The sequence below is a fragment of the Halobacillus sp. AWH4_228 genome (assembly GCF_056158365.1).
This window is the reverse complement of record NZ_JBSWTE010000001.1, coordinates 1,599,787-1,657,198: the sequence shown is the minus strand read 5'-3', so window position 1 is coordinate 1,657,198 and position 57,412 is coordinate 1,599,787. Positions and strand designations below refer to the sequence as shown.

Here is a 57,412-nt window from a genome sequence, read left to right as displayed (position 1 = left end):
CAATCCCTGTAGCTGACGCCTCTGTTTCCAGACATCCGGTCTTCCCACAATTACAAGGGGCTCCGCCTTCAGGGATGACCGTTACGTGGCCGAGTTCTGCTGCTGTTCCATTCGCCCCATTCAATACACTGCCGTTGGCGATCACACCTCCGCCTACTCCAGTTCCAAGCGTAACCGCGATGAGTTCTTTACATCCGCGCCCTGCCCCGAGCCAGTTCTCTCCGAGCGCTGCAAGGTTGGCATCATTATCGACCCAAACGTCATAGCCCGTCAGTCCACTTAAAATTCGACCGAAGTCAAAATCTTTCCAGCCTATGTTTACAGCTTCGTGGATATAACCAGTTGAAGTTTCCACAAATCCAGGAGCTCCTGCCCCGATCCCCATAATTTGTGACGGATGGATGCCCAGCTCCGCCCGGACCTGCTCTACGGCTTCGGAAATGTCTTCAGGAATGGCCGCCCCTTTGTCATCCGTATTCGTCGGAACTTCCCACTTTTTCATAATTTGTCCATCTTCGTTAATAAAAGCAAGCTTAATCGTTGTACCGCCAATATCAGCACCTATGTACACGTGTCCGCTCATCGTCGATTGTCCCCCTCCTGCCGGTCTCTCTCTCGGGCAATTTCACTGCGGAGCAGCAATAAAGCCATCTGAAAGTCTTCTGTTGTCATACACTGGGATTGATAGAGCTCCCGGATCTCATCTTCCATCATTTCTAAGTCTGCTGTCCGATCACCAATATATATGATCGTTCCAAATTTTTTTAAAAACTGCTGAACATCATAAATCGTTTTCATATTTTATCACCAGTTCCTATTATAGCAAGAGTCGGTCCAATTGAAAATGCAGAAAAACCCCGGCCGTCAGCGGTCAGGGTCTTTCGGGTGAAGAAAGGCGGGTCGTCTGTTTTTCAAAGGAATGGGCGAACGCAGCAGCACATCTCTTAAGGGCTTCCAGGAAAACGGCATAAACGGCCAGAGATACGGGGTTTTGAACGTCTGCATCCGCGTCAGGTAAATCAGCCAGAACGTAATCCCGATCACATACCCTTTAAGTCCGAAAAGTCCCACAGCCAAGAGAAGCGCGAGCCTGGAAAGACGGTCCGCCAGACCGACCTCGTAACTTGGTGTAGCAAACGTCCCAACCGCAGCAAGGGCGAGGTACAGCACGACCTCACTTGAAAAGAGCCCGACTTCCACGGCGACCTGTCCGATTAATATGGCAGCCACGAGCCCCAGAGCTGTCCCCAGAGAAGACGGGGTGTGGATAGCGGCCATCCGCAGCATATCTATTCCAATTTCAGCAAAAAGGAACTGCACAAGTAATGGGATGGTTCCCGCTTCTGTTGGACCGATATAGGAAAGGGACTCCGGAAGCAGGTCTGGATTTTTTGAAAATAAGAAGTACAGGGGCAGAACAAAAATAGATGCAAAAAACGCAAAATAGCGGACCCACCGTAAATAAGCCCCCACCAATGGTTTCTGCCTGTATTCCTCCGCATGCTGCATATGATGCCAGAACGTTGCCGGAGTAATCATGACACTTGGAGATCCATCAATAATGACGAGGATATGTCCTTCATACAAGTGGGCGGCCGCTGTATCCGGCCGCTCTGTGTAACGAATGACCGGGTAGGGGTTCCAATGCTGCCCACTGATATATTCTTCGATCGTCTTTTCCGCCATAGGTAGAGCGTCCGTATCGATCTCCTGCAGCACCCTTTTCAGATGATCCACTCGATCTGTATCGGCAATATCCTTGATGTAACAGATACAGACATCTGTCAGCGATCTTCTTCCGACCTGCAGATACTCCATTCGTAAGGACCGGTCCCTCACACGTCTTCTTGTCAGGGCGGTGTTAAAAATAATCGTTTCTACAAAGCCGTCCCTGGAGCCACGGACAACCCTTTCCAGATCTGGTTCCTGCGGCCCGCGTACGGGGTAGGTCCGGGCATCAATGATAATGATCTCGTCGACCCCTTCTACAAGAAGGGCTGTCGGTCCTCCCAGAACGAGATTGGCCGCCTGATTCATATCTTTTTCCTGCCCCAGTTCTACATAGGGAAGATGGGTTTTCAATAATTTATCTAAAGGATCGGGATCGAGCTGTTCTGGCTCCAGACGAGACAACAGCTTCATTAAATAGTGAAGAATATCATCCTTCACAAAGCCATCGATGAAGAACAAGGACATCCCCCGGCCGGCATATACCAGGTCCAGATGAACCATATCAAAGCTTTCGTCCACGCCGAGTCGTTTTCTCATATACGCTACATTTTCTTCATAACTGTCAAACAATCGCTGATCTTTCTTTTCTTCCACGCGCCTGCCTCCTTACACTCTCCTGTGCTATCTTTTATTTTTCCTACAAACCCCCGATTTCATGCGCAGAGGTTCATGTAGAAGTTCCAGTCAGAGGCATGTCCTGCTTTTTCAATACATATCCTTTACTAATTCAAGATTGTGACAGGCCAAGGAGAGAGTCGAATGAAAAAAGTGTGGATCTACTGGGTGCTGGGCCCGCTGACTCTGGCAGTCGCCCTGGCATTATTCACCCAGACTGGAGAGCAGCCCGTCATCAAATATTTCCCAATCGATCAATCGGAAACATTCGAATCATTTGGAACCGCTCTTGATTATGACGCTGAGGAAGACGAGGACGAATACAAAGTATCCTGGAAGGTAGCTTCCAAAAGTGAAAGTCCTGTGTATTTAAGGCAGGACGTTTCCCTGCTTTACGTAAATGGAAGATTGAAAGGGGTTGTATCGAAGTGGAAGGAGAATGCAGACGTCATTGAAAAAGAAACGTCGCTCCATGGCGAAGACAGTCAAAAATATCAGGCGGTTTCCTTTCACCACGGAGAGGTTCATGAAGGGGAAAATGAAATAAAGAGCATGCAGGCCACCTCCAGGGATGAACTGTACGTCATCGATTCCCCCCACTCGCTCCGAACCGCTTTTAAGCAACCGGAGACCGAGGAGGAAAAGGAGTGGAAACAAAGGCTCGATCATTCTATTGAACAACAGATTGAAGCCCAGTGGCAGGAGCTTATCACCCATTATCAAATTCCACGGGACAAATATACAGCAGTCGCTCTTACAGAACTTGCGGATTATCATAACAAGCCCTTACCCGGGACAAATGAAGCTGATTCTGAACGCATCAAAGGCCAACTATGGGAAGGGCTGTATAAAAATTATGTGCTGGGTATCAGCGATACGAAATCATCGCATCCGATTCAAAGTTACATTCCCCTGATTCTGTTCGACAAGGATGGGAAGCATTTAATTGTATTGTACGAAGATGATACAGGAAAAAAACATCAGCTCATTCAATATTATTGAGCCAATTCTTCATTCAACTGTTGAAAGTTTGTATTGTCCGGATTTAATTCAGCGGCTGTGGACGCCCGTTCAGCCGCTTTTTCCAATTCACCATCCTGCTGAAGTAGAAGGGCCAGGTTGTAGTGGGCTTCTGCCAGATCCGGCGCGATGGATATGACCTGCTCGAGATCGTCCTTGGCTTCTGACGAGTCTCCGGACTGCAGGTAGGCATAGGACCTGTGGAAAAGAAGTTCTGCCTCATAGCCCTGCGGGTCCTCAAGAGCCTGGGTGGTGCGTTGGATGACTTCCCCGTAGGACTGCTGTTCGTTCAACTCGCTTACTTCCTCAACAACCACCCTGGACTGCTCCCCATTAAATACGCCTGTGATGCCAAGATATACCATAGCTGCCATGGCTCCAATATAAAGCAGAGCAGCAGCGGGCTGCCATTTTTTCATGGAATGCGCCGGCATATGAACCATTGCAGACGCAGTAAACCCTCCGATTAATCCGCCAATATGGGCGCCGTTATCCACTTGAGGAACCATCACACCAAAAGCAATATTGATCCCGATAATCACGATGAGGTTATACCCCATCGTCCGGAGGAACAGCTGCTTGTACTGAACACCGAAAAACAACAGGGCGCCAAACAACCCAAAGATAGCTCCCGAAGCTCCGGCAGCGACCGAAGGATTCATCATGAAACTTGCCATCCCTCCGAACAGGCCGGCAGCAAAATAGATGACCGCAAAACGCACCGTGCCATAAATCCTCTCTACTGCAGAACCTAAATAATACAAGGCCAGCATGTTCATAAAGAGGTGGATGAAGCCAATATGAAGGAAGGTCGACGTAAAGATCCGCCACCATTCTCCTTCCATAATTGCCGGGTTATATTTGGCACCATAGGAAATCAACGTTTCAATGGAGGTTGTGCTTCCGATGATCTCCAGATAAAGGAAGACCAAAATGTTGACGGCTAACAGAACATAGGTCAATCGGGGACGACCGTAATCAAAAATGGAAGCTGCAGCCTCTCTTTGATCTTTCTGTTTTTTCACGAGCTGATGCTTCATATAAGGAAGGGAAGCTTCCATTTCCTCTTCCCTTATACTCCGGTTGATTTCAGGCTTATCGATGTCTAGTGATTGAAAAAGGTCAGCCAGTGCCTGCTCCTTGTTTTCATCATTCATATAATACAAATGCAATGGGATTTTTTGATCCTTATACCCCTTTACAGTATCTTCCCACTCGTCAACAGGAGGATGTTCAGATACGAATACCATATGAAACTCAAGCTTCCCTCCGCGAAATAGAGACCGGTTTTGATTGAGCTGTCGATACCCGGTTTCCAGTTCCCTCGCCAGTTCATTTCTCCAATTCAGCTGTTTATGGGAAAGCCTGAACACATGGTTTTTTTTATTCACTTTTTTCTCCAGCCATATCTCCCCATGATTCGTATTCACATGGAGAACCTGGAAATGTTGAACCTGGACCATATAGTCAGCCATTTTCCAGAGGTAATATTCCTGTTCAATAAACAATGGCGGTCCCTCCCTGCACCTTTCATATTACCACGCTTCCCACCTGCACAGCCATTCACACTACCTGACTGTACAAATAAAAAACGGCCAGGATAACCTGACCGCTTCAAGAGTGCCCCCGAAACATCTGGGATAGAAATTTCTGCCGCACCCACGGGATATTCATAGAAAAACGTACAAGCATCCGGCGCAGGGCAGGAAATCTCGTGACTACATCCAGGGCTTGGTAACGATACTTGTATAACGCTGTAATCAAAGACCCGATAATGAAGATCCACCGAAAGAATAGACGCATGTAAGACACCTCATTTGTGATTGGATACGCCTAGTTTCTGTTCAGCTCTCTTCCCTTATACAAGCTTCTTTTGATTTTTAAACCAGTATTGTATTACAGAGTATAGGTGGAATGAATCCCTTTTTCTGTGAGAACATATTCCACCCGCTGATCATAGTCCTCAAACGGAAGGGTATCCTCGCGCTGTTTTTCTGAAGCCATCATCATCGTCTTCCCTCTAAAGCCTTCAATATAACGGTCATAGTATCCCCCACCATAACCAATTCTGTACCCTTTGGAATCGAACAGCAGTCCGGGAACGAGCAGCAGATCAATGGCATTCTTTTCAACGAACCAATCTTTATCCCGCACCGGCTCCCTTAATCCAAAATAAACGCGCTCCAACTGATTGTAGCTGTCCAGCTGATAAAATTCCAGCTGCTTTTCCTTAGGCAGACACCGGGGCGCCGCAATGGTCTTCCCTGCTTTCCAGCCTTCTTCTATGATCGGCTCTGTAGACCATTCATGGTCCTGCGAAAGAGTGACTCCTATAATCTTGGCCTTTTTCCATTCTTCACTGGAGAATAAGCTCTGATACATGGATGATTCAATGGACTGTTTCTCTCTTAATGATATGTTATGAAGGATGCTTTTTCCTTTAAAGCGGTACGCTGTTTTATCCATCCCGTCACCTCCGATATGTATAAAAAAAACAGTAGGAATAAATCCTACTGCTTACTTCGTTTCGCGGTGAAGTGTGTGCTTACCAACGCGCGGGCTGTATTTCATAAGCTCGATGCGCTCAGGGTTTTTACGTTTGTTTTTAGTACTAATATAGTTGCGGTCACCTGTTTCAGTGCAGGCAAGTGTAATGTTTACACGCATGTTCATTCCTCCTAGTATCTAATCACTGACTTAATCACATTATCAGACTTACTCATAATAACAAAAACCTGCCTGTCTTTCAAGTGAATATTCCAGTAAAAACGGCTGAATATCCCATAGCCAGGCCGTGATTTGTATGATATAAATAAACAGGGATTCGTTTAGGAGTGATATTATGTTTTATGCAGTTGCAGCGCTGGCGGGCGCAGCTATTGTTTTTTTCATTCTTTCCTTCTTTGCTAAAGACCGCATCAAACAGTTGGAGAATCAAATGGAACAGATGAACTTGACAATGATGCAGAACGATTATCAAATGAAGAAAAAAATGAAAGTCCTTGAAGAGGAATTGCTTGCTGGAGATTTGACACAGGAAATTGTCGATCAGCACAATCAAAAACAAACAAGCAGGCCTTCCACACCACTGAATGCAGCAGATACGGTGCTTACCATGTATCAAAAGGGTTATAAAACCCATTACATAGCGAAGCAGACGAATTTGAGTGAAGATGAGGTTCTTGCTATGGTCCACCGACCGAAGCAGGGAGTTCAATCATGAAGCAGTGGATACAGGCCTTTTCCATAGGATTACTGACATCAACCGCTGTTCTAGGAATAACATACTGGAATACGGAATCCCCTGAAGCGGAAGTGATTACAGAATCTATGAGTGAACAAGATATGATGGACGATCTGGAGCAGTCTGGATACCGGGTACTCTCCAATGAGGAATGGGCAGCGGTAAAAGCTGAAAATCCGTCAACCCGAAAAGCAGAACCATCCAGTTCCGGGGAGACAACGTATACCATTGATATTGCCGAAGGTACGACAACTCCCGAAATCGGTGAAAAATTAGTGGATGCCGGCATCATTGAGGATGCGGATGATTTTACTGCATTTATGGAAGACGGCGGTTACAGCCGGTATATCCAAATCGGCCAGGCCACAGTCAAGTCAACCATGTCGTTCGAAGAAATGGCCGGGGCCATGACTTCAAAATAAACGTATGTAAAAAGACCGCAAGAGCGTGTAGAGTGCTCTTACGGTCTTTTTATTTTCTTCTTACAGGTGGTATGACAAAAAGCGTCTGAATATCCATATCCAGACGCTTTTTATTAATTAATTTAAATCATACGTTCTTCCTTTAACTTGATAGAAGATACTTTCACCGATGTTCGTGATGTGATCGGCATATCGTTCTATATATCGGGCTATATAAGCCATCTGCATGACATGCTGCACCTGTTCAGGATTGATGGCCGTGAATTCAAGCATCTGCTTCACTACATCCCCGCACTTCCGGTCAACGACATCATCCATTTCTGCAAGCTTATTCGCCAGGGAAATGTCTTCGTGTTCAAAGGCTTTCACAGCCAAATCCACCATATCCATCGCTAAAATGGCCATCTCCCGAAGCTCAGGGTCAATCTGAATCCCATGATTTTTTCCGAGGTGAATCGTCGCCTTGGCAATGTTTGTAGAGTGATCCGCCATCCGCTCCAAATCAGAAGAAATCTTAATGGCTGTTACAATTCTTCGTAAATCCCGGGCAACGGGCTGCTGCTTGGCAAGCATTAAAATGGCGTCCTCGTTGATTTTTTCTTCCTTTGCATCGATCACCGCATCATCTTCAATTAATTTTTCAGCTGCCTCCACATCTCCCTGATACAACAGATGGATGGCTGTATCAAGGGAGTACTTGACATCGATAGCTAAATCCTTAATTTGTTCTTTTATACTTTCAAGTTCTTCCTCAAAGTGAACACGAATGGACATAGAATACCCCTTCCCGAATTAGCCGAACCGTCCTGTAATATAATCCTCTGTACGCTTATCCTGAGGGTTTTGGAACAGGTTATCTGTATCGGCATATTCAATAAGCTCCCCATTTAGGAAGAAGGCCGTTTTATCAGAAATACGCGCTGCCTGCTGCATATTGTGTGTGACAATGACAATGCTGTACTTCTCCTTCAGTTCCTGAACCAATTCCTCTACTTTTGCTGTAGAAATAGGGTCTAAGGCTGAAGTCGGCTCATCCATAAGGATAACGTCAGGTTCTACAGCGAGGGCACGGGCAATACACACACGCTGCTGCTGACCGCCGGACAATCCATACGCGTTCTCATGAAGACGGTCTTTCAACTCATCCCAGATGGCTGCCCCTTTCAGACTCTTTTCAACAATCTGATCGAGAATTTCTTTCTTTTTCACACCATGAATACGTGGACCGTAAGCAACGTTATCATAGATGGACTTAGGGAATGGGTTCGGCTTTTGGAAAACCATCCCCACTTTTGTACGAAGGTATTCTTCCTTGAATTTACTGCTGAAGATATCCTGTTCGCGATATTTAATAGAACCAGACGTTTTAACAATCGGCACCATTTCAACCATACGGTTCAATGTCTTTAGGAACGTAGATTTACCACAGCCTGAAGGCCCGATAATAGCCGTTACCCGTTCCTGTGGAATACCCATGCTTACTTCATAAAGAGCCTGATCGGATCCGTACCATAGGTTCAAATCATTCACTTCGATGATGCTGTTGGTTTTCTCTTTTTTTACCTCTGATTTCACTTCAGGTTTTTTTGTTTGTTCGTTTCTCACGTTTGTTTTCTCTTCCATTACTTTACTCATAATGAAACCCTCCTCATCCTAATTAAAAGCGTCTCTGATATTTGTTCCGGATCAAGACAGCGATTGAGTTCATCAAAAGCAGGACAGCCAGTAGAATAATGATCCCCGCACCGGCTACATACTGCCACTCTTCCTGTGGTCTGCCCGTCCAGTTATAAATTTGAATCGGCATCACTGTATACTTCGCAAGCAGTGAATCCGGCAGTGTATAAATAGCTGTAGCTGCTCCGACAATAATCAACGGAGCTGTTTCCCCAATGGCCCGTGACAACGCAATGATGGCACCTGTCAATATTCCTGGTATTGCCGCTGGAAGTATCACGCGGGCAATCGTCTGCCACTTGGAGGCTCCCATTCCATAGGAAGCTTCCTTGATTTCAGACGGTACAGACCGGACAGCTTCCTGCGCTGCCACAACGATAACAGGAAGAATAAGAAGTGCCATGGTTAAACCACCCGCAAGAAGGGTGTACCCAAAGCTGAACATATAGACAAAGAAAGTTAATCCCAGAAGTCCAAACACAATCGACGGAACGCCGGCAAGGTTTTGGATATTCACACGAATAAAGTCTGTAAAGCGATTTTGGGGTGCGTATTCTTCAAGATAAATGGCTGTTGCTACACCAATAATGATGGCAAACACGGCAACGATGATCATTAAGAAAATCGACCCGATCAAGCCGGCATATATCCCTGCCTCTTCCGGGTACGGAGCAGGAAAGTTTAAAAGATAATCCAAGCTGAGGTATCCAACCCCTTGAGTCAACACACGGTAAAATAGTAAAACTAGAACGATCAGGCCGACAGCTGTAGCAAGTCCAAATAAAACCATGGAGATTTTATTTGCGGTTACTCTGCCTTCCATGCGCTTCTTCATATTTTGTTCATTCTGTCCAAGCATTAATATTCCTCCCTGAACTTACGCGAAATGTACTGGGCAATCAGGTTCATGACCAAGGTGAATACAAACAAGGTCATACCTACTGCATAAAGGCTGTAATAAATCGTGGATCCGAATGTCGTATCCCCTGTTGCAGCCTGTACAATAAAGGCAGTCATCGTCTGGATGGACTCTGTCGGGTTGAAAGTAAGATTCGGTGTAGCGCCGGCCGCAATCGTTACAATCATCGTTTCCCCAATTGCACGGGAAATAGCAAGTACAATAGAGGCAACGATTCCGGAAAGAGCGGCTGGCAGAACAACCTTTACTACAACTTCCAATTTCGTAGCTCCCAGACCATACGCACCTTCACGTAGAGCATTCGGTACAGAGTTCATGGCATCTTCAGAAAGGGATGCAACCATAGGAATAATCATAATTCCTACGACAACCCCTGCGCTTAAGGCGTTGAAAATTCCAAGATCAGGAATAATAGATTGAAACATTGGAGTGATGAACGTCAAAGCAAAATATCCGTAGACGACTGTAGGAATACCAGCCAGTACTTCCAGGATAGGCTTGATGACCCTTCTAACTTTATCATTCGCATACTCACTCAAGAAAATGGCTGCCATTAGTCCAAGTGGAACTGCAACAAGTGTTGCAATCAGCGTAACAAGCAGTGTACCACCGATTAACGGAGCAACCCCATATTCGCCGGACCACGGAGACCAGTTTGATCCTGTATAGAAATTAACAATTGAAACATCGGAGAAAAATCCGATCGATTCTCTTAATAAAGTAAATAAAATACCCAGTGTCGTGAGAACACTTACTGCTGCACAAAGTAACAGGAAAAACGGGATGATTTTCTCTATTCTTTCACCGACCGTTTTCTTTTTCTTATTGTTCTCAATCATCTGCTGGACGTCAATCATATTCCCCTCTGATTGCAAACCTTTGTCCATCATTAAACTCCTCTCATCCATAAGGCAGGGTGAGACTGGAATCAGCCTCACCCTCCTTGTTAGGTTTTAAAGTAACTTACTCTGCCCAGCCTTGAACTGTATCAAGCTGTTCTTGATATTTCTCGTCTGGAAGAGCTACATAACCAACTTCTTCAGCTGCTTTACCAGCATTGTTCAACGTGTACTCTACAAAGTCACGAACCTGCGCTTTTTCTTTATAAGCATTCACGTTTACATATGTGAATAGCGGGCGGGAAAGTGGCGTGTATGAACCATCCTGGATCGTTTCCGGATTCGGTTCAACAGCTTCGCCTTCACCTTCAGAAATGGCAAGAGCTTTCAGGCTGTCCTGGTTTTCAGCGTAGTAGGCATATCCAAAGAATCCGATCGCGTTTGGATTGTCTTTAATTCCACGTACAAGAACGTTGTCATCCTCAGAAAGAGTTGTGTTTTCGCCTTCTTTCATCGGCTCTTCTTCAAGAACAACTTCGTTGAAGTAGTCGAATGTACCGGAATCATGACCAGGGCTGAAGATTTTAATTTGTTCCTCAGGCCAGTCAGGGTTAATGTCAGACCACATTTGAGCGTCAGAAGAGTCGAGGAAAATCTGCTTAAGCTGATCGATTGTAAGCTCTTCAGCGAAATCATTTTCAGCACTCACTACTACAGAAAGACCATCGTAAGCCAGCTCTAGAGGCTCAAGAGTAATATCATTTTCTTCAGCGATTGATTTTTCTTCTTCCTTGATCTCACGGGAAGCGTTACTTAGATCAATTTCACCAACTGTAGATTTTTTGAATCCACCGCCGGAACCAGAAGAGTTCAATGTTGCGTCAACTTCCGGTTGTTCCTGCTGATAGGAATAAGTTAAGTTTTCCATGATCGGGAACACAGTAGAAGAACCATCAATGTCGATTGGGCCGGATACTTCTTCGGAGCTTTCTTCTCCAGAACCTTCACCGCTTGTGCTGTCCTGTTCTTCTGTGTTGCCTTCCTCGGAACCACCACATGCTGCAAGCACTCCTACTACAAGGATGAATGCAAGCATTAATGCTAAACTCTTGAAGTTTTTCATTTCTTTCTCCCCCTATTATTTATAAATATTTAATGCTGCCGGCCGCTTGGCCAACTCACATTTTATATACTAACGACGGAGTTTTAATAACATATGAATGAAACGTAAAGGTTTTGTAAATTGAGGTTTTTTAGCGAAAAAGATTGGGAAATGACTTATTTTTACGCTATATTTCTCCGTCTTCGTATAAAAAAAGGAGTGATACGTTGTGTATCACTCCTCAGTTTCTGCATCTTCTCCGTTGTTATTCTCTTGTTCATCCGGTCCTTCGTCAGCGGTACCATTTTCCCGTGCTTCTTTCAGCTCGAAGTACGCCTCACCAATCCGGGCACCAATGTTATTGCTGATGTTGAACGTACTTGTTGCCCCTTCTCCCAGGTAAGGAGAAATGATGGAAAAGGCAATTTCCGGATTATCCGATGGAGCATAGCCGACCAAAGTTTTGTTCAGAAGCTCATCGTAGGTGGTTCTCTCTCCATCTTCACTGAAAACTGTTTTAGACGCCTGTGCCGTACCTGTCTTCACAGCCATATCATACTGGGCATAGGGCTGCTTCGAGAATATGGAACTCGCCGTTCCTTCGCTCGTCTGGGCCACCTGCCTGAAGCCTTCCTGTACACGCTCAATATAGGACGAATCCATATCAAGCTGGTTCAGCACCTCCGGCGTATAATCTTTATAAACCGGACCGAGTCCCTCGCTGCTGGATGGTTCGTGGACACTGTTGACGAGACTCGGACGTATACGGTCGCCGCCATTTGCAATTGTCGAGACGTATTGATTCAACTGCATCGCTGTATACGTATTGAACTGCCCGATGGAAAAGTCAAGGATTTCCCCAGGGTTTTGAAGTGTACCATTGACTCCAGTTGCCTCATACGGAAAGTCAATTCCAGTGGTGACGCCCAGCCCGAACTGGTTGAAATTGTAAACGAACTTGTCTAACGTTTCATCTTCCAGTTTCAAAGCATTCATATTATATTGATTGCTTGTTTCTCCACCAAGATACATAGCCAGGAAAAACATGTAGACGTTGGAGGATTGCTGCAGGGCAGCTATATCGTTAACAGATCCGATCCCCGACGTGTATGATGCTTTTTGGCTGCCGGCTATTGTAATAGGTTTGTCATTGATCCATGTATTCGGTGTAACGACACCTTCATGAAGACCTGTCAGAACTGTTGCCCCCTTAACCGTTGACCCCGGCATATAGGCATTGTATAACGCCTGATGGGAAGTGTCTGTGAAGCGGTCCTCTCCTTCTTCCGGACTGCGGTTGTAGGTCTGTCCGCTGATCGCCAGAATTTCTCCTGTCTGCGGATTGGAAACGACAGCAATGGCATTCTCCAGATGACGGTTTAGAGAAGGCGCATTGACGATGGCTGATTGAAGCTCTTCCTGGACGATTTTATTCACTTCTTCCTGAAGCTCCATATCAATGGTCAATTGCAGGTCTTTTCCTGCCTGTCCTTCACGGATGACTTTGGAATTGATGACGGTGTTGTTGCTGTCCGTTTCATACTGGACCTTTTCCTTCGTCCCCCGGAGAACATCCTCATATTCCTGTTCAAGTCCGCTTGTACCAACACGGTCATTGCGGCTGTAATCCAGAGACATGTAATAATCAAGATCATCCTTAGGGAGACCCTGCTCACTTGATGTGATACTTCCGAGGTAACTGCGAAACGTGGACTCATACGGATAAGTACGTTCCCAGTCTGAAGTTACATTCACGCCTGGAAGCTTCGCCAGGTTTTCTGCCACCGCGGAATATTCCGCTTCTGTAATGTCTGAATTCTTAATTACATGCGGCGCCAGGGAATACGCCTGATCAAGCTCCTTTTTCACAGCGATGACTTCTTTCGTCTGATTATCGTAGCCGGAGATCTCTTCTTCTGTAATGCTGTCCAACTGCAGCTGATATACATCGCCGTTATCCATATCTTCTGTCACTTGATCCTCTACACGATCTCGGACCTCCTGCTCATTCTGCAGGTAGAAATATTCCTTCAGGTCACGATCTGTCAGACTTTCATAGTCCATGTCAATATAAGAGGACAATGTCTGAGCAAGTTCCAGCTTATCTCCGCCCTGCACCCCTTTGGGTGGTGTATACGTAATCGAGTATAACGGTTCATTATCAACAATCACCTGACCATTACGATCATACATTTCACCCCGCGGCACAGAAATGGTCGTTGTTGTATTTTCAGTGCGGTCAATTTCATCCTGTGCTTCTTCGCCATTCAATATTTGAACAACTCCAAGCTGCAGAATGATTCCGGCAAATAAGACGAACACAATAAAAAACACCACGTTCAACCGAAAGGGAAGGTGTGTATTATCTTTATGTCGTTTGTTTTTCCCCATGAACTCCTCTCCTTCTTTCAAAATCCTTCTGCTATTATACCATTTCTTCAGGTCCTGAGAATAGAAGAAGCTCATGGGTGTTTGGTTTCAATTATGTGTCACTCGGGGAGGTTTCGAATCAATACCTCGAATGAAAAAGTAAATCAGGAAGTGTCCTCCGCCGACAAGAAGCAGAATGTAAGGAATCCCCGTTTCCGGAGGAATAAATGTAATGGCCCCTAAAAAAACGAGGATGGATAGAACTCTCCCCATATTCAAAAAAATTTCCCGAACTACGATATATTCGATCCGCATCTCAGCCGCATTCCACGATCTCCCGATGACATCATAGGTGAGAGACACGTAGGGCACGTACAACAAAGGAAAAAAGACTCCGGCAACAGCGGCGTACAATAAAAGCAGCGGCATCGTGCTGCTGAATAGAAGGATGATGACACTGACATATAAGCAGAGGCCTGAAATAAAGATCGATGTTTTCCTCCGCTTCGGTTTCACCCATCTGCTCACAAGAAAATAAAACATAAATGAAAAACCGGAGTAAACCAAATTAAAAACTCCGAGAGACAGTTCATTTTTTGTCAGCAGGAAAATCCAAATGGATACAGCAAACAAAAAAGTCCCCTCTCTGAATCCCTGGGCTACATGAGCATTTAAAATACGTTTCCAGTCCACATTATGCTTCCGCTCGGTTACAATCCGCCGGAAAGAAAAATTCCCCCGTGCTCTTCTTCTTGATAATCCAAAACTCACCAGCACGGCTACAATAAATAAGGCAAACGAAGCACTGAAAATCACTGTATACCCGGTAAAGTTATTGAGGCGTGAAATAATAAAGCCGGCCAAAAGGGGTCCTGTCATACCGCCAAGCGACTGCAGGACACCGAGAAAGCCGTTAAAAAAATCTCGTGTATCCGGCTCTGTAATTTCAAAAGTCAGAACGTTATAAGCAAGCCAGTAAAAACCGTAACCGATTCCGAGCAGGGCACCGAGCATCAAGTTGAAGGAAGCCGCCCGTTCCCCCACCACCAGAACAGTCAGGAAAAATAACGAAAGGACTGTTACTCCTGTTCGCAGCACAATGACACGGTCCATCTTTTTCGCCCACCGTCCCGCAACGATAAAGGTAAGCGGCTGAAAAATGTATATGCTGAGGTTATAAAGAGCGATATCCGTGTAGCTGTTGGACTGCTTCCATAAGTATATGTTCACAAAGGTACTGGATAAGAATATTCCGAGGGAGTACAAGCCTCCAATGAGAAGTAACAATAATAAATCTCTAGAAACGTTTTCGCGGCTCAGCCATGTGCGCAGCTTACTCATCATATGCATGTCTCCTTTATGTTCTCCTTTAGTGTTTTCAGAACATATGGAGATATACAAAAAGAGAGGGACGGAAATATCCGTCCCTCTCTCACCTATTCTTCATACGATTATTTAGCTGCATCGAAGCGCTTCGCTACTTCATCCCAGTTTACAACATTCCAGAATGCAGAAACATAATCCGGACGGCGGTTCTGGTAGTTCAAGTAGTACGCATGCTCCCATACGTCCAGGCCAAGGATAGGTGTTTTACCTTCCATGATCGGAGAATCCTGGTTTAGTGTATCAATCACTTCCAGGCTGCCATTATTGACTACAAGCCATGCCCAGCCTGAACCGAAACGGCCGGTTGCTGTCGTTTCGAATTTTTCTTTGAATTGATCAAAGCTTCCGAATGTGTCGTTGATCTGAGTAGCTAGATCACCCGCCGGCTCACCGCCGCCGTTTGGAGACATGATCGTCCAGAAAAGACTGTGGTTGGCATGACCACCGCCATTACGGCGCACAGCAGTGCGGATATCTTCCGGTACAGCTGAAAGGTTGTTGGAAAGAAGCTCTTCCAATGATTTGTCCTGAAGATCAGCATGTCCTTCAAGAGCGTTGTTCAGCTTGGTAACATATCCGTTGTGGTGCTTCGTATGGTGAATGTTCATTGTTTCCTTATCGATCGTTGGTTCCAATGCATCGTATGCGTAAGGTAGTTCTGGTAGTTCAAATTTAGCCATAATGTAACTCCTCCTTTAAAATAGTATGTAAAATAAGAAGCCTCTGCCTCTCGTTTTACATTATCAAACAGACCTGCCTGTTGCAACTGATTTGCAAGGCAGTGAAATGGAATATCTTCCGGTATTATAAATTCCCTTATGTATCGGTCTTAAACATAAAAAAAACAAGCATACCGCTTGTTCATTCAATCAATGGTGGCTCGGGACGGAATCGAACCGCCGACACACGGATTTTCAGTCCGTTGCTCTACCGACTGAGCTACCGAGCCATAAAACTATGCTGTTTTAGATATCCCTTTATAAAAAAAGAAAAGATGGCGGAGGAGGAGGGATTCGAACCCCCGCGGGGCGTAAACCCCCTGGCGGTTTTCAAGACCGCTCCCTTCAGCCAAACTTGGGTACTCCTCCGGAATCTATATGGTGGACCCTGCAGGACTCGAACCTGCGACCGATCGGTTATGAGCCGATAGCTCTAACCAGCTGAGCTAAGGGTCCACATGGGGCGGCTGATGGGAATCGAACCCACGAATGCCGGAACCACAATCCGGTGCGTTAACCACTTCGCCACAACCGCCATGTTTATAGATAAGATCATATGTATGGTGGCGGTGGAGGGAATCGAACCCACGACCTCACGGGTATGAACCGTACGCTCTAGCCAGCTGAGCTACACCGCCATATTCGCTCTGTAAGCGACTTAATTAATATACCATTTATGTATCACTGTGTCAACATATTTTCCCGTTCCGTTTTCAGCGACAAAAATAATATACCATGCAATGAACGACTCGGCAAGGATTTTTATAAAAAAAGGTGAAAGCTTTGGTAAGCTTTCACCTCGTTCATTACAGACTATCTTTTTCTCCCAGTACTTCTTCTGCGATATTCACAGCGTGATCTCCGATCCGTTCGAGATTACTGATCATATCTACAAAGACGATACCGGCCTGTCCTGTACATACTCCTTCATTCAGACGGATGATGTGTTTCTTGCGATAGCTTCGTTCCATCCGGTCCAGTTCATTTTCCTTCTGGACAACAGCGAGTGCTTCCTCACGGCTCATGTTTTCAAGGGATTTTGTTGCCTGCTTCACTGTCATCAATGTCAGATCGAACATTGTATTTAAGTCGTCGACAGCTTGAGCAGTAAGATTTACTTTGTTGGAATTCTTATAATCGATGAGCTCGATGATATTCTCAAAGTGATCCCCGATCCGTTCCAGATCACGGACAGAATCCATAAGAGCTGAGTGTTTCCGGCTTTCTTCGTCCGTAAGCGATGCTTGAGAAAGATCAACCAGGTAATCGGTGATTTTCCGATCGAGGTTGTTCAATGCATCTTCAATCTGCATCGCAATTTCTGAATGCTTCTGCTGTTTATTGTTTAAATACAGACTCGTTTCTTCCAATCCTTTATAGGCATATTCGCCCATGCGGATCACTTCTTCCTTCGCCTGATCAAGCGCAAGAGAAGGAGACTGCTCGATAAAGATTGGGTCCAGATGCTGAGGCTTGAATTCAATCAGGGAATCATTCCCTGGTACGAGTTTAACAACGATCCACGCCAGAACAGCGATGAACGGGAACTGGACCACCGTGTTGGCAATGTTAAACGACCCATGCGCGAAAGCGATGGTCATCTCCGGTCCAAGGTCCATATAGTTCTGGAGCCACTCGACGTATAAGGTAAAAGGCTTCAATAGAATGAGGAAAACGGTAGCACCGAGCACGTTGAAAATCACGTGTACAAAAGCCGCACGCTTCGCCCCTACACTTGCTCCAACCGCTGCAATGACAGCTGTGATGGTTGTTCCAATGTTATCTCCGAAAAGTACCGGCAGAGATGCCTGTATATCTACAAGGCCTTCTCCAAACAGTCCTTGCAGAATACCGATCGTGGCACTGGAACTCTGTACGATTACTGTGAACAGTGTACCGATCACGACACCAAGTACCGGGTTCTCACTCATACTGAGTGTCAGTTCCCTGAATGCTTCAAGGGAACGCAGCGGCTTCATTCCTCCGCTCATTAATTCAAGACCAAAGAATAAAGCACCGAGTCCAAAAACGGTCTGGCCGATATTGGATACTTTCTTATTCTTAAAGAAGAAAATTAACAGGGCACCTAGAGCCAGGATCGGCAGTCCATACTCTTTAATATCAATACCAATAATGAATGCAGTAAATGTCGTCCCAATATTGGCACCCATTATAACACCGATAGCTTGTCTAAAGGTCATAAATCCAGCGTTAACCAATCCGACAGTCAAAACGGTTGTTGTAGAACTACTTTGAACGAGAATCGTCACTACGGCACCGGCAATGACACCCATTAACGGATTGCTGGTAAAACGGTCTAAAAGTTCCCTCAAACGGTCTCCGGCTACTTTTTGGAGGCCGTCCCCCATAAATTTAATTCCAAACAGGAAAATACCTAGCCCGCCGATGAATTCGAATATCATCTGCTGCACATCGATTTCCATGTTTTCCACCCTTTCCTCATCCAAAATTTCTGTATGTCTCTCTTTAAAACACCTCATCCATTATTAACGAACTATGATTCTTTTGTAAAGATGTAATAGAAAACTTAACATTAAATTTACATTGCCGTTTTTTCTCACACAAACTAACCTGGGATGGTGATTTCCTTAGCTCTCATGCATCTCTGTCTGTTCCATAACAAAAAGACCCCCTTTTACAAGGAAGCCTTCTTTATGTACAGGTATTTTCAAACGCTCGATGTTTAAGAAGCATGAGGCTCAGAAACATTCTCCCCACCTTCATAAACCAACTGTTTAGTTGTAATCATGTCGGACAGTTCCTGGGTCAGTACGACCAATTCTCTTATGAATTCCTCCGTCATTCTCACATTTTCCTCCTGCCAGTCTGATGCCTGGGTTAAATGGTCAATGGACAAGGACTGGTCCCTTGTCAGGCGGTCCATCCCTTTTATGACCTTCTGCATCCGGGGCATCACTTCTTCTCCATCCACCAAATGAAGGTATGCGGATTCTAATTGTACGTTGAACGTTTCCATTCCAGAGGAAAGATCTCGAAAAGCTGCTTTTGAAATATCCATTTGCTTCTGCTGATCATTCATTTCAACAGAAAGACGTTGAAACTGTCTGGAAAAGTCAGATCCAAGCTCGATCAGATCCGCCATTCGCTGATCGATGTTCAAGGCCGTGTTCCGGGAAAGATCGGCCAGCTTACCCACTTCCCTGGCTACAACAGCAAATCCCCGGCCATGATCTCCGGCTCTCGCTGCCTCAATGGAAGCATTTAAAGCAAGCATCCTCGTCTGTTCAGCCAGCTCCTGGATTTTAGCTCCTGAATCCTGTACCGAATGCATATAGCTCTGAAAGGATTCTACTCTTGATGACATTTCTGTCAGTTCTCTTCTTATACTAATATAGGAACTTTCCACGCGATCCACCCCATCATTACCGGAAGCAGCCGACTGGTTCATTTGTCCCTGTCTCTCCATCATGTGATCCATGGCTGATTTCAAGTGGGAGAAAACTTGAGAAAGTTCACGAAAGACTTCCTGCTGATCCTCCATAAATCCTTCTGTTTCAGCAGCAGTTCTATCTACTTTAAGAAGCTCTTCCTTTAACGCCCGCTGGGATTGATCAAGAACCCGCGCTGATTCATCCATGCGGCTTCCCCCTTGATCAAGGTTTTGGACGGCTGCTTTTACCGTAGACAGAATATCCACAATAGTGGTAATGGACTTTTCATAACTCCTTTTTAATGACCGGACCTCCGGCAGGCTCGTTTTTACAGCCGATGCCTCCCCGATCACACCGCTGCCAATCTTCCCCATCATTTCCTCCAGCTGTTTGAGGGGGCGGACAGTCTTTCGAATGATATAGGAAACCATGACTCCAGCTACAACCGCTGTCCCAGCTCCAATCAAAAACGTATACCAGGCCATTTGATCGACTTCTTTCATAATATCCTCTTCCGCCACACCAAGAACATAGATCCCCTGCAGCTCCTGGACAGGAGCAAACGAATACACAAACGATTCTCCATTTGTCGTCCACTGTTCTGTGCCATTTTCCTTACTTAAAACCTCCTCTACTTCCTCTTCGGTAAAAGAAAGAACAGGAGTCAAGTCTGGATAGGAATACACAGCTTGTTCAGTGAACAGGTATGCATCCGCTGTCAGACCATCCTGCTGCATCTGAGCTTTCTGTGCATCTGCATAGCCTTGAAAACGCTGATCGAATTCCTTCTGATCCCCTACGAAGGCATACATCAATTGCTGCGCTACATCCTGAACCACGAGCAGCTCTCGTTCCAACCGGTCCTGCACAAGAGCCAGCTGGTTTTCCTCTGCTTTCGTATAGGAAAAAAAACCTGTTGCAAATACAGAGAGAAGGACAAGTAAAATAATCAGGAGCGTCAGTCTTACCTGAAGAGGCCATCCGCCCCGTGTAAATTTTAATAAGCCGGTCTTTCTTTTAACGTTCATTAGAAAACACTCCATTGTCATTTGAATAATCATCCAAATAAATTATGACAATGAAGTGTTAATAAACGATGAAGAATATGTGAACAATTGTTAATTCTGAACCTTTTTGACCATGATTTTAGTCCCGTCGACAGAAGCGACCGTTACCGGCTCTCCTTTGTAAATCCACTGGCCGTTCGAGACAGCGCTGTAATCCTCTCCATCTACCTCTATCGTACCGGAAGGACGCATATCTGTCTGCGCAGACCCCGTTTTCCCTAAAAGCTTCTGATAGGATTCATTCATGGAATTATAGCCCATCTCCGAGGTCATCTGATCATTCAACGCCATTTTGTTCCACATGTTTCTGCGCTTAAAAACCTTGAGGAAAATGAGGGCAGAAAAGCCTCCGGCAATAACACCAATGACACTGTATAATCCCGCCGTCCAGTTAGGCGCACTGAAACCAACAGCTGTAATCATCGCTGCTGCACCTATAGTGGCAAGTGTTCCATCATTAATCAGCTTTCCATCAATAATCATAAGTGTAAGACCTAGAAAGTACACAAACATCATAATAATGAACATATCGACAGCCAGGTAACTGGAAAAAAACACGGTAATAAATCCAAGCCCCAGCACAGCGAAAACCCCACGCATGTTAACAAGCAGCTCACCAATCAGGAACATTGTTCCTAAAAATGTAATCAGGAGTGCTATCCAGTCTGTTTGAAGCATAACCGCTCACCCTCTCTTCTATTACTATACATACGAACAACTGTGGTGCTATGTTTCAAATGATAACAATTTTCTTCCGTTTCCTCTCGTGATATACTTTTCACGTCGAGGAAATCCAATCTGTTTACACAAACTTTACGTGAAATCCAGGGCTTTTAAGAGTCCTTACTTCTCATTTCCGGCCATTAGCCTTATAATGAAGATTGGAAAAACATCCTGCAACCCTTTTTTTAATTTAAAGGAGCGATATTCATGCCAATTACGCACAGAAAAGATACACGTCCCGTGAAGGTCGGGGACCTTACTATAGGTGGTTCTGATGAAGTTGTCATTCAGTCCATGACCACGACGAAGACCCATGATGTGGAGGCTACTGTAGCTGAGATCAAGCGTCTGGAGGAAGCCGGATGCCAGGTCGTCCGTGTGGCCTGCCCTGACGATCGTGCTGCTGACGCCATCCCTGAAATCAAAAAACGCATCAATATCCCGCTTGTTGTTGATATTCACTTCGATTATAAGAAAGCATTGAAAGCGATCGAAGGCGGGGCGGATAAAATCCGGATCAACCCGGGGAACATTGGGAAGCGCGAAAAAGTTGAAGCTGTCGTAAAAGCAGCAAAAGCAAAAGGCATCCCTATCCGTATTGGAGTCAACGCCGGTTCCCTTGAGCGTCACATCCTTGAAAAATACGGTTATCCAACGGCTGATGGAATGGTTGAGAGTGCCCTTCACCACATTAAAATTCTTGAAGATCTCGACTTCCACGACATCATCGTTTCCTTGAAAGCTTCTGATGTCAAACTGGCGATTGAAGCCTATGAAAAAGCAGCGGCCGCTTTCAATTACCCGATTCACCTTGGTATTACAGAATCCGGGACGCTTTTCGCAGGTACAGTAAAAAGTGCGGCCGGTCTTGGTGCCATTCTGAGTAAAGGAATCGGAAGCACCGTCCGAATCAGTTTAAGTGCTGATCCTGTAGAGGAAGTAAAAGTAGCGAAGGAACTTCTGAAGACTTTCGGACTTGCGTCCAACGCTGCTACGCTGATTTCCTGCCCGACATGCGGTCGTATTGAAATCGACTTGATTTCCATCGCCAACGAGGTCGAGGAATACATCCAGAGCATCAAGGCTCCTATTAAAGTAGCTGTTCTTGGGTGCGCAGTCAATGGACCAGGCGAGGCCCGTGAAGCTGATATCGGTATCGCCGGTGCCCGCGGGGAAGGCCTTCTCTTCCGTCACGGAGAAATCATCCGGAAAGTGCCTGAGGACATCATGGTCGAAGAGCTTAAAAAAGAAGTAGATAAACTTGCTGAAGAGCATTATGAGAAAGAGCGCCAGAAAAAGCTTGAACAGCAGCAATCCTAAGATAAAAAGGGTGGACCATAATGGTCCACCCTTTTTTTTACAGGAAATTGATAAACGGAGCGAAGAAAAGAGAAAAGGCGATGGAAACGACACTGATAATGATCGCCGTGTTTCCAAGAGTATCGGCTCCCCTTCTCTTCCCGACAATCCCAAGAATAATCCCGGCGGCACCGAGAATCAGTGGAGCAAAAAAGAAGGAAAGAATAGCGGCCGATAATCCTAGCCAGCCCATTCCTACTTTCACATCATCCTCCATCGTCGTTTCCTGCTCACCATTATTCATTGGTTCATCAATGGGACCGACAGCAGCCTCCTGAGCAAATTCCTCTTCATAACTGTCGCCATAAACAGGCTGATAAGGACCGCGGCCATGGTCATCCACGGATTCCACCTTGTCATACCCGGATTCTTTTCTTAAATCGCTGTCCTGGATTTCATCAAACGCTTCATCCAGCACCTGCTCCGTTGTCGGCTCATCTTCATGAACCTGTTCCCGTGCGTCCCCGTGATGGGGAGCATTTTCTGTTTGATTCTCAACAGTTTCTTTTGGATCGTACATGCGAATTCCCTCACTTTCTGTATGGAGAATCACCTATATTATGTGACGTTTCTCTTGTATTTAACGAAGGGATTTGATGGCAGAAAAAAAACCGGATGAGTTCATCCGGTTTTACCATTATTCAGCTGAAGCCAGTGTCGTATGAGCTTCAGCGTTTTCCTGAATCTCTACGGCATACCAGCTCTCCGCATGTCCATGTTCACTTTTATACTGTTCAAGACCGGACATTCCCCTGTGATAAGCGGTTAATGCCTCGTCCCAGTTTTGATAACGGCTGTTTAAATAATCCAGATAAACCAGAGATAACTGCATGGAATAGTAAGGATCAAACAGCAGCTCCTCTTCATAGGGAAGACCAGCCATATCCGCAATCCACGGCGCTGTATTCTTCATGAACTGGGACATGCCGTAGGCGCGTCCATACTTTGTTTCAGGTCCTACAAGCTCAGGGTCAAATGTCCCACCCGTTTCCACCTTCAACAACTCATAAACGAGGTATGGATCCAAATCATAGCGTTTGGACTCCTTCACTAAATACATGGCCCAGGCCTTCTTGAAGGCTCCCTCACTTTCCTGTACCAGAATATCAGCCTGGTCTTCGATCCCCGGCCATGTCAGATATCCATTTTTTTGTTTATTCTCTGAAGACTGCTCCTTCAAATAGTCGTTGACAGAAGACAGCTTTTCCTTATCTCCCTCAAGCTTTTCCTTGTTCTGCTCCAACGTTTTATTTTCATCTGCCAATGCCTGCTGTTCGTTTTGATGCCATTGATGATAAGTTATAAAGACAAGACTCATTAACAGCATAGCAAAGACCGTTCGAATGATTGGTTTTTGATCCCTCATTCTGTTCACTCCTTCCCGTGACTCTTCCTTTACCATAAGAGCCCATGAAACCCATTGCGCCATCTTAACCGAATGGGTGTTTGATTTCAATTTATCTACTCACACGTGAATGATTTGTAAAACACACATCATTCCCACAATTCATAAGGTGTATGAAACAGTGGAAAAAGGTGATGACATGATGAAGAAGATGGCCCAACAGTTCATTACCCAGAAATTGAAGCAGTTAACCGTCAAAGAACTGCTTCAATACAGCACAAAGTATCGGATACCGATTACCGAGGGAGAGGCACAGGCTATTGTTCAAGCGTTGAAAAAAAATAAGGAAAACCCTTTTGAAAAGAATGGCCGGAAGAAAATGTTGAAGAAACTGGCCGGGCTGACCTCCGCAGACACAGCCCGCTCTGTAAATAAACTGCTTCATAAACTGGCAGAGGAGTACGGGGTCGAGGACTGGCTGAAATAAAAAAAGGCGGAAGGTTCAGCACCCCCGCCTTTTTCTTATGACTGTTTTAGAATCTTTTCTTTAAGGTCCGGATCAAACGTCCCTTGCTTAACCATATCGATTTCAAATCGATACGGAGGCTTTTTGTTCTTCTTATCTTCCCCCACGTACGGGGTTTCCAAAATTTTTGGAAGATCCTTCAACTGCGGGTGATGAATCACCTGATGAAGGGCATCGAAGCCGATATGACCGAAGCCGATATTTTCATGGCGGTCCTTGGCTGCTCCCTGAATGTTCTTACTATCATTGACGTGAATGACTTTCAGGCGGTCCAGTCCGACAATTTTATCAAACTCGTTCAGCACACCATCAAAATCCTCCACTACATTGTAGCCTGCGTCATGAATGTGGCACGTATCCATACAGACGGAAAGCTTTTCGTTCAATGTGACACCATCAATAATCTGCGCAAGCTCATCAAAACTTCTTCCAATTTCGGAACCTTTGCCGGCCATCGTTTCCAGGGCAATCTGGACATTTTGATCTTTATGAAGGACTTCATTCAGCCCTTCAATAATTTTCGGAAGACCCTTTTCCACTCCCTGCCCCACGTGGGACCCCGGGTGAAGAACGATTTGTCCTGCTCCAAGCGCTTCTGTGCGCTCTATTTCGCTGCGCAGGAAATCAACACCCAGTTGAAAGGTTTCCGGCTTGGTCGTGTTACCTACATTTATGATATAGGGAGCATGCACGACAATATCCTGAATACCATTGGCCTTCATATGCTCCTGACCTGCCTCGATATTCAATTCTTCAATTGGACGGCGGCGCGTATTTTGAGGGGCGCCTGTATATATCATAAATGTGCCGGATCCGTAGGAAGCTGCCTCTTCACTTGCGCCAAGAAGCATTTTCTTCCCTTTCATTGATACGTGTGAACCAATTTTAACCATGACGATCTCGACCCTTTCTTATTTCTTTTTAAAGCGGTTCTGCTTCAATCTGCGTTTATTTTGTTCCGCCTGCTTTTTCATCTTTTTCTTATAGCCCGGCTTCACCTTTTTCGGACGGCGGACGAGCTGTTTCGCCTGTTTATCCAGATCCGTTTCTTTCTTTTCACGGATCTGCCGCTCATTATAGGCATTCACTTCTTTCCATTCCCCTTGTTTCACTTCATAGAATTGGAAAGACAACCCCTTCTTCTCAAGCTTCTGGATCAATGGAAGATCGGTTTCCTGATAGAGGTTGATTGCTGTACCTTCCAGCCCGGCCCTTGCTGTACGTCCGACACGGTGTATATAGAATTCCTCTTCCTTCGGCATCTGGGCGTTGATGACGTGGCTCACACCCTGGATATCAATCCCACGCGCAGCAAGGTCGGTCGCTACGATGTATTGATAACGGAGGTTTTGGATTTCTTTCAGGACTCTTTTACGCTCTCGCGGGGACAAGCCTCCGTGAAGGATGCCTGTTTCCAAACCACGACTCATCAAATCCTCCGCCAATTCGTCTGCAAGACCTTTGCCATTCGTGAAAATAATGGCCAGATAAGGTTGAATCGCCTTCGTGATATCCATGATCACTTCTCCAGGCTGTTTATGCCGGAGAGGAATCAACCGGTGCTCCATCGTTTCCGGAGATGGCTTATCATCCTCGATTTGAATATGGACCGGATTGGTCAAGTACTTCTTCAGGAATGGCTGCAGCCGTTCAGGAATGGTTGCAGAGAAAACAAGCATTTGCACGTCTTCGGCCATGCGAACAAGAATCTGATCCACTTCTTCGATAAATCCGAGGTCCAGCATTAAATCCGCTTCGTCCAGAACGAACGATTTGGCTTGATAAAGGTCTACCGCTTCCTCTTTGACCATATCGAGTATACGGCCCGGTGTTCCTACGACAATGTGCGGCGGATTGGAAGCCAGTTTCTCCACCATCTTCTGTTTATCCGTTCCACCGATCAACAGCTTGGACCGCCAAATCTCTTGTTTACCTGCGTGCTTCACGGCTTTTTTCACTTCTTCATGAATCTGGATGGCCAGTTCACGTGTTGGTGCTGTAATGACAAACTGTACGGCATCGGCATTCTCATCCATCCGGCTGAATAAAGCCAGCAGATAGGCATGTGTCTTACCGGATCCAGTGTGGGATTGTCCGATCAAACTTTCCCCTCTTAATGCCGGCGGCAGCACCTGCTGCTGGATCGGCGTCGGCTGTTTAAAGCCCAAACCTTCTACAATTCTGCTTACTGTAGAGGAAATTGCGTATTGTTCAAAAGTATGCTTACTCATGTCCGTTCTCCTTTAATGTAAAATGTTCCTTCCCTATTATAATAGAGTGCGCCCTAAATTGCACGATAACGTTGTCTGACCACCGCTTTCTTTGTCAACTTACGCTTTACCCTTTATAATGAAGATGGTATCTTAAAAGTTGTTCGATTGGATAAAGAGGAGGACGTTAATCAATGGAAGTTATTAAAATCGCCCCTCGCGGTTATTGTTACGGAGTCGTAGATGCCATGGTCATTGCGAGAAATGCCTCAAAAGACCAGAATCTGCCGCGCCCGATTTATATATTAGGTATGATTGTCCATAACTCCCATGTGACCGAAGCCTTCAAAGAAGAAGGCATCATCACTGTCGATGGTAAAAACCGCAGCGATATGCTGGAAGGTATTCATGAAGGTACGGTTATTTTCACGGCCCACGGCGTTTCCCCGCAGGTGAAGGAAAGGGCCCGCGATAAAGGACTGACTGTTCTTGATGCTACATGTCCGGATGTTACCAACACCCATAACCTGATCCGCAAAAAAGTTGCGGAAGGATTTGAAGTCATCTACGTCGGTAAAAAAGGACACCCTGAGCCGGAAGGGGCGATGGGCGTCGCTCCCGGGAAGGTCCACCTTGTACAGACAGAGGAGGATGTCGAGAATCTGGAGCTGGATCATGATAAGCTTATGATTACCAACCAGACGACGATGAGTCAATGGGACGTCTATGATGTCATGGAAAAAGCCAAGGAAAAGTTCCCTCAGCTTGAGAAACAGCAGGAAATCTGCATGGCTACACAGGTACGCCAGGAAGCTGTGTCAGAACAGGCGGGTGAAGCCGATTTGACGCTCGTTGTTGGTGACCCGATGAGTAATAACTCCAACAGGCTTGCCCAGGTATCCAAAGAAAAGGCCGGAACCACCGCCTACCGGATTGCTGATGTAACCGAAATACAGCTGGAATGGCTGGAAGGTGTTCATAAAGTAGCCGTTACCGCCGGTGCTTCCACGCCAACACCGATCACAAAAGAAGTGATCAAGTTCATTGAGCAGTTTGACCATGAGGACGATGCTACCTGGATTCGTGAATCCAAGGTCGAGCAGAAGAAAATCCTCCCTCCTGTAAGAGCACGCAAAAAAGTGAAACGATAATAAAAAGGATGAAAGCTTCCCGCTTTCATCCTTTTTTACTGGATTATAAAGGGCTCTGTATCCACTTCGGACACCAGGATGTTCAAGGCTCCATCTTTATTGCAGCGTTCCTCCAGATACTGCTGTACTTTTACGCAGACCACTTTCTCCACATGGTGACCGGGATCAATCACATCTAAGCCCATCTCCACAGCGTCCTGAGTCATATGGAAGGTCATATCTCCGGTCACATATACGTCAGCTCCGCTTCTCTTAGCCTTATGAATATATTTTTCTCCACTTCCACCCAGAACGGCGACCGTTTGAACGGTGTTCCCCATTTTCCCTGCCACACGCACATGAGGGACGTCGAAACGCTCCTTCACTTTGTCAGCAAAATCCTGGAGGGAAATGGGCTCGTCCAGCCGGCCCACTCTTCCAATTCCGAGGGTCCTGCCTTCATTGAGAAGAGGATAAAGATCATAAGCCACTTCCTCATACGGGTGGGCTTTTTCCATCGCTTCAAGAACTTTAGACAGCTTATCCTGTGGAACGATGGTTTCCAAACGTTTCTCCTGGACCTGCTCCAAGCGGCCCTGCTCCCCAAGATAAGGGTTTGTACCCTCTTGAGGTTTGAACGTCCCTTCACCGGAAACCTGATAGGTACAGTGGCTGTAATCACCAATAAAACCTGCCCCTGCTTCGCTCACCGCATCCCTTACAGCTTCCAGGTGGGAATCAGGGACAAAAACAGCCAGTTTCACAAGCTTTTCCGTTTCTGTCGGAATCAAAGGCCGGCGGTTTTTAACATCGAGAAGGTCTGCCATCACATCATTCACTCCGCCTTCTGCAACATCCAGGTTCGTATGCGCCGCATACACCGTAATATCGTGTTTCAGAAGCTTCTGGACTATCCGTCCTTTTGGCGTATCCACATTGATTTGATGAAGTTTCACAAATAACAGGGGATGATGGGCAATGATAAGATCCACCTTTTTTTCAACCGCCTCATCCACTACACTTTCAACAACATCAAGCGTTACCATGACATTCTGCACCGGCTTGTTCAGGCTGCCCACCTGCAGCCCTACGTTGTCCCAGTCATAAGCAAAGCTTTTTGGTGCCCATGTTTCCAATGTTTTTATGATTTCCCCGGCCGTTACTTTATTCATTTTGATAAAACCTCCTGCAGCCATTTCATTTCCTTTTGAAGCGTGTCCACTTTCACTTCATCCACAGTGGAAGCCTTCTGCATTTGATCCAGGATATATTCCTTCTTGATCATTTCCTCGTGCCACTTCTTCCTAAACGCTTCTGACCTTTCCTTCATAAGGTAAGGGCCGAGCCAAAGCTCTTTGTCCAAGTCGGCGGGTTCATAAGCAAGGGCAGGGTCCCCTTTTTCTGCTGCAAGGATTTCATAGATGTGCCCGCCTTCTTCCATGATCTGTTCGTCAATCAGGCTGTATCCATGCGTGTAAAACCATTGACGGATCGAGCGTGCATCAATGTTCGGCTGGGCGACGATACGGTTAACGGCGGTTAACTTATCCCTGCCTCTGTCCAGAATATCCCGGATTAACGGCCCTCCCATACCGGCGATGGTGACCTGCTTAACTTCTCCAGGCTGGATCACTTCGAGACCATCTCCCAATCTGACATCGATCCTGGATTGAAGATCATGGGCTTTCACTTCATTCAGGGCGCTGTCATAAGGGCCTTGATTAACCTCTCCGGCTATCGCTTGTGCCTGTGGATCCTTTAAACAGACATAACAAGGCAGATAGGCATGATCAGACCCTATATCAGCAAATACTGCTCCAGCAGGCAGGTATTCCGCTACCTTTGCCAGCCGTTCGGATAGTTGATGTACATTCATAAAAAATCGTTCCTCTCATAAAGAAAAGCTTTCTGACAGCAGCAGAAAGCTTCTCACGTACTTCTTATTTTTTCTCAGCGAGCCATTCTGCCAGCTGAGTGGCCTGCTCACCGGTATAAAGACCTGCAGGCATCTGTGATCCTTTACCATTGATGATAATGTCCTGGATCTCTTCTGCTGAATAACGGGAGCCGACTTCCTGAAGATTCGGACCTGCGCCTCCACTCAAGTCACCGCCATGGCAGCTTGAACACTTGTTCTGGTACATTTCTTCCGGATCAGCGGATGCAGTTTCTTCCGTCTGTTCTCCTCCGCCTTCTTCCTCGCTTTGAATCGCTTCACGTTGGTTGATACCGGCAGAAGAAACAATGATCATGGCTACGATCCCCAGTACAGCGATAATTGCAAATGGGATCACAGGGTTCTTTCTCATGAATGGCAACCTCCTTATGTATTCCCTATATGAATTTTTCGCGTCTATTCGACTATTTTTATTTTATATGAAAACCGTTACTTATTAAAGGCTTAACCACCGAAAACTTATAAAACAATGAAAATGATCCACAAAATGACAGCGGTTACGCCACTCCATAATAAAAACCTGATTTTCATAAACACTCCGACGCTGATCCAGATAAGAAAATGAAACAGCATCGTTATGTAGACAGCCTGGACGGATGTTGTCCAGTGATCCACTACGAAGATGGACATTATTAGAAGGATCAACAAACCGTTCACAAAAGGTATCAAATACCAGTCGGTCCGTTTATAGTGTAACCATCCACTTATAAACCATACCGATCCTACAAAAAACGACAAAAGCCCTGTTTGCATTATGAACCCCATTTGAGTAAAATAAATGACAAGTAATGTAAGGGGTATCATAAACAGGCTGAGCAGAACAAAGGCCGGGACCAGCAGCTGTACGGTCTGTACAGGAGCATGGCCGGGTTTTTCTTCCTCGCCTTTGGTGTACAACGCCAATAGAAAGTCACAGTATTCCGCGGGTAGAAGCCTGCTCTCTTTCCAGTACTGAATCTCATGAATGATGGTTTTCGTACGCTCATCCTGCATACTTTCCTCCAAAACACAGGTAAACTCAAGATCCTCCTACATAGGCGTTGTAAAAGAACCTTGAGTCTACGGCTGTTCTTATTCCATAAAGTCTTTCAGGCGTTTGCTGCGGCTCGGGTGTCTCAGCTTACGAAGAGCTTTCGCTTCGATCTGCCGGATTCTTTCCCGGGTTACTCCGAACACTTTTCCGACCTCTTCGAGTGTTCGCGTACGTCCGTCATCAAGTCCAAAACGGAGGCGCAGGACATTTTCTTCTCTATCTGTCAGTGTGTCCAGGACGTCTTCAAGCTGTTCCTTCAATAGTTCATAGGCGGCATGGTCAGATGGGGAGGTTGCTTCCTGGTCCTCAATGAAATCACCAAGATGGGAGTCGTCTTCTTCCCCGATCGGTGTTTCCAGTGATACGGGCTCCTGGGCAATCTTAAGGATTTCACGGACTTTATCCGGTGTAAGATCCATATCCTGTGCAATTTCCTCTGGTGTCGGTTCGCGGCCGAGATCCTGAAGAAGCTGCCGCTGCACACGGATCAGTTTGTTGATCGTTTCCACCATGTGAACCGGAATACGGATGGTACGTGCCTGGTCGGCAATCGCACGGGTAATCGCCTGTCTGATCCACCATGTAGCATAGGTACTGAATTTGTAACCTTTGCGGTAATCGAATTTTTCTACCGCTTTGATCAGACCCATGTTCCCTTCCTGGATTAGATCAAGGAAAAGCATGCCGCGGCCGACGTAACGCTTGGCAATACTTACAACGAGACGAAGGTTGGCTTCTGCCAGATCCCTTTTCGCTTCTTCATCCCCATTTTCTATACGCTGGGCAAGACTGATTTCATCTTTGGCTGATAATAGATTGACGCGGCCGATTTCTTTCAGATACATACGGACCGGGTCATTGATTTTCACACCTGGAGGTACACTCAGGTCATTGAGGTCGAATTCCTCTTCCTTATCGAGCTGCTTGATACTAGGGTCCGATTCAGAATCACCGATGACCTCTACGCCCTGTTCATTCAGGTGCTCGTAAAATTCATCCATTTGATCGGAGTCGAGTTCGAAGCTGGATAATTTCTCAGCCACCTCTTCATACGCGAGGATTCCGCGTTTTTTCCCTAACTCTACGACCTGCTCTTTGGCCTGCTCCAGTGTCAATTCCGTCTGATTTTCAGTTTCTTTAGAACGTGATGGCTGTTGTTTCTTCTCTGCCATAAGTCCCCCTCCTTCCAACAATCTATCCAAACTCTACCTGATTACGCTTTTAATTCTTTTTTCCGTTTTATAATCTCCATCGCAATTTCCGCGGCCTTGATCGGCTCGTTCTGCTGTTCAGCCCGCTTCAACTCGGATTCCAGGCTCTTAATATCCGTTCGATCCCAGTTTTCCAATCGGATCCGCTCTATATAATCATGGATTTCCTGATCGGATACTTCCTCACTGACGGGTGCCATTGCGAGCTCGATCACGAGGTTTTTGATGGACATATCCTCAATCATTTCAACGAACTGACTGATATCTGATTCATTGCCGTCTTCATAATATGCGTAAAGATGTGTGACAATGACCTGATGATCTTCTATATTGAAAGCCCCTCCTATTTCCTCCTGAACTTTATCAGCAATGTAGGGATCTTTCAACATATATGCAATCAGCTTTCTTTCCGCATTATGAAACGCAGGAAGAAGCTTGTTCTGAACCGATGTTTCCCTCTTAGGATTAGTATATCGGTTCTTTGGCTCATTATCCTTCACACCCTGCTGTCTTCTTATCTGACTGATTTCCTCTTTCAAGGTTTCCAGAGATAACTGAAATTCAGAGGACATCTCATTCAGGTAATGCTCTCTCTCGACCGCACGATCCAGAGTGGCAATCTCCTGTAGTACTTTTTCGATATAGGCGATACGATCTCCTTCCACCTGCAGGTTATAATCCCTGCGGAGATAACTCATCATAAAGGAGATATACGTGTCGCTGGTATCAAGCACTTCCTTCTTGAAACGGTCCCCGCCATGCCGCTGGATGAAATCATCCGGGTCCAGAGCGTCGGGCACGCGGGCCACAAACGTCTGACAACCGATGCTTTTTGTCAGTCTGGCAGCCTTGACAGCCGCCTCAATCCCGGCGCGGTCACCGTCATAACAGACGATGATCTGATCCGTATACTTTTTCAACAAGTTGGCCTGTGTACTGGAAAGCGATGTCCCCATCGTCCCTACTGCATAAGGGATACCCGACTGGGCAGCGGATATAACATCCCCGAACCCTTCGAATAGGACAACGGTTTTTTCCTTACGTATGGAGGACCGGGCAAGATCGAAGTTATAAAGCAGCCGGCCCTTATGAAAGAGTTCCGTTTCCGGACTATTCAAGTATTTGGGCTGCTGCTCTCCAAGAGCTCTTCCTGCAAAAGCCACGGTCTTTCCCAGGTGGTTGCGCAGCGGAAACATGACCCTTCCGCGAAAGCGGTCGGCATAATTCCCCTGATCATTCACACTCAGCAGGCCGGCTTTGACCATCGTCTGGGGGTGAAAGCCTTTTTTCTCAAGAAAAGTGACGACGAAATCCTTATCATCCGGTGAATACCCGAGCTGATACTTCTGGATGGTTTCTTCTGTAAAACCTCTGTCCAAAAGATATTCATAGGCTTTCCGGCCGTCCTTGGAATTCTTTAACAAATGATGGTATAATTTTGTCAGCCACTGGTGTGCTTCAAGCATCGCCTGTGATTCCTGATTATCCGCACCGGTGTAGTTCTCCTCAGCAAACTGCTCTGGAATTTCCACACCTGTGCGTTCAGAAAGCTGCTTGAGGGCCTGTATAAAACTGTATCCTTCCATTTCCATAAGGAAGGTGTAGACATTCCCTCCCTTTCCACAACCGAAGCAATGGAAAATCTGCTTATCCTGCGAAACGGAAAAAGAAGGCGTGTTTTCCCCATGGAATGGACAAAGGCCGAAATGGTTTCTCCCCTGCTTTTTGAGGTCAACATAATCGCCGATCACTTCCACAATGTCGGCTGATTTCCGAATCTCATCTACTTTTTCTTCTGGAATGTGTCCAGCCATATGATCACCATACTACTCAATTATTCTCTTCCAAAGGCTAAATTCCTTCATGATCAGACAACAAATATTGGAAAGTTTCCCGGAACTCTTCTCTGTGCTTGTCCGTAAAGGCGGAAGGCCCCTTCCATTTACGCTTCTGCTTCATCGTCTGCTGCCGGATAAACTTCTGGTTCATAATGTGATCCGCATCGGTTTCCTTTATCAGTTTTCCTCGCGGCGTCATCACATAAACCCCTTTAGAGGTCAGGAGAACAGCCAGCGACAAGTCCTGCGTAATGACCACATCTCCCTTGGCAGCTGCATTCAAAATGTAAAGGTCTACAGACTGGGAACCATCATCAACAAAGGTCCACGATGTCTGTGACTTTTCTGTACTGAAATGATTAACCGTAGCAATGAACCTGGCCGTCACGCCGCAGTCCGCACTCATTTCCTCAATTTCCTTCTGAACGGGACAGCTGTCTGCGTCCACCCAGACCGTTCGATGTATTTTTGGCATAGTATCAATATTTCTACAGCAAGCGGTAGAATCCTCCTAAAAAGCAAATGTTTTATTTTTCTGAAAAATAGACAATGTGCGTAAGGAGTAAAGAACCTGCAGATATGAAAACCGGACCTGTCAGGATTTTTCCACAAAAAAATATTATAATACATTTCTCCTGTGAATGCTATGTCTAATTTTACCTAATTTCATTCTTCCCAACAAAAGCCGCGCTTAATCAAAGCGCGACTTTTTGAGATACTGCATTATTCCTGAGCATCTTTCCTCAGCTTATTCATAATGATATTCGCCGTTTCCTCTACAGCTTTATTAGAGACATCAATAACCGGGCAGCCGATTTTATCGACGATTCTGTTGAAATGCTCCAGCTCCTGGCTGATCCGTTCAAGGTTGGCATATGTAGCCTGATCACCGAGTCCCAGGGATTTCAAACGTTCCTTCCGGATGTCATTCAGCTTTTCTGCACTGATTTTCAAGCCGATGCATTTCTCCGGGTCCACCCGGAACAATTCAGACGGTGGCTGGACTTCCGGAACAATCGGGACGTTTGCCACTTTCAGCCTTTTATGAGCAAGATACTGGGACAATGGAGTTTTGGACGTTCGGGATACGCCGATCAAAACGATATCTGCCTTGGAAATGCCCCGCGGGTCACGGCCATCATCATACCGGACAGCGAATTCAATGGCTTCCACCCGCTTGAAATAATCCTCATCAAGCTTGTGGACGAGGCCGGGTTCCAGTCTCGGCTGTATTTGGAGGTGACTTTCCATCGCTTCCATCATCGGCCCCATGATATCAACACAGCGGACTCCGTGTTTTTCGGCTTCCTGTTTCAGGTGAATCCTGTACTCAGGAACGACAAGGGTAAAGCCGATCATGGCATCGTGCTCTTTGGCTTGAAGAACAGCTTCGTTAATCGTCCCTTTATCTTCTACATAAGGGATGCGCTGAAGATCAAAAGGTCCGTCATCAAACTGACTCAAACAAGCCTTGGTAACAAGCTCAGCGGTCTCCCCTACGGAATCGGATAGTACATAAATTAATGGTTTCTCCATACTGCCCCTCCTAATCCTGAATCAAATATGCTGATCGCGTGCAAGTTCTACAAGGGCTTTGGTTATATTCGTTTTCGTTAACCTTCCAACGACCTCAAGCCCATCCTCTGCAGGATTCACGACCGGCAGTCCGTCGATCTGTTTTTCTATTAACTTCTGGGCGGCGTCCAAAAGGAGATCCTCAGGCTCACATATCGTAATATTCGGCATCCGCGTCATAATGATATGGACCGGGATGGACGTTAAGTCCTTCGATCCTATGCTTGCCCTCAGCAGGTCCTTTCTGGAAAGGACGCCGACAAGATGGGATTTATGGTTCGTGACAAACAATGTTCCGACATCTTCAAGAAACATCGCACAGATCGCATCATACGCCGATACGTCTTCCTCTACAACAATCGGGAGGGACTGGTATTCCCTCACTTTGAACTTTTTCAGTTTTTCCGTGAAAAGTTCAGAACCTGTTTTCCCCGTGAAAAAATACCCCACCCGCGGCCGCGCATCCAGATAGCCTGCCATGGTTAATATAGCAAGATCCGGACGCAGAGTCGCCCGTGTTAATTCCAGTCTTTCTGCGATGTTCTCTCCGGTAATCGGTCCATTATCCTTCACAATTTGAATAATCTGCTCCTGCCGGTTTGATAATTCCAAGTTCTCACCACCCTGAACGCTGAATGTGACATACTATTCTTCATTATACCTCATTTTCCTGAATGGGTAAAAGAAGGGTGCTTAGAACTGTTGTTTCCACTCGATTCGTGTCAGATCGGCATACTGATAAATGTCTTCAGAAATCTGCTTCAACAGGCCGAGTCGGTTGGCTTTGACTCTTTCATCCTCTGCCATGACCATGACCGCATCAAAGAAGGCGTGAATGGAGTCTGCCAGTTCGGACAAGGTCTCCAGTGCCTCTTCGACAAGGCCTTCAGACATCTGACGGCTGTACGATTCATGGACCGTTTGGAAAACATCGTAAAGCTGCTGCTCTTCTTTGTTCTCAAATAGATCCGGATTCACCGCGTCTGCATCGGCTTTTTTCGCTAAATTTAATACGCGGCCGAGGGCCTCCTGGACAGGTTTGAAAGAAGGTTCATTCCGCTTTTCAACCAGGAGTTCTGCTTTTCTTCCTGCAACAGGGAAATGACCGATCCCCTGGGCGAGAACAGCTTCCACCACATCGGGATCCACTTGTTTTTCACGAAGCAGGTAGGCCGCACGGACACGGAAAAATTCATGAAGATCGTTGTGAACTTCTTCTTCCGATCTCGTAGGGAGTTCAAGCTCGATATAGAACTGATGAACAAGATCGATCAGTTTCTCGACGGACACGGACCAGCCACGGCTGTTCAGGGTTTGAAGAATACCGAGGGCCTGTCTTCTCAACCCGTATGGATCCTGGGATCCTGTTGGTACACGACCAATAGATACACTGCCGACGATCGTATCGAGCTTATCTGCGATGCTTACAATGGATCCGATTGTAGATGCCGGAACTTCACCATTGGCCTGCCGAGGCATATAGTGTTCATTGACAGCTACAGCCACTTCCTCATCTTCGCCAAACAGACGGGCATACTTCTCCCCCATCACTCCTTGAAGTTCAGTGAATTCATCGACCATCTGGGTGACAAGGTCAAATTTGCAGATTTCCGCAGCACGGGTAGCTTTTAGTTTTTCTTCTTTATTCAGGTTGAGCCATTCACTCAGTTTGACAGTAATGGCTGTTATCCGCTGAACCTTATCCGCAAGCGTCCCAAGTTCCTCCTGATAAACCATACGGGAAAGCTTCTCCATCTTCTCATCGATGCTTCCCTTCTGGTCTTCCTCATAAAAGAACTGCGCATCTTTCAAGCGTGCTTTCAACACCTTTTCGTTTCCTCGGGCTACGATATCAATGTTCTGGTCGTCGCCATTACGCACACCGACGAAATATGGCAGCAGCTTGTTATCATGGGAGCGGACAGGGAAATAACGCTGGTGCTCTTTCATGGATGTAATCAATGCTTCTTCAGGCACCTCCAGGAATTCCTCTGAGAATGCGCCGCTGAAAACAGCTGGATATTCCACCAGATGGGTCACTTCTTCGAGAAGCTCCTCATCTATCATAAGCTTCCAGCTCTGTTTCTCTTCCAGCTGTTTAAGCTGGGTTACAATTTGGTCCTGACGCTTTTCCACGGAGGCCATCACGTATTGATCAGAAAGCGTCTGTTCGTAGTGATCCGCACTCGTGATGGTTGTTTCTGATCCAAGGAAACGATGACCGAATGTCCGGCGGTCTGTATGAACGTTCTCAATCTGGAAAGGAATCACCTGCTCCCCGAATAAAGCCACCATCCAGCGGATCGGGCGGGCAAAACGGAGGTCACGGGCTCCCCAGCGCATATTCTTTGGAAAATTCAGAGAAAGAAAAACCTCTCCAAACTGCTCAAGCAGAGCGGCTGTTTCCTTTCCTTCAATGAACTTACGCACGTGCACATATTCTGTACCCTTGATTTCCTTGAAGTAAATATCATCAACGTCTCTGCCCTGCCCTTTCGTAAATCCAATGGCAGCCTTCGACCAGTTCCCTTCTTCATCAAGGGCAATCTTTTTAGCAGGGCCTTTCGCCTCTTCCTCGACGTCCGGCTGCTTATCAGCAACTTCTGTGATTTGGACAGCCAGTCTTCTCGGTGTGGCAAAGCCGTGAATATCACCAAAAGGAATCCGGTTATCTGTCAGCCACTTCTCTGTCTTATCTTTCAACTGGGCAAGAGCATCATTAATAAAACGGGCAGGAAGCTCCTCCAGGCCGAGCTCAAATAATACAGTCTTACTCATCTGCTCCACCTTCTTTCTTCAACATTGGGAATCCGAGGCGTTCCCTTTCTTCTACATAGGTTTTCGCAATTTTACGGGCAAGGTTCCGGACCCGTGAAATGTACCCCGTCCTCTCTGTGACACTGATGACGCCCTTAGCGTCCAGGAGATTGAACGTATGCGAACACTTCAGCACGTAATCATACGCGGGGAACACGAGTCCCTCTTCCATGATGCGTTCCGCTTCTTTCTCATAGGTCCCAAACAAATCAAAGAGCATCTTTTCATCAGACGCTTCGAACGTATAAACGGAATGTTCGTATTCCGGCTGTGTGAAGATATCTCCAACTGTCACGCCATTGGTCCACTCCAGTTCAAATACGTTTTCCTTATCCTGGATATAGGACGCCAGACGCTCAAGTCCGTACGTGATTTCCGCTGAAACCGGCTTCGCTTCCAATCCACCGATCTGCTGGAAGTACGTGAATTGAGTGATTTCCATACCGTCCAACCATACTTCCCATCCAAGGCCGGCGGCTCCAAGTGTCGGGTTTTCCCAGTTATCTTCAACGAAGCGGATATCATGCTTCAACGGATCGATGCCAAGGGCACGCAGGGATTCTAAATACAGCTCCTGGATGTTATCCGGGGATGGTTTCATGATGATCTGGAACTGATGATGCTGGTACAAACGGTTTGGGTTCTGGCCATAGCGTCCATCAGCCGGACGACGGGACGGTTCTACATAAGCTACGTTCCAAGGTTCCGGACCAAGGCTTCGAAGCAGGGTCATCGGAGACATCGTTCCTGCCCCTTTTTCCGTATCATAAGCCTGCATGAGCAGACATCCCTGGCTGGACCAGTGATTCTGCAGGGTTAAAATCATATCTTGAATATTCAAGTCTTTTCCTCCTCCTAATAGTGAGCGGATAAAGAAAATCCCGCCCCTATGCCTGAATCAGACATAGGGACGGGATTTCCGCGGTTCCACCCTAATTGCTCTTCTATGTAGAAAAGCCACTTTAAAAAACTGCTCCAGAGCGCCTTCACTGAATGGTTCCCGCCTGACTTTCACCGGCTCAGGCTCGCTTGTGGAGAACGGGGTTCAGCTACTCCTCTCTTTCACTGCAGTACGTATATTTGATATTAGAATCATACTCTAGTTGCAAGGATGCTGTCAAACCTCACTCAGAAAATAAATCAAGCTGCTTCAAAAACTTTTTGGATTTGATAAAATATCCGCCGTAACGGTCATAGTATTCATCCATCAGCTGACGGAGCAGCTTTTTATTTTCTTCCTTCATGGTAATCTGTCCGAGTCGTTTTACATCAATATGTAAAAATACACGCAGCAGCTTTGGAAGCGGATCCGGCAGGCCGTAGGCTCCGGGATCGATATGCTTGCAGCGGTAGCAGAGAAGACCGCCTTCGGACATGGAAAAGGAATACGGACCTTCTGTACTGCCGCAGTTCAGGCAGTGATCAACCACCGGCGCAAATCCGGCCTTTTTAAAAAGCTTCAATTCATACATCATAGTGAGGATGTTCGGATCTTTATCTTCATTCATCCACACCATCGTCTGCAGAAGCTGTTCAAAAAGAAAAGGATCCGGTTGTTTTTCTTCTATGAGCTTGTCGGTCAGCTCTGCAATGTAGGAAGCATAGGCTGTTTTGACAATATCCTCGCGGATGGAACGGAGGGAGGATAACATTTCCCCCTGGCTCATAGATCCAAGTCCGGATCCTGACTGTATGAGATACATTCCGTGAATAAACGGCTGGGATACAGATGCCATCCGGCTCTTCGGCTTCTTAGCGCCTCTGGCCATGACACCTATTTTCCCTTTCTCCCTTGTCATCATCGTGACTATCTTATGTGTTTCCCCATAATTATTAGTACGGATCACAAGGCCTTCCACTTTGTCCATCAAGTGTATCACCTGCTCCGTTTACGAATTTTGGTCATTCGTTGTCAGGGGATCAGGGGAGGAAGCAAATGGTTCCTGAGACTGTTGTTGATCCTGCGACTCAAATTCTTTCATCATCAAGTAAGTTTCCACACTTCCTGTCTGCCTGAAAACGTTCCATGAAAGGTTGTCGAGCACAAGAAACACCGCCTTTCTTTTATTCGCTGATACCATTTACATTCTTATCTTGCTTTCCCCGGCCTGATCTATAAGGCTTAATTTTTTCCAACCTTTAGTATTCGTCGTCCCTGTAACCGAAATCGCTGAGTTGAATCTGCTTGTTCCGCCAGTCTTTCTGTACTTTCACCCACAGTTCAAGATACACTTTACTGCCGAGCAGGGATTCAATATCCTTACGGGCTCTCTTGCCGACTTCCTTCAGCATGCTGCCCTGCTTCCCAATAATGATCCCTTTTTGAGATTTACGTTCCACGATGATCGCCGCCTGGATATAAACGCCGGGAGCATCTTCCCTGGGCTTTATCCCTTCTATGACTACAGCAATCGAGTGCGGAATTTCCTCCCGCGTCAGGTGAAGCACCTTTTCACGGATAAATTCACTGATGACAAACCGCTCCGGGTGATCGGTAATCTGGTCTTCCGGATAAAACTGCGGACCTTCCGGCAGATGGCTTTTTAAAACCCCGAGCAGATGGTTGACGTTGTTACCTTCGAGAGCGGAGATCGGTATGATTTCTTCAAAATCATACATGTCCTTGTACTGCTCAATCAACGGCAGCAGCTTGTCCGGGTGCACCCGGTCGATTTTGTTAATGATCAGGAAGACAGGCTGGTTCACGCGTTGGAGACGATCGATAATGAACTGATCCCCGCGCCCGTATCCTTCTTCTGCATTGATCATAAACAGGACGGCATCCACTTCATTGAGCGTATTTTCAGCTGTGTTCACCATAAAATCGCCGAGTTTGTGCTTTGGTTTATGAATACCAGGGGTGTCGATAAAGACCATCTGGGATTCTTCATCGGTGTAGACACCCTGGATTTTGTTTCTCGTTGTCTGGGGCTTATCACTCATGATGGCAATTTTCTCACCAATTACGCGGTTCATGAACGTGGATTTACCAACGTTCGGACGGCCCACAATCGTAATGAAGCCTGATTTGAAATTCTCTGTCATACATGTTCCTCCAATAAAATCTAACCTTTAGGTTCTTCTATATTCTATTATAACATCCCGTAAGGTCTACCGTTACATGAATAAAGCAAGGAGCTTCGGCCCGAACAGGAAAACACCTACGACCACAGATCCACCGGCAGCCGTAAGTACCGCACCTGCCGCCACGTCCTTTACAGCTCCCACGGCCGGGTGACGGTCCGGATGCAGGTGGTCCAGCAGTTTTTCAATAGCGGAATTAACCATCTCTAATGTCAGGACCAGAGCGATTGTCACCGTAAGAACAGCCCATTCCACCAAGGATAACCGCAGGATTCCGCCTGCTGTTAAGGCCAGAATGGCAGCCGCGGTATGAATGCGGAAATTCCGCTCCGATGTCCAAACCAGTTTGATGCCTCTCCATGCATAGGCAAATCCTATTCCTTTTTTCTTAGGATCGCTGGAGCCCGAATTCACGGAGAATGTCCTCCTGGCGGGTGAACATCTTCTTTTCATCCTCTTCATTCAGATGATCATATCCCAGCAGATGGAGGAACCCGTGAAGAGCAAGGAAACCGAATTCCCTTTCCAGAGAGTGATGATAATCCTCCGCCTGCTCCTTGGCCTTGTCCACAGAGATGACGATATCACCGAGCATCATTGGAAGGTTCTCATCCAGAATATCCACTTCGCCTTCCCCTGTCTCCTGCATGGCAAAGGAAATGACGTCTGTCGGCTCATCCTTCTGGCGGTAGTTGCGGTTGAGTTCCTGAATTTCTTTATTGTCAACAAAGCTTACCGATACTTCAGCATCTCCAGTGATGCCTTCCCGTCCACCTGCAAATTCAAGAATGCGCTGGATCATATCAACAAAAGCTTCGTCTACAGAGTTCGTTTCATCGTGAAAATCAATCGTGATCACTTGTCTTCCTCCTTATTTAGGGCTTATTCAGCCTCATCCATAGTAACTGCGTCTGCTGCAGGGTGTTGTAATTATGGGCCTTTTTCTTTCCGGCCATAAGACCGCTTTTCCAAGTGAAAAGCTCCCCTCTCCCCCTATCATATAGGGTGTCATGCTCCAAGGCAAATGGTTCATGGTAAGCGGACACAAAAAGAAATAAGACCCGGGGAGGGTCTTATTGTTTGTCGCCTTCATATGCGTCAATGATTCTCTGTACAAGCGGGTGACGTACAACGTCCGACTGATCAAGCTTAATGAACGATGCACCTTTGACATACCCAAGCGTCTCTTCAGCTACACGCAGCCCTGACTTTACGCCTTTTGGCAGGTCGACCTGGGTAATATCCCCGGTGATGATCATCTTCGATCCAAAGCCAAGCCGGGTCAGGAACATTTTCATTTGTTCAGGGGTGGTGTTCTGCGCTTCATCCAGAATGGCAAACGCATCATCCAGGGTCCGGCCCCTCATATAGGCAAGCGGGGCGATCTCGATCGTCCCCCGGTCAATCAGTCTTGCTGTGTGTTCTGCTCCGAAAACGTCATGAAGAGAATCATACAGCGGCCGTAGATAAGGATCCACTTTTTCCTTCAAATCCCCGGGCAGGAAACCAAGGCTTTCCCCGGCTTCAACGGCAGGCCGTGTCAAAATGATCTTTTTTACGTCTCCATTTTTCAGGGCATTGACGGCCATAATGACAGCTAAGTATGTTTTTCCGGTTCCGGCCGGGCCGATTCCGAATACAAGATCATGATTTTTAATAGCAGCAATATAATTCCGCTGACCGAGAGTTTTTACCCGGATGGACTTACCTTTAGAGTTTTTCGTGATTTCGTCTTCAAACAACGCTTCAAACTGATTGATTTTCCCTTTTTTTGCCAGTTCCACGGCGTAGACAATGTCACGCTCTGTCACGGACAGTCCTTTACGGATCAGAGCAAGGACACTCAGAAGAATATCCTCAACTAATTGAACATGTTCCGCCTGTCCGGACACCCGGACCTGACCGCCGCGGGAGATGATCGTCACCTGCAGCTGTTCTTCAATTTGCTTTAAATTACGGTCCTCTGTCCCGAACAGGGCCAGAGTTTCTGTTGTATTATCCAATTGGATGTCCATTGTTTTCAACTCTTCCGGCATACTCAATCTCCTTGACTAATATACTTGGTCTCTGCAATGTTTTCATAAACTTTGTACAATAGGATTAATTTTACTTTACCATGCTCCTCACTAAGGTGCAAAACTTTTTCATCTTTGATTTCCGCTCCCGGTTCAAGCTCCTGCAGCAGGCTCTGTCCCGCAGCCTTCCGTCCTATTTTCTCGATTTCCTTGCGGGATAATTCCATTGCATCTGTATCAATGGAAAAATGGTCTACGCGCTTCATGTTCAAAGGGAGGGAATAAGAAAAAATTCTCCAGTCTGTGGTTACGTTTTCGTCTCTGTAGCTTCCATCCGTTCCGCGCCACCACCCCCATACCGGAACAGACCAGCCTCCAATTTTCAAGTGATACTCGGTTTCTACAGTGCCGTCAGTGAGTGTAACGATCTGCTGAAGGGGAAGCTCCTGCTCCACCCGATACCATGTCTCTGCTGTGACATCCCCCTCTGTGTGAACAAACGTATCCCCTTCTTCGACAAGTTCTCCTGTGGCGAGGACCTGTCCTTTCTTTACGACATCATAGACAGACACAAGCGGCCGGCCTTTTTTTATAAAGGTCTGAACGATCATCCCTTTCTTGGATGCGACGAGATTGGAAGGCTGGTTATCCTGATTCGTATCATGCCTGGTCTTTTTCACACCGTACAACTGGTAGCTTGTCCCTTGTTTTTTCACCCCGATCCATAACAGATCCGGAATATCCTCCAACAGCATCTGCTGGATATCGTTTGGATCCTTCATGCCGATGGTCAACCGTCCCGGGGATACTCCATAACTGTTCAGCTTCTTTTCAACCGCTGCCTCTAATTCAGGCGTCAACCCCTCCACCTTGATCGACCACAATGTATTCGCCGCCAGAAAGATGAGAACGAGCGCAGCCAGAAAAGCGGCCGCCACAGAGAGCCGCCTCCGCATGAGCTTGTATAAAAATGGAACGCCCTTCCCTTCCTTGATGGTCAGGCGGCACTTGTATTTTCTCCGGAGCGATCGGAGGATTTTCCAGTCCTTGAGCCGGATGGAGAAGCGGACCGTCGTTTCATCCAGGCGCCTCAGACTGGACACCCTGCACCCGCGCCGCGTGCACGCCTGTAAAAAAGGTTCCAGAAGTGGACCGGAAGCCTCGATGGTTAACACACCCTCAACAAATCCCCGCTGGTTTCCCATAAGACTCATCCTCCTTTGGAATCAGGAAAAAACTCGACAGATTTCAACTCCCCTTCCAGGAGAAGTTCTTCTTTCAGCATCATTTTCACCCCGAGGTCTCTGCCAACAATCCGGACCTGGCCCTTTTTGTATTGAATCCTTACTTCTTCCTCTGAAAAATGCAGGAGGCCTGTATGATTTTCTATGTAGACATGTATGGAGCCGATCGTAGTAATTCGTGGTAAATCCAGCATCACATCAGCCGGAAGGTCAAAGTAACGGCCGATCCATGTTCTAATCTGCTGCTGCCATTTTGGCATACAACGCCCCCCCTTCTTTTCATTTATACGAAAAACGCCCGAATTGTATCACTACAATTCGGGCGTTCGTCTATCTTTTTCGGGGATGCGAGCGATGCGGCTTGTGCGCACGCGGGGGTCCAAGAATTTCAGCCATTACAATTCCTTCGGCCAGTTTTTTCTTATCCCACTTCCGCGCCTGCTCTACCAGAGGGCCGTCCGTCGTTAACGGAGGAGCCTTCGTCGAGGCTTTCCGGCCTGCCGGAGGGTTTTCCTCCATCGGGCTGGATTTCTCTGCGTTATAGACCGGAGAATCCGTTATGCTCCGGCCATTGTTGTATCCAGAAGCGTCAGACCTTGATTTTTCCGCTATTTCTTCCAGACGCTTCTGTTTTTCTTCATAATACTCGCGGAGACGGCCTCCTTTATCTTGCTGACCCTCTTTTTCCTGCTGCGGTTCCCCCTGGGACTTATTCGGATAAGGACGGGGCGCCGTTTGTTTCTTCGGAGCTCCCGGCTTTTGATCCTTTTCTTTTGACATCCCGCTGAACCAGCTGATAATACCACCGATAATCGCAGCGACGATGACAAAATTACTGAATATCAATTCAATAAGATCTGCCATATGCATGCTCCTTTAAGTCAGCGAGGATTTACTTATCTTCTTCGGCTTCTTCATCTGATGTGCGGCCGAGCGTATTTCTCATATCCGTATCAGCATTGATGTTCTGATAGTTCATGTAATCCATGACGCCCATTTTTCCGGTACGAAGAGCTTCTGCAAGGGCTTGAGGAACCTGTGCTTCTGCTTCCACAACCTTCGCCTGCATTTCCTGTACGCGGGCGCGCATTTCCTGCTCCTGGGCAATAGCCATCGCACGTCGTTCTTCTGCTTTCGCCTGGGCGATGTTTTTATCCGCTTCTGCCTGGTCGGTCTGAAGAATCGCACCGATGTTTTTGCCGATATCAATATCAGCAATATCGATGGAGAGAATTTCAAATGCCGTTCCTGCATCCAGCCCTTTGCTCAATACATTTTGAGAAATACGATCTGGATTTTCCAATACTTTATTATGATTTTCACTGGAACCGATGGTCGATACAATTCCTTCACCAACACGGGCAATGACGGTATCTTCACCAGCACCACCGACAAGACGGTCGATATTGGCACGAACGGTGATACGCGCTTTGGCTTTCACTTCAATCCCGTCCATCGCCACACCAGCGATAAATGGTGTTTCAATCACCTTCGGATTGACACTCATCTGTACGGCTTCCAGAACGTCACGGCCGGCCAGATCGATCGCAGCGCAGCGTTCAAAGCTCAATTCGATATTCGCTCGCTGAGCGGCAATCAGCGCATTGACCACACGGTCGACGTTACCACCGGCAAGGTAGTGGCTTTCCAGCTGGTTGGTATTGACGTTGACGCCGGCTTTATGGGCTTTAATCAACGGGTTGATGACCCGGGAGGGAATAACCCTTCTCAATCTCATTCCAACAAGCGTAAAGATATTGATCTTAACTCCGGCTGCCAGGGCACTGATCCAGAGCATGACCGGGATAAATGTGAAGAGCACAGCCAGTACGATAATAATGATACCAATAATGATAATCGGCATGAGTTCCTGCAATGTCACGTTGTTTCCTCCTCTTTTTTCAGTTCACGGACCACGATTCGTGATCCTTCGGTTTTCATGATTTTCACTTTCTGATTCACTCCGATAAAGACACCTTCGGTAACGACGTCCAGCCGTTCGCCGTCAAATTCAGCCGTTCCCGACGGCCGCAGCGGTGTCACGGCTGTCCCTTCAAGACCAATCAGATCCAGACGGTTGACCGATGAAACATATCCCTGCTCGGATGAGGTAGAATCATTCAGAATGATGTGCCGGAAAAAGCCACGTTCAAGCCCCATCGTCTTAAACAGGATGACAGATACTATTACAGTTACCAGAAGTGCAATACCAATGCTCATCGCCATATGTCCCATATCCGCTGAAGAAAGCATCAAGGAAAAGACGACGGCCGCAACCCCGGCAATACCGGCTATCCCACCCGGCAGAAAGAATTCGGCAACAATAAGACCGATCCCCAGCACGAGTAAGATGATGGCCTCATAGCCGGCAAGACCAGCAACAATATGACCATAGAAAAACAGCACAAGAGCTGTAACGCCCATCGTTCCCGGGATGCCGAACCCTGGTGAGTAAAGCTCCACCACAAGGCCGAGACTGGCCACTGATAATAATATCGGTATGACAACGGGATCTGTTAGAAAACGGGCTGCGTTTTCTGACAATGTCGGGTTCTGCTCCACCACTTCCGCTCCGGATAAAGAAAGCTCATTTAATAATTCGTTCCGGTCTTCGACAATTCCTTCTGCATAGCCGACTTCTTCCGCTTCCCCCGGCCCAAGGGTAAGGAACTCGCCCTCAGGAGCCCCGTAATCCGGAAGGTCGATGGCTGCATCGGCCATGGCACGGGCGTAAAGTGGATCTCTTCCATTCGTCTCTGCTGCAGCAGCCATGGAGGAAATCCAGGCGGACTGGGCCTTTTTATCAGCCGCTGTCCCATCTGAGTTGATCACTCCGGAAGCCCCCATAGTCGCCTGCGGCTTCATGTATATGTTATCGGCGTTCAAGGCGATGTAGGAACCCGCCGAGTAGGCACGGCTCGTTACAAACGCTGTGTTAGGTATATCAAGATCCTGAAAAATTTCTCCAATTTCTCCTGCCGCATCGACACGGCCTCCGGGTGTATCCACTTCAAAAATAATGTGATCGACACCATTTTCCTCAGCTTCACCTGTCGTCCTCTTCAAAAAAGCGGCCATTCCACGTTCGACGGTATCTTCAACCGGAATGACGTAAACCGTTTCCCCTTCTCCTTCTGCTGCAGCAAAATCAAAACTGAGCACCAAAGAAGCGGCGGTTCCAAGCATAAACAATGTCAGCCAGAGTCGTAAACGCCAAGTACGTGTCATCGAACAATCACCCCCTCTTTTATCTTCCCCTCCGTATACTTCCTATACGAATGACAAAACAAAAAGTTTCGTTTAAAAATAAAAAGGCCTCTCTTTCTACAGAGAGGCCTTTTATATTTACGATAATTGCTGAAGAACGAACTTATTGACCTGTGAACCATCGGCTCTGCCTTTTACTTTAGGCATGATGGCACTCATCACCTTGCCCATGTCGCTCTTGGAAGCAGCTCCTACTTCCTCGATTGTTTCATTGACAATCTGTTCAAGTTCTTCATCAGTGAGCTGTTTCGGCATATATACTTGTAAAATCTCAATTTCACGCTCGAGTCCTTCTACAAGATCGTCACGTCCAGCTTCTTTGAATTCATGGAGGGAATCATTTCTCTGTTTTACCTCACGAGATAAAACAGTCAATGCTTCTTCTTCAGATAATGAATCTTTACCCAATTTAATTGCTTCATTTTGCATAGAAGCCCGAACCATGCGGATTGTAGATAATTTTTCCTTATCCCGCGCCTTCATGGCTGTTTTCATGTCCTGGGTCAGACGGTCAGTGATCGTCATCTATTCAACACCCTCTTTGATTACTTACGCTTTCTAGCCGCCTCAGACTTTTTCTTACGGCGTACGCTAGGCTTATCGTAATATTCACGCTTACGATATTCCGCTAATGTACCACTCTTTGATACAGAACGCTTAAAGCGACGAAGAGCATCTTCAAGAGACTCGTTTTTACGAACGCGAGTTGTATTTGACATGCTAATTTCCCTCCCTCCGAAGCAAACAAAACTGTTTCTCTTGTATGGGACCTCCCATACCTTTGACAATTATAGTATATGGATTAAGTATGGTCAACTTTTTTTATAAGAAAAAGGGTCGATGAAGGATTGTTTTTTTATCTTTTCATCAAGCTTTATGTACTCGGAACGACCTAAATATAAAGGAATGTGCAGGTTTTTAAAATTGGGAAGACCTCTGTTATTAAAAATTTCAGGAATGTAGGAACAGGAGGTAATGGCCCCGGTCACCCAGTCATGATCTCCGGTTGGAATCATCTGATCAAGGCTGCATTCATAACTTAGGTAGGCCCTCTCCAGGACGGGACCTCCGTCCTTCCCTCTTTTCCATGCCTGACCGAAACTGGAAGCTTTATCCGTATCCACACCGGATGTACTTCCGGCATATTGAATAAAAGCCGCCTCCTCATAAGGCAGAAAATTAATCGTGAATGCACCGGCCTCCTGGATCAGCTGGTAGGAATAACGTTCTCTTCCCACCGCCACTCCATACATCGGCGGTTCCATAGATAAAAAGGAATGCCACCCGGCTGACATGAAATTCACTTCTCCATTACACTCACTGCCTACAACGGCCACCATTCCTGGATAGCTGTGCATTTTCAATGATTGTTTTTCCATTCCATTCTTCCTTTTTTAAATAGTGTATCAAAAAAAGGAAATTAAAAAAAGCGGCCGTAAGAGGCCGCTTTCGACATTTTAATAATCAGATGTTCCTTGTCCACCACTGATAATTGCTTTACCAGAGCTTGCACCAATACGTGTAGCGCCGGCTTCAATCATCGCTTTAGCTCCTTCATAATCACGGACGCCTCCAGAGGCTTTAACCCCCATGTCCGGTCCTACGGTTTTGCGCATCAAGCTGATATCCTCCACCGTAGCTCCACCACCAGAGAATCCAGTGGATGTTTTCACGTAATCAGCTCCAGCTGCTTTCGCCAATTCAGAAGCTTTCACTTTTTCTTCTTCCGTTAGAAGAGAGGTTTCAATGATGACTTTCACAAGAGCTTTTCCTTCAGCTTCACGAACGACAGCTTCGATATCCTGCTGCACGTTGTCGTAATTTCCTGATTTCAACTCTCCAACGTTGATCACCATGTCCACTTCTGTGGCTCCTTTTTCAATCGCCTGCTTCGTTTCGAAAGCTTTTGTTTCTTTCGTAACGGCTCCAAGCGGGAAGCCGATGACTGTGCAGACTTTTACATCTGTATCCGCCAGCAGTTCTGCGCAATATTCCACCCAGTATGGGTTGACACAGACAGACATGAAGCTGCTCTCTTTAGCTTCCTCACAAATCTGTGTAATTTTTTCTTTCGGTGTATCTGGTTTCAACTGTGTATGATCAATCATTTTTGCAAGATTTTGTTCCATTTCCAAACGCTCCTTTATCATAGGTTGTACGTACCTCTTCACTATCTTAGCATGAAAGCGGTTTGATTGCGAGAGTTAACGAAGTGGTTCAGGCTTCCTCCAACACGTAGGACAAAGCGGATAAAAAGTAAAGCGGAGCTGTTTCCATCCGCAGAATGCGCGGTCCCAGCCGGATGGATAAGAACCCGGCGTTCTTGAAGGCTTCCACTTCTTTTTCAGAAAAGCCGCCTTCCGGACCAAAAATGACAGCGATGGAGTCGCCGGGTCGAATGCTGCGCAGAACTTCGGAAAACTCCTGCTCAGACTCAACCCTCGCTTCCTCTGCATGGGCGAACAAGCACCAGTCATGGGATGCTTTCAAGTCCGTAATGTCCTTCATGGAATATAGTCCGGAGATAGAAGGGATGACTGTGCGTTCTGACTGTTCACTTGCTTCTTTCGCAATCTTCTCCAGCCGCTGAATTTTCTTGGGCGCTTTTTTTCCATCCCATTTGGCCACAGAGCGGTCGGCCTGATAAGGAATAAAGGAGAATGCACCAAGCTCTGTCCCCTTTTGAACAACCTGTTCCAGCTTGTCCCCTTTACCTAAGCCTGCGGCGACAGTCACTTTGACAGGCAGTTCACGATCTTCTTCAATCCAATGGGTGATGGAGCAGACAATCTCCTCAGAGAGACTGTCAATCCTACATGCAGCAGGTCCATGGACAGGGTGGACCGCAATGAGCTGGCCGCCCTCTCCCATCCTCATTACTCGGCTGATATGATGGACATCTTCCCCGGCAATGGTTACCGACGTATCACTCCAGTACGGAGCGTCTATAAAATAGCGCTGCATAGGGGGTCACTCCGGCTTTTTAGCGATAATGCTGATCCAGTCTTCCATTTTATTTGTTTCCACAATGTCGAAGCCTGATTCAATTAAACGATCGCGTACCATTTCCTTGCGGGCAGAGATGATGCCGCACGTAATGAAATAGCCGCCTGGTTTTACGACGCGGAACGCATCATTTGTGAATTTCACAATAATCTCAGCAAGAATGTTGGAAACAATCAAGTCTGCTTCCCAATCCACCCCTTCAAGCAGGTCATTCACTTCGGAAGTCACCTGGTTTTCGACACCATTCAGCGCGGCATTGTTTTTCGTGCTCGAAACCGCCACATCGTCCAGGTCGTAGGCGTACGCATGCTCGGCTCCAAGCAGGACGGAAGCAACACTCAGAATTCCGGAGCCGGCACCGACATCAGCGACGACATCTCCCTTTTCCAAATACTGTTCAAGCGCCTGGATGCTCAGCACCGTTGTCGGGTGAGTCCCTGTACCAAAGGCCATTCCCGGATCCATTTCTATGATAATTTCATCACTGGATACAGGTGTGTAATCCTCCCATTCAGGAATGATGGTGATTTTCTCGGATATTTTAACGGGCTTGTAATACTTTTTCCAAGCTGTTGCCCAGTCCTCCTCATGGATTTCCTGGATCGTCACTTCATTACGGCCGATATCAATGCCGAATTCAGTTAGATTGCTGATGGTTTTCTTCACTCCATCAACGGTCTCCATAAGAAAGCTGTTCATAGGCATATAAGCCTTCACATAAACACCTTCCGCCGGATAGTCAGCGGGGTTCAGCTCATAAATTTCTCCAAGCTTCGTTTTCCTGCGCTGCATATCAGCGGGGTCCTCAATGACGACTCCACTGGCACCGGATTCATGCAGGATGTTTGATACTGGTTCAACCGCTTCTGTCGTCGTATGAACACAGACTTCAGACCATTTCATTACACTCCACCCTCTTCTCTTATATCTAAAAAAGCCCGCAGGCCTTTTCTTCCCTCTCAAAAAAAGTCTGCACGATGAAAACAGGACATTGAATCGGAAATCACCTGCAAATTCCATCGTACAGACTCTGATACATCCTTAGTCGCCTTTGAAGGCGCGCTTCATTCGCTCAAAGAAATTGCCGTGCTGTTCTTCAGCGGCTTCATTTCCACTAATATCATTGAATTCACGAAGCAGCTCTTTTTGGCGCTCGGTCAGATTCTTCGGTGTGATGACTTTCGTCTTCACATGCTGATCACCCTGGCCGCGGCCATGAACGTTCGGTGCTCCTTTTTCTTTCAGGCGGAACGTTTTTCCAGTCTGCGTACCGGCAGGAATTTTCAGCTTCACATTCCCGTGAACGGTAGGCACCTGGATTTCGTCACCCAGAGCTGCCTGTGCAAAGGTCAAAGGCACTTCACAGAAGATATGATCGCCTTCACGCTGGAAGAATTCATGCGGCTGCACACGGATGACAACAAACAAGTCGCCGGCCGGTCCGCCGTTGGCCCCGTCTTCTCCTTTGCCTTGTACACGGATCTGCTGGCCATCATCAATACCCGCAGGAATATCAAGGTGGATTTTGTTGCGTGTTTTCACGCGGCCATCGCCGCCGCACGTATTACATTTATCCTTAATGATTTTTCCGCTGCCCTGACAGTGGTGACAGACACGGCGGTTTACGACACGGCCGAATGGTGTGTTCTGCTCCTGATTAATCTGGCCGGAACCTTGACAATGGGAACACGTTTCCGGTGCAGTTCCCGGTTTCGCCCCGGAACCATCACACGTATCACAGTCTTCCTCTACAGGAATTTCAATATCCGTGGATTTTCCGAAGATGGCTTCTTCAAACTGAAGGGTCATCGTATATTGCAGATCGGCACCTTTACGAGGGGCGTTCGGATCACGGCGGCGGCCTCCACCGCCGAAGAACATATCAAAGATATCACCGAAGCCGCCGAAGTCTTCGGCGCCACCGCCAAATCCGCCGAAGCCTCCCTGGTTCGGACCGGCATGGCCGAACTGGTCATACTGGGCTCTCTTCTGCTGATCGCTCAGGGTTTCATAAGCTTCTTTTGCTTCCTTGAATTTTTCAGAAGCATTTTCCTCTTTGCTGACGTCTGGGTGATATTGACGAGCCAGCTTGCGGTAGGCTTTCTTAATTTCATCCTTCGAGGCATCCTTGGACACACCAAGCACCTCATAATAGTCACGTTTACTCACTTGTAGATCACTCTCCCGGACGCTATTGCATAACGTTAATATTAACACTGAAGGGTAGGGTGGGCAACCGTCGCCCCTTCCCCTTCTTATTCATTAAAAAAGTCAAAGTCAAGAAGATCCTGACTTTGACTTTTTTCTACGCTATCTTACTTCTTGTCGTCTTCATTGACTTCTTCATAGTCAGCATCTACGACATCTTCCTCGGCTCCGCCGGCCTGTTCACCCTGCTGGGCTTCTGCCTGCGCCTGAGCCTGCTCGTAAAGCTTAACGGAAAGTGCCTGAACCTGCTCTTGAAGGGCATCTTTCTTTTCCCTGATGGCATCAAGGTCTTCGCCTTCAAGGGCTGTTTGAAGTTCTTCCTTAGCTGTTTCTGCTTTTTGCTTTTCCTCTTCACTGACCTGCTCACCAAGATCCTTGATGGTCTTGTCTGTTGTGAAGATCAGCTGATCAGCTTCGTTTCGAAGTTCAACAGCTTCACGTTTCTTCTTGTCTTCTTCCGCATTTTCTTCTGCCTGACGAACCATGTCTTCGACTTCGTCATCAGAAAGACCGGAAGAAGATTTGATTGTAATGGACTGCTCTTTGTTTGTACCAAGATCTTTAGCACGAACATTCACAATACCGTTGGCATCAATATCGAAGGATACTTCGATTTGTGGAACACCGCGTGGTGCCGGTGGAATATCCGTCAATTGGAAGCGTCCAAGTGTTTTGTTGTCCTGAGCCATTTCGCGCTCCCCTTGAAGGACGTGAATGTCTACAGCTGTCTGGTTATCTGCTGCTGTAGAGAACGTCTGGGAGTGGCTGGTAGGAATCGTTGTGTTCCGTTCAATCAGCTTCGTTGTTACGCCGCCCATTGTTTCAATACCCAGGGAAAGTGGAGTAACGTCAAGAAGAACAACATCTTTTACATCTCCTTGAAGGACACCACCCTGAATGGAGGCACCAAGTGCTACAACTTCGTCAGGGTTTACACCTTTGGAAGGATCCTGGCCGATTTCACGCTTGATGGCTTCCTGTACGGCTGGAATACGTGTAGAACCACCAACAAGAATAACTTTGTGGATGTCCCCTGCACTCATGCCGGCATCTTTAAGAGCCTGACGAGTCGGCTTCATGGAACGCTCAACAAGATCAGAAGCAAGCTCTTCAAATTTCGCACGAGTCAAGTTCATTTCAAGGTGAAGCGGTCCTGCTTCTCCTGCTGTGATGAACGGAAGGGAAATTTGCGTCTGCGCTACGCCGGAAAGATCTTTCTTCGCTTTTTCAGCTGCGTCTTTCAAGCGCTGTTTCGCCATTTTGTCCTGGGACAAGTCAATGCCGTTTTCTTTCTTAAATTCAGCTACCATGTGGTCGATAATGACTTGGTCGAAGTCGTCTCCGCCAAGACGGTTGTCACCAGCTGTGGAAACTACTTCAAATGTACCGTCACCGATGTCAAGGATGGATACGTCAAACGTACCGCCGCCAAGGTCATAAACAAGAATTGTCTGATCCTGGTCTTCCTTGTCAATGCCGTAGGCCAGTGCTGCAGCTGTCGGCTCGTTGATGATACGCTCTACCTGAAGACCAGCGATCTTACCAGCATCTTTTGTTGCCTGACGCTCCGCATCGTTAAAGTAGGCTGGAACTGTGATCACCGCTTTATCAACGGTTTCTCCAAGATAATCTTCAGCATAGTTCTTGATGTATTGAAGGATGATTGCAGAAACCTCTTGAGGTGTGTATTCTTTTCCTTCAACTTCCACCTTATAGTCTGTACCCATGTGACGCTTGATGGAAAGAAGTGTGTTCGGGTTTGTAATGGCCTGACGCTTCGCTACTTCCCCTACCTGACGTTCTCCATTTTTGAATGCCACTGCGGATGGCGTCGTGCGGTTACCTTCAGGGTTAGGGATAACTTTCGCTTCCCCACCTTCCATCACTGCTACACAAGAGTTCGTTGTACCTAAGTCAATACCTATGATTTTACCCATGGTTGAATGTCCTCCTTTACGTACTCATCTACCTGTTTTTTATTGGTTTACTTTTACCATTGACGGGCGGATAACCCGGTCATTCAATCGATAGCCCTTCTGGAGCTCTTCCACTACGATATTGGATCCGTAGTTTTCATCCTCTACCTGCATCACTGCCTGGTGAAGGTGTGGATCAAACTCCTCGCCCTGTGCAGGGATGACTTCAACGCCTTCTTTCTCAAGAGCGGATTTGAATTGGTCGTAAACCATCTTCATACCGTTGGCAAGATTTTTGGCGGCGTCACTGTCGACCTCCACCTGAAGGGCTCTATCGAAGTTATCTAAAGCTGGAATCAGCTCTTCAATAAGACTTTGAGATCGATATTTCCGATCCGCCTCTTTTTCTTTCTGTGTACGACGGCGGAAATTATCATAGTCTGCCTGCAGACGAATCAGCCGGTTGTTCAGCTCCTCTTTTTCCTGACGGAGCTGCTCTGTTTCCCCTTGAGACTCTTCGGTTTCTTCTACTACTTCACCTTGAACCTCTTCCGGTTCCTGCTGTTCATCTTTTTCATCAATGATTTCCTGTTTGTTCTCTTCCATGACTTCCACCTCCTACTATCCATTACACCGTTAATGAATATAACATGAATCTATATCCTAAAAAAGCATCACACAAAAAGATGCGGTGGGAAATCCCGCCCATCCTCCTTCTGCCGTCCGCAGGGTCAATACCAGCCCCGGAACGTATTGGTCATATGCTTGGATAGTACATTCATCAATGAAAACATCCGGTTGTACTCCATGCGCGTCGGACCTAATAAAGCGATGGTCCCCATCTGATCGTTGCCAAGATGATAGGTGGCCGTTATCAGGCTGCAGTTCTGCATGGAATCGAATGGATTCTCCTGACCTATTCTGACTTGAATGCCTTCCTGACCGGAACGCAGCAGATCAGCCATTTCATTTTCCTGTTCAATCGTAGCATAAAGCGACCGGACCTTTTCCAGATCCCTGAATTCCGGCTGCATGAGAATGTTTGTCTTACCACCGATGTAAAGCTTCGTCGGGTGGTCTTCCACAAGAGCGGCTCTTAAATAAGCGAACGCTTCTTCATGGTGCTCTGTATGGTGTCTTAACAAAGCGTTAATTTCTGTATAGAGCTTCTCGTGCAGCTTGACAAGGGGAACCCCCTGCAGACGCTGGTTCAGGATGTTGACCATCTTCTCAAGGTCTGTGCCTTTCATTTCCACAGGTACATTAAAAGCCCTGTGCTCCACATGCCCGGTGTCTGTAACAAGGATGGCAATCGCAGAATGATCAGAGAGTGGAACGATTTGGAGCTGCTTCAGCTTCGTTTCAAAAACTTCCGGCCCAAGAATAATGGAGGTGTAGTTGGTCATTTCAGACAGGATCCCCGCCGATTTTTGAACCACTCTTTCAAACTCCATCATTTTTTCGTTAAAGGCATCTCTGATTGTAACGATTTCCTGCTGGGACAACCGCAATGGAGAAAGCAGATGGTCGACATAAAAGCGGTAGCCTTTTTCAGAAGGCACCCTTCCGGATGAGGAATGGGTCTTTTCAATAAACCCCTGATCCTCAAGGTCGGCCATTTCGTTACGTATCGTAGCGGAGCTGAACGTTACAGCTTCTTTCTTCGCTATGGTACGCGATCCTACCGGCTGAGCGGTCAGAATGAAATCATCAATAATCACTTGCAAAATCAGCAATTGTCTATCTGTTAACATCGATGATCACCTCTGTTAGCACTCGTTTAAAGTGAGTGCTAAATCTAATAATAAATTATCAAAAGGGTTCGGTGATGTCAACGGAAAACCATCAATTTTTCATTCGTCCAGAAGGAATTCCTGGAACACTTCATTCCCAAGGATTCTTCCCCGTGGTGTAAGCTGGATAAACCCGTTGTTTTCCTGAATCAGCTGCCTGTTTTTCAATGTCCCGAGTGCGTCACCGAAAATATAATCCATCGGCTTCTGGTATTTTTCGTAGAAACGCTCTATGGATACACCCTGCGTTTTTCTCAAACCAAGGAACATCTCTTCTTCCATTTCTTCCTTGGTTGTGATGGGTTCTTCGTGAAGAACCGGCTTTCCGTCTTCTCCCGCCTTTTTTACATAGGCTGGAAGCGGGCGGATATTAATTGTTCGTTTTCCAGGCATATATCCATGGGCACCGGCCCCGATTCCGTAGTAATACTCGTTATTCCAGTATGTCAGATTGTGTCTGCTTTCAAACCCAGGAAGGGCGAAGTTGCTGATCTCATACTGATGGGCTCCGGCGGCAGACAGTTTACGCTGCAGCAGTTCATACATCTCGGCCTCATCCTCTTCCGGTGCCTTTGTCAGTTTCCCTTTTTTATAACGTTGATAAAAAATCGTTTTCGGTTCAATCTGCAGT

At 46.7% G+C, this 57,412-nt stretch carries 60 protein-coding genes, 5 tRNA genes and 1 other annotated feature (2 of these 66 running past the window's edge); of the genes, 6 read left to right on the top strand and 59 right to left on the bottom strand.

Annotation, left to right across the window (positions count from 1 at the left end):
* The 3 genes from ACXADP_RS08245 to ACXADP_RS08235 all read right to left on the bottom strand — a co-directional run.
* Positions 1-583 carry the 5' portion of an ROK family glucokinase gene (locus ACXADP_RS08245; RefSeq protein WP_474968991.1) on the bottom strand. 377 nt of this gene lie to the left of the window's left edge, so the window shows 583 of its 960 coding nt (coding positions 1-583); it begins with the start codon at positions 581-583; the stop codon falls past the left edge of the window.
* Positions 580-798, bottom strand: coding sequence for a YqgQ family protein (locus tag ACXADP_RS08240; RefSeq protein ID WP_027955399.1), 219 nt, complete (start codon positions 796-798; stop codon positions 580-582). The genes ACXADP_RS08245 and ACXADP_RS08240 overlap by 4 nt, the downstream gene beginning before the upstream one ends.
* A gap of 66 nt (positions 799-864) precedes the next feature.
* Positions 865-2,268 (bottom strand): spore germination protein, encoded by a 1,404-nt coding sequence (locus ACXADP_RS08235; RefSeq protein WP_281658387.1) that lies wholly within the window; start codon positions 2,266-2,268, stop codon positions 865-867.
* A 222-nt stretch (positions 2,269-2,490) separates the two neighbouring features.
* Between ACXADP_RS08235 and ACXADP_RS08230 the strand changes: the two genes are divergently transcribed.
* The gene (locus ACXADP_RS08230; RefSeq protein ID WP_474968992.1) at positions 2,491-3,348 is read left to right on the top strand and encodes a hypothetical protein; all 858 of its coding nucleotides are present in this window, start codon (positions 2,491-2,493) and stop codon (positions 3,346-3,348) included.
* On the opposite strand, the gene ACXADP_RS08225 is transcribed toward ACXADP_RS08230, so the two are convergent.
* The 3 genes from ACXADP_RS08225 to rpmG form a co-directional block, all read right to left on the bottom strand.
* Complete coding sequence (locus tag ACXADP_RS08225; protein WP_474968993.1) at positions 3,342-4,874, bottom strand: rhomboid family intramembrane serine protease; 1,533 nt, start codon at positions 4,872-4,874, stop codon at positions 3,342-3,344. The genes ACXADP_RS08230 and ACXADP_RS08225 overlap by 7 nt on opposite strands.
* 388 nt (positions 4,875-5,262) lie before the next feature.
* A complete protein-coding gene (locus ACXADP_RS08220) occupies positions 5,263-5,832 on the bottom strand; it encodes a 5-formyltetrahydrofolate cyclo-ligase (RefSeq protein WP_474968994.1) in 570 nt (189 codons plus the stop codon).
* A gap of 51 nt (positions 5,833-5,883) precedes the next feature.
* A complete protein-coding gene (gene rpmG, locus ACXADP_RS08215; RefSeq protein ID WP_027955394.1) occupies positions 5,884-6,033 on the bottom strand; it encodes a 50S ribosomal protein L33 in 150 nt (49 codons plus the stop codon).
* A 175-nt stretch (positions 6,034-6,208) separates the two neighbouring features.
* Between rpmG and ACXADP_RS08210 the strand changes: the two genes are divergently transcribed.
* Together ACXADP_RS08210 and ACXADP_RS08205 are read left to right on the top strand one after the other, a co-directional pair.
* The gene (locus ACXADP_RS08210) at positions 6,209-6,589 is read left to right on the top strand and encodes a DUF6115 domain-containing protein (protein WP_474971232.1); all 381 of its coding nucleotides are present in this window, start codon (positions 6,209-6,211) and stop codon (positions 6,587-6,589) included.
* A complete protein-coding gene (locus tag ACXADP_RS08205) occupies positions 6,586-7,032 on the top strand; it encodes a hypothetical protein (RefSeq protein WP_474971231.1) in 447 nt (148 codons plus the stop codon). Before ACXADP_RS08210 ends, ACXADP_RS08205 begins: the two co-directional genes overlap by 4 nt.
* Positions 7,033-7,149: 117 nt before the next feature.
* On the opposite strand, the gene phoU is transcribed toward ACXADP_RS08205, so the two are convergent.
* The 16 genes from phoU to ACXADP_RS08125 all read right to left on the bottom strand — a co-directional run bounded on the left by phoU (position 7,150) and on the right by ACXADP_RS08125 (position 21,202).
* Entirely contained in the window at positions 7,150-7,806 is a 657-nt protein-coding gene (gene phoU, locus ACXADP_RS08200; protein ID WP_474968997.1) for a phosphate signaling complex protein PhoU, read from the bottom strand.
* A gap of 18 nt (positions 7,807-7,824) precedes the next feature.
* A complete protein-coding gene (gene pstB, locus ACXADP_RS08195) occupies positions 7,825-8,667 on the bottom strand; it encodes a phosphate ABC transporter ATP-binding protein PstB (RefSeq protein ID WP_474968998.1) in 843 nt (280 codons plus the stop codon).
* 22 nt (positions 8,668-8,689) lie between these two features.
* The gene (gene pstA, locus ACXADP_RS08190) at positions 8,690-9,568 is read right to left on the bottom strand and encodes a phosphate ABC transporter permease PstA (protein WP_474968999.1); all 879 of its coding nucleotides are present in this window, start codon (positions 9,566-9,568) and stop codon (positions 8,690-8,692) included.
* Positions 9,568-10,515 carry a phosphate ABC transporter permease subunit PstC gene (pstC, locus tag ACXADP_RS08185; protein ID WP_474969000.1) on the bottom strand — a complete coding sequence of 316 codons (948 nt, stop codon included), beginning with the start codon at positions 10,513-10,515 and terminating at the stop codon, positions 9,568-9,570. Before pstC ends, pstA begins: the two co-directional genes overlap by 1 nt.
* 76 nt (positions 10,516-10,591) lie before the next feature.
* Positions 10,592-11,590, bottom strand: a complete 999-nt coding sequence (locus ACXADP_RS08180) for a PstS family phosphate ABC transporter substrate-binding protein (RefSeq protein WP_474969001.1) — start codon at positions 11,588-11,590, stop codon at positions 10,592-10,594.
* Between the two features lie 213 nt (positions 11,591-11,803).
* Positions 11,804-13,960: a peptidoglycan D,D-transpeptidase FtsI family protein gene (locus ACXADP_RS08175; RefSeq protein WP_474969002.1), complete on the bottom strand. Its 2,157-nt coding sequence runs from the start codon at positions 13,958-13,960 to the stop codon at positions 11,804-11,806.
* 87 nt (positions 13,961-14,047) lie between these two features.
* The gene (locus ACXADP_RS08170) at positions 14,048-15,283 is read right to left on the bottom strand and encodes an MFS transporter (protein ID WP_474969003.1); all 1,236 of its coding nucleotides are present in this window, start codon (positions 15,281-15,283) and stop codon (positions 14,048-14,050) included.
* Positions 15,284-15,390: 107 nt separating this feature from the next.
* The gene (locus ACXADP_RS08165) at positions 15,391-16,005 is read right to left on the bottom strand and encodes a superoxide dismutase (RefSeq protein ID WP_027955386.1); all 615 of its coding nucleotides are present in this window, start codon (positions 16,003-16,005) and stop codon (positions 15,391-15,393) included.
* Positions 16,006-16,198: 193 nt separating this feature from the next.
* Positions 16,199-16,274, bottom strand: a tRNA-Phe gene (locus ACXADP_RS08160).
* Between the two features lie 46 nt (positions 16,275-16,320).
* Positions 16,321-16,413: transfer RNA gene (locus ACXADP_RS08155), tRNA-Ser, on the bottom strand.
* Between the two features lie 10 nt (positions 16,414-16,423).
* Positions 16,424-16,500: transfer RNA gene (locus ACXADP_RS08150), tRNA-Ile, on the bottom strand.
* Between the two features lie 3 nt (positions 16,501-16,503).
* Positions 16,504-16,579 (bottom strand) — tRNA-His (locus tag ACXADP_RS08145).
* A gap of 26 nt (positions 16,580-16,605) precedes the next feature.
* Positions 16,606-16,682 (bottom strand) — tRNA-Met (locus ACXADP_RS08140).
* Positions 16,683-16,850: 168 nt separating this feature from the next.
* A complete protein-coding gene (locus ACXADP_RS08135; protein ID WP_474969004.1) occupies positions 16,851-18,488 on the bottom strand; it encodes a Na/Pi cotransporter family protein in 1,638 nt (545 codons plus the stop codon).
* Positions 18,489-18,748: 260 nt separating this feature from the next.
* Positions 18,749-20,485: a methyl-accepting chemotaxis protein gene (locus ACXADP_RS08130; RefSeq protein ID WP_474971230.1), complete on the bottom strand. Its 1,737-nt coding sequence runs from the start codon at positions 20,483-20,485 to the stop codon at positions 18,749-18,751.
* A 90-nt stretch (positions 20,486-20,575) separates the two neighbouring features.
* Positions 20,576-21,202 carry an NfeD family protein gene (locus tag ACXADP_RS08125; RefSeq protein WP_027955383.1) on the bottom strand — a complete coding sequence of 209 codons (627 nt, stop codon included), beginning with the start codon at positions 21,200-21,202 and terminating at the stop codon, positions 20,576-20,578.
* A 258-nt stretch (positions 21,203-21,460) separates the two neighbouring features.
* Between ACXADP_RS08125 and ispG the strand changes: the two genes are divergently transcribed.
* On the top strand, positions 21,461-22,567 hold the full coding sequence (gene ispG, locus ACXADP_RS08120; protein ID WP_474970417.1) for a flavodoxin-dependent (E)-4-hydroxy-3-methylbut-2-enyl-diphosphate synthase: 1,107 nt from the start codon (positions 21,461-21,463) through the stop codon (positions 22,565-22,567).
* A gap of 37 nt (positions 22,568-22,604) precedes the next feature.
* Here ispG and ACXADP_RS08115 read toward each other — a convergent pair whose 3' ends face one another.
* Positions 22,605-23,126, bottom strand: a complete 522-nt coding sequence (locus tag ACXADP_RS08115; RefSeq protein ID WP_474969006.1) for a hypothetical protein — start codon at positions 23,124-23,126, stop codon at positions 22,605-22,607.
* A 117-nt stretch (positions 23,127-23,243) separates the two neighbouring features.
* The gene (locus ACXADP_RS08110; RefSeq protein WP_474969007.1) at positions 23,244-23,972 is read right to left on the bottom strand and encodes a lytic transglycosylase domain-containing protein; all 729 of its coding nucleotides are present in this window, start codon (positions 23,970-23,972) and stop codon (positions 23,244-23,246) included.
* Between the two features lie 181 nt (positions 23,973-24,153).
* Between ACXADP_RS08110 and ACXADP_RS08105 the strand changes: the two genes are divergently transcribed.
* Positions 24,154-24,438: a DUF2624 family protein gene (locus ACXADP_RS08105; protein WP_474971229.1), complete on the top strand. Its 285-nt coding sequence runs from the start codon at positions 24,154-24,156 to the stop codon at positions 24,436-24,438.
* A 35-nt stretch (positions 24,439-24,473) separates the two neighbouring features.
* On the opposite strand, the gene ACXADP_RS08100 is transcribed toward ACXADP_RS08105, so the two are convergent.
* Together ACXADP_RS08100 and ACXADP_RS08095 are read right to left on the bottom strand one after the other, a co-directional pair.
* The gene (locus tag ACXADP_RS08100; RefSeq protein WP_474969009.1) at positions 24,474-25,370 is read right to left on the bottom strand and encodes a deoxyribonuclease IV; all 897 of its coding nucleotides are present in this window, start codon (positions 25,368-25,370) and stop codon (positions 24,474-24,476) included.
* Between the two features lie 18 nt (positions 25,371-25,388).
* Positions 25,389-26,708 carry a DEAD/DEAH box helicase gene (locus ACXADP_RS08095; RefSeq protein ID WP_474969010.1) on the bottom strand — a complete coding sequence of 440 codons (1,320 nt, stop codon included), beginning with the start codon at positions 26,706-26,708 and terminating at the stop codon, positions 25,389-25,391.
* 173 nt (positions 26,709-26,881) lie between these two features.
* Between ACXADP_RS08095 and ACXADP_RS08090 the strand changes: the two genes are divergently transcribed.
* Positions 26,882-27,838, top strand: a complete 957-nt coding sequence (locus ACXADP_RS08090; protein WP_027955376.1) for a 4-hydroxy-3-methylbut-2-enyl diphosphate reductase — start codon at positions 26,882-26,884, stop codon at positions 27,836-27,838.
* Between the two features lie 35 nt (positions 27,839-27,873).
* Here ACXADP_RS08090 and ACXADP_RS08085 read toward each other — a convergent pair whose 3' ends face one another.
* The 33 genes from ACXADP_RS08085 to hemW all read right to left on the bottom strand — a co-directional run.
* Positions 27,874-28,989, bottom strand: coding sequence for a Nif3-like dinuclear metal center hexameric protein (locus ACXADP_RS08085; protein ID WP_474969011.1), 1,116 nt, complete (start codon positions 28,987-28,989; stop codon positions 27,874-27,876).
* Positions 28,986-29,693, bottom strand: a complete 708-nt coding sequence (locus ACXADP_RS08080; RefSeq protein ID WP_474969012.1) for a tRNA (adenine(22)-N(1))-methyltransferase — start codon at positions 29,691-29,693, stop codon at positions 28,986-28,988. Before ACXADP_RS08080 ends, ACXADP_RS08085 begins: the two co-directional genes overlap by 4 nt.
* 64 nt (positions 29,694-29,757) lie before the next feature.
* Entirely contained in the window at positions 29,758-30,126 is a 369-nt protein-coding gene (gene cccA / locus ACXADP_RS08075) for a cytochrome c550 (protein WP_027955373.1), read from the bottom strand.
* 107 nt (positions 30,127-30,233) lie between these two features.
* Positions 30,234-30,767, bottom strand: a complete 534-nt coding sequence (locus ACXADP_RS08070) for a hypothetical protein (protein WP_474969013.1) — start codon at positions 30,765-30,767, stop codon at positions 30,234-30,236.
* Positions 30,768-30,845: 78 nt separating this feature from the next.
* Positions 30,846-31,979 carry an RNA polymerase sigma factor RpoD gene (gene rpoD / locus ACXADP_RS08065; protein WP_027955371.1) on the bottom strand — a complete coding sequence of 378 codons (1,134 nt, stop codon included), beginning with the start codon at positions 31,977-31,979 and terminating at the stop codon, positions 30,846-30,848.
* A gap of 41 nt (positions 31,980-32,020) precedes the next feature.
* Positions 32,021-33,832 carry a DNA primase gene (gene dnaG / locus ACXADP_RS08060; RefSeq protein ID WP_474971228.1) on the bottom strand — a complete coding sequence of 604 codons (1,812 nt, stop codon included), beginning with the start codon at positions 33,830-33,832 and terminating at the stop codon, positions 32,021-32,023.
* 37 nt (positions 33,833-33,869) lie between these two features.
* A complete protein-coding gene (locus ACXADP_RS08055) occupies positions 33,870-34,331 on the bottom strand; it encodes a DUF188 domain-containing protein (RefSeq protein ID WP_474969015.1) in 462 nt (153 codons plus the stop codon).
* A gap of 248 nt (positions 34,332-34,579) precedes the next feature.
* Positions 34,580-35,392: a pyruvate, water dikinase regulatory protein gene (locus ACXADP_RS08050; protein ID WP_474969016.1), complete on the bottom strand. Its 813-nt coding sequence runs from the start codon at positions 35,390-35,392 to the stop codon at positions 34,580-34,582.
* A gap of 21 nt (positions 35,393-35,413) precedes the next feature.
* Complete coding sequence (gene ccpN, locus ACXADP_RS08045) at positions 35,414-36,043, bottom strand: transcriptional regulator CcpN (RefSeq protein ID WP_027955367.1); 630 nt, start codon at positions 36,041-36,043, stop codon at positions 35,414-35,416.
* Between the two features lie 81 nt (positions 36,044-36,124).
* On the bottom strand, positions 36,125-38,209 hold the full coding sequence (glyS, locus tag ACXADP_RS08040) for a glycine--tRNA ligase subunit beta (RefSeq protein ID WP_474971227.1): 2,085 nt from the start codon (positions 38,207-38,209) through the stop codon (positions 36,125-36,127).
* The gene (glyQ, locus tag ACXADP_RS08035; protein ID WP_474971226.1) at positions 38,202-39,089 is read right to left on the bottom strand and encodes a glycine--tRNA ligase subunit alpha; all 888 of its coding nucleotides are present in this window, start codon (positions 39,087-39,089) and stop codon (positions 38,202-38,204) included. Before glyQ ends, glyS begins: the two co-directional genes overlap by 8 nt.
* Before the next feature lie 62 nt (positions 39,090-39,151).
* Positions 39,152-39,323 (bottom strand) — a binding site (T-box leader).
* Between the two features lie 49 nt (positions 39,324-39,372).
* A complete protein-coding gene (gene recO, locus ACXADP_RS08030) occupies positions 39,373-40,119 on the bottom strand; it encodes a DNA repair protein RecO (protein WP_027955364.1) in 747 nt (248 codons plus the stop codon).
* 18 nt (positions 40,120-40,137) lie between these two features.
* Complete coding sequence (locus ACXADP_RS08025; RefSeq protein ID WP_084163142.1) at positions 40,138-40,293, bottom strand: YqzL family protein; 156 nt, start codon at positions 40,291-40,293, stop codon at positions 40,138-40,140.
* A 94-nt stretch (positions 40,294-40,387) separates the two neighbouring features.
* Entirely contained in the window at positions 40,388-41,293 is a 906-nt protein-coding gene (gene era, locus ACXADP_RS08020) for a GTPase Era (RefSeq protein ID WP_027955363.1), read from the bottom strand.
* 72 nt (positions 41,294-41,365) lie between these two features.
* Positions 41,366-41,746: a diacylglycerol kinase gene (locus tag ACXADP_RS08015; RefSeq protein ID WP_474969021.1), complete on the bottom strand. Its 381-nt coding sequence runs from the start codon at positions 41,744-41,746 to the stop codon at positions 41,366-41,368.
* On the bottom strand, positions 41,721-42,188 hold the full coding sequence (ybeY, locus tag ACXADP_RS08010) for an rRNA maturation RNase YbeY (protein WP_027955361.1): 468 nt from the start codon (positions 42,186-42,188) through the stop codon (positions 41,721-41,723). The genes ACXADP_RS08015 and ybeY overlap by 26 nt, the downstream gene beginning before the upstream one ends.
* A 217-nt stretch (positions 42,189-42,405) precedes the next feature.
* On the bottom strand, positions 42,406-43,368 hold the full coding sequence (locus ACXADP_RS08005; protein ID WP_474969022.1) for a PhoH family protein: 963 nt from the start codon (positions 43,366-43,368) through the stop codon (positions 42,406-42,408).
* A gap of 2 nt (positions 43,369-43,370) precedes the next feature.
* Positions 43,371-44,552 carry a sporulation protein YqfD gene (gene yqfD, locus ACXADP_RS08000; RefSeq protein ID WP_474971225.1) on the bottom strand — a complete coding sequence of 394 codons (1,182 nt, stop codon included), beginning with the start codon at positions 44,550-44,552 and terminating at the stop codon, positions 43,371-43,373.
* A gap of 5 nt (positions 44,553-44,557) precedes the next feature.
* A complete protein-coding gene (yqfC, locus tag ACXADP_RS07995; protein WP_027955358.1) occupies positions 44,558-44,851 on the bottom strand; it encodes a sporulation protein YqfC in 294 nt (97 codons plus the stop codon).
* A gap of 70 nt (positions 44,852-44,921) precedes the next feature.
* Complete coding sequence (locus ACXADP_RS07990; protein WP_474969024.1) at positions 44,922-45,455, bottom strand: hypothetical protein; 534 nt, start codon at positions 45,453-45,455, stop codon at positions 44,922-44,924.
* Between the two features lie 28 nt (positions 45,456-45,483).
* Positions 45,484-46,455 carry a flotillin-like protein FloA gene (floA, locus tag ACXADP_RS07985; RefSeq protein ID WP_474970418.1) on the bottom strand — a complete coding sequence of 324 codons (972 nt, stop codon included), beginning with the start codon at positions 46,453-46,455 and terminating at the stop codon, positions 45,484-45,486.
* 14 nt (positions 46,456-46,469) lie between these two features.
* A complete protein-coding gene (locus ACXADP_RS07980; RefSeq protein WP_474972296.1) occupies positions 46,470-47,777 on the bottom strand; it encodes an NfeD family protein in 1,308 nt (435 codons plus the stop codon).
* A 159-nt stretch (positions 47,778-47,936) separates the two neighbouring features.
* Positions 47,937-48,383: a GatB/YqeY domain-containing protein gene (locus ACXADP_RS07975; protein WP_027955354.1), complete on the bottom strand. Its 447-nt coding sequence runs from the start codon at positions 48,381-48,383 to the stop codon at positions 47,937-47,939.
* A gap of 20 nt (positions 48,384-48,403) precedes the next feature.
* Complete coding sequence (gene rpsU, locus ACXADP_RS07970) at positions 48,404-48,577, bottom strand: 30S ribosomal protein S21 (RefSeq protein WP_027955353.1); 174 nt, start codon at positions 48,575-48,577, stop codon at positions 48,404-48,406.
* 93 nt (positions 48,578-48,670) lie between these two features.
* Positions 48,671-49,237, bottom strand: a complete 567-nt coding sequence (locus ACXADP_RS07965; protein WP_474971224.1) for a flavin reductase family protein — start codon at positions 49,235-49,237, stop codon at positions 48,671-48,673.
* A 78-nt stretch (positions 49,238-49,315) separates the two neighbouring features.
* On the bottom strand, positions 49,316-49,987 hold the full coding sequence (deoC, locus tag ACXADP_RS07960) for a deoxyribose-phosphate aldolase (protein ID WP_474969026.1): 672 nt from the start codon (positions 49,985-49,987) through the stop codon (positions 49,316-49,318).
* An 88-nt stretch (positions 49,988-50,075) separates the two neighbouring features.
* Complete coding sequence (locus tag ACXADP_RS07955; RefSeq protein WP_474971223.1) at positions 50,076-50,822, bottom strand: 16S rRNA (uracil(1498)-N(3))-methyltransferase; 747 nt, start codon at positions 50,820-50,822, stop codon at positions 50,076-50,078.
* Between the two features lie 6 nt (positions 50,823-50,828).
* The gene (gene prmA, locus ACXADP_RS07950; protein ID WP_474971222.1) at positions 50,829-51,767 is read right to left on the bottom strand and encodes a 50S ribosomal protein L11 methyltransferase; all 939 of its coding nucleotides are present in this window, start codon (positions 51,765-51,767) and stop codon (positions 50,829-50,831) included.
* A 138-nt stretch (positions 51,768-51,905) separates the two neighbouring features.
* Positions 51,906-53,033 carry a molecular chaperone DnaJ gene (dnaJ, locus tag ACXADP_RS07945; RefSeq protein ID WP_474971221.1) on the bottom strand — a complete coding sequence of 376 codons (1,128 nt, stop codon included), beginning with the start codon at positions 53,031-53,033 and terminating at the stop codon, positions 51,906-51,908.
* 146 nt (positions 53,034-53,179) lie between these two features.
* Positions 53,180-55,009: a molecular chaperone DnaK gene (gene dnaK / locus ACXADP_RS07940; RefSeq protein ID WP_474969031.1), complete on the bottom strand. Its 1,830-nt coding sequence runs from the start codon at positions 55,007-55,009 to the stop codon at positions 53,180-53,182.
* 39 nt (positions 55,010-55,048) lie between these two features.
* Positions 55,049-55,594 (bottom strand): nucleotide exchange factor GrpE, encoded by a 546-nt coding sequence (grpE, locus tag ACXADP_RS07935; protein WP_474971220.1) that lies wholly within the window; start codon positions 55,592-55,594, stop codon positions 55,049-55,051.
* Between the two features lie 125 nt (positions 55,595-55,719).
* On the bottom strand, positions 55,720-56,742 hold the full coding sequence (hrcA, locus tag ACXADP_RS07930; protein WP_474971219.1) for a heat-inducible transcriptional repressor HrcA: 1,023 nt from the start codon (positions 56,740-56,742) through the stop codon (positions 55,720-55,722).
* Positions 56,743-56,841: 99 nt separating this feature from the next.
* Positions 56,842-57,412, bottom strand: the 3' portion of a protein-coding gene (hemW, locus tag ACXADP_RS07925; protein WP_474971218.1) for a radical SAM family heme chaperone HemW. The gene runs 569 nt beyond the window's last position; 571 of the gene's 1,140 nt are visible here — the last part of the coding sequence; the start codon falls outside the window, past its right edge; the stop codon is at positions 56,842-56,844.

Bases quoted from the DNA above. Each gene is read 5' to 3' on its own strand.
- ACXADP_RS08240 (WP_027955399.1), bottom strand. From the start codon at position 798: ATGAAAACGATTTATGATGTTCAGCAGTTTTTAAAAAAATTTGGAACG.
- ACXADP_RS08235 (WP_281658387.1), bottom strand. From the start codon at position 2,268: ATGAGAAAACGACTCGGCGTGGACGAAAGCTTTGATATGGTTCATCTG.
- ACXADP_RS08230 (WP_474968992.1), top strand. From the start codon at position 2,491: ATGAAAAAAGTGTGGATCTACTGGGTGCTGGGCCCGCTGACTCTGGCA.
- ACXADP_RS08220 (WP_474968994.1), bottom strand. From the start codon at position 5,832: ATGGATAAAACAGCGTACCGCTTTAAAGGAAAAAGCATCCTTCATAAC.
- rpmG (WP_027955394.1), bottom strand. From the start codon at position 6,033: ATGCGTGTAAACATTACACTTGCCTGCACTGAAACAGGTGACCGCAAC.
- ACXADP_RS08210 (WP_474971232.1), top strand. From the start codon at position 6,209: ATGTTTTATGCAGTTGCAGCGCTGGCGGGCGCAGCTATTGTTTTTTTC.
- ACXADP_RS08205 (WP_474971231.1), top strand. From the start codon at position 6,586: ATGAAGCAGTGGATACAGGCCTTTTCCATAGGATTACTGACATCAACC.
- phoU (WP_474968997.1), bottom strand. From the start codon at position 7,806: ATGTCCATTCGTGTTCACTTTGAGGAAGAACTTGAAAGTATAAAAGAA.
- pstB (WP_474968998.1), bottom strand. From the start codon at position 8,667: ATGAGTAAAGTAATGGAAGAGAAAACAAACGTGAGAAACGAACAAACA.
- pstA (WP_474968999.1), bottom strand. From the start codon at position 9,568: ATGCTTGGACAGAATGAACAAAATATGAAGAAGCGCATGGAAGGCAGA.
- pstC (WP_474969000.1), bottom strand. From the start codon at position 10,515: ATGGACAAAGGTTTGCAATCAGAGGGGAATATGATTGACGTCCAGCAG.
- ACXADP_RS08180 (WP_474969001.1), bottom strand. From the start codon at position 11,590: ATGAAAAACTTCAAGAGTTTAGCATTAATGCTTGCATTCATCCTTGTA.
- ACXADP_RS08175 (WP_474969002.1), bottom strand. From the start codon at position 13,960: ATGGGGAAAAACAAACGACATAAAGATAATACACACCTTCCCTTTCGG.
- ACXADP_RS08170 (WP_474969003.1), bottom strand. From the start codon at position 15,283: ATGATGAGTAAGCTGCGCACATGGCTGAGCCGCGAAAACGTTTCTAGA.
- ACXADP_RS08165 (WP_027955386.1), bottom strand. From the start codon at position 16,005: ATGGCTAAATTTGAACTACCAGAACTACCTTACGCATACGATGCATTG.
- ACXADP_RS08135 (WP_474969004.1), bottom strand. From the start codon at position 18,488: ATGGAAATCGATGTGCAGCAGATGATATTCGAATTCATCGGCGGGCTA.
- ACXADP_RS08130 (WP_474971230.1), bottom strand. From the start codon at position 20,485: ATGAACGTTAAAAGAAAGACCGGCTTATTAAAATTTACACGGGGCGGA.
- ACXADP_RS08125 (WP_027955383.1), bottom strand. From the start codon at position 21,202: ATGCTTCAAACAGACTGGATAGCACTCCTGATTACATTTTTAGGAACA.
- ACXADP_RS08115 (WP_474969006.1), bottom strand. From the start codon at position 23,126: ATGTACGATCCAAAAGAAACTGTTGAGAATCAAACAGAAAATGCTCCC.
- ACXADP_RS08110 (WP_474969007.1), bottom strand. From the start codon at position 23,972: ATGAGGGATCAAAAACCAATCATTCGAACGGTCTTTGCTATGCTGTTA.
- ACXADP_RS08105 (WP_474971229.1), top strand. From the start codon at position 24,154: ATGAAGAAGATGGCCCAACAGTTCATTACCCAGAAATTGAAGCAGTTA.
- ACXADP_RS08100 (WP_474969009.1), bottom strand. From the start codon at position 25,370: ATGGTTAAAATTGGTTCACACGTATCAATGAAAGGGAAGAAAATGCTT.
- ACXADP_RS08095 (WP_474969010.1), bottom strand. From the start codon at position 26,708: ATGAGTAAGCATACTTTTGAACAATACGCAATTTCCTCTACAGTAAGC.
- ACXADP_RS08090 (WP_027955376.1), top strand. From the start codon at position 26,882: ATGGAAGTTATTAAAATCGCCCCTCGCGGTTATTGTTACGGAGTCGTA.
- ACXADP_RS08085 (WP_474969011.1), bottom strand. From the start codon at position 28,989: ATGAATAAAGTAACGGCCGGGGAAATCATAAAAACATTGGAAACATGG.
- ACXADP_RS08080 (WP_474969012.1), bottom strand. From the start codon at position 29,693: ATGAATGTACATCAACTATCCGAACGGCTGGCAAAGGTAGCGGAATAC.
- cccA (WP_027955373.1), bottom strand. From the start codon at position 30,126: ATGAGAAAGAACCCTGTGATCCCATTTGCAATTATCGCTGTACTGGGG.
- ACXADP_RS08070 (WP_474969013.1), bottom strand. From the start codon at position 30,767: ATGCAGGATGAGCGTACGAAAACCATCATTCATGAGATTCAGTACTGG.
- rpoD (WP_027955371.1), bottom strand. From the start codon at position 31,979: ATGGCAGAGAAGAAACAACAGCCATCACGTTCTAAAGAAACTGAAAAT.
- dnaG (WP_474971228.1), bottom strand. From the start codon at position 33,832: ATGGCTGGACACATTCCAGAAGAAAAAGTAGATGAGATTCGGAAATCA.
- ACXADP_RS08055 (WP_474969015.1), bottom strand. From the start codon at position 34,331: ATGCCAAAAATACATCGAACGGTCTGGGTGGACGCAGACAGCTGTCCC.
- ACXADP_RS08050 (WP_474969016.1), bottom strand. From the start codon at position 35,392: ATGGAGAAACCATTAATTTATGTACTATCCGATTCCGTAGGGGAGACC.
- glyS (WP_474971227.1), bottom strand. From the start codon at position 38,209: ATGAGTAAGACTGTATTATTTGAGCTCGGCCTGGAGGAGCTTCCTGCC.
- era (WP_027955363.1), bottom strand. From the start codon at position 41,293: ATGACAGAGAATTTCAAATCAGGCTTCATTACGATTGTGGGCCGTCCG.
- ACXADP_RS08005 (WP_474969022.1), bottom strand. From the start codon at position 43,368: ATGCCGGAAGAGTTGAAAACAATGGACATCCAATTGGATAATACAACA.
- yqfD (WP_474971225.1), bottom strand. From the start codon at position 44,552: ATGGGAAACCAGCGGGGATTTGTTGAGGGTGTGTTAACCATCGAGGCT.
- yqfC (WP_027955358.1), bottom strand. From the start codon at position 44,851: ATGCCAAAATGGCAGCAGCAGATTAGAACATGGATCGGCCGTTACTTT.
- ACXADP_RS07990 (WP_474969024.1), bottom strand. From the start codon at position 45,455: ATGGCAGATCTTATTGAATTGATATTCAGTAATTTTGTCATCGTCGCT.
- floA (WP_474970418.1), bottom strand. From the start codon at position 46,455: ATGCCGATTATCATTATTGGTATCATTATTATCGTACTGGCTGTGCTC.
- ACXADP_RS07980 (WP_474972296.1), bottom strand. From the start codon at position 47,777: ATGCTTGGAACCGCCGCTTCTTTGGTGCTCAGTTTTGATTTTGCTGCA.
- ACXADP_RS07975 (WP_027955354.1), bottom strand. From the start codon at position 48,383: ATGACGATCACTGACCGTCTGACCCAGGACATGAAAACAGCCATGAAG.
- rpsU (WP_027955353.1), bottom strand. From the start codon at position 48,577: ATGTCAAATACAACTCGCGTTCGTAAAAACGAGTCTCTTGAAGATGCT.
- ACXADP_RS07965 (WP_474971224.1), bottom strand. From the start codon at position 49,237: ATGGAAAAACAATCATTGAAAATGCACAGCTATCCAGGAATGGTGGCC.
- deoC (WP_474969026.1), bottom strand. From the start codon at position 49,987: ATGGAACAAAATCTTGCAAAAATGATTGATCATACACAGTTGAAACCA.
- ACXADP_RS07955 (WP_474971223.1), bottom strand. From the start codon at position 50,822: ATGCAGCGCTATTTTATAGACGCTCCGTACTGGAGTGATACGTCGGTA.
- prmA (WP_474971222.1), bottom strand. From the start codon at position 51,767: ATGAAATGGTCTGAAGTCTGTGTTCATACGACGACAGAAGCGGTTGAA.
- dnaK (WP_474969031.1), bottom strand. From the start codon at position 55,009: ATGGGTAAAATCATAGGTATTGACTTAGGTACAACGAACTCTTGTGTA.
- grpE (WP_474971220.1), bottom strand. From the start codon at position 55,594: ATGGAAGAGAACAAACAGGAAATCATTGATGAAAAAGATGAACAGCAG.
- hrcA (WP_474971219.1), bottom strand. From the start codon at position 56,742: ATGTTAACAGATAGACAATTGCTGATTTTGCAAGTGATTATTGATGAT.